Source organism: Lysobacter panacisoli, assembly GCF_009765165.1.
Lineage (GTDB): Bacteria > Pseudomonadota > Gammaproteobacteria > Xanthomonadales > Xanthomonadaceae > Lysobacter_J > Lysobacter_J panacisoli.
The window spans coordinates 2,262,684-2,318,757 of sequence record NZ_VLNU01000001.1; the positions used below are offsets into that span (position 1 = coordinate 2,262,684).

At 67.6% G+C, this 56,074-nt stretch carries 47 protein-coding genes and 1 riboswitch (2 of these 48 only partly in view); of the genes, 22 read left to right on the plus strand and 25 right to left on the minus strand.

What is annotated here, in order from left to right:
• From FOF45_RS10615 to FOF45_RS18520, 6 genes are all read left to right on the plus strand, one after another.
• Position 1, plus strand: partial view of an SPFH domain-containing protein gene (locus FOF45_RS10615; protein ID WP_158984656.1) — a 1-nt sliver only. Its footprint begins 953 nt before the window's first position; a 1-nt sliver of its 954-nt coding sequence is all that appears in the window; its start codon lies beyond the left edge, outside the window; its stop codon straddles the left edge of the window (only 1 of its three bases is visible, at position 1).
• Positions 2–4: 3 nt separating this feature from the next.
• Entirely contained in the window at positions 5–445 is a 441-nt protein-coding gene (locus tag FOF45_RS10620) for an NfeD family protein (protein ID WP_158984658.1), read from the plus strand.
• The gene (locus FOF45_RS10625) at positions 442–990 is read left to right on the plus strand and encodes a hypothetical protein (RefSeq protein ID WP_158984660.1); all 549 of its coding nucleotides are present in this window, start codon (positions 442–444) and stop codon (positions 988–990) included. The genes FOF45_RS10620 and FOF45_RS10625 overlap by 4 nt, the downstream gene beginning before the upstream one ends.
• A gap of 104 nt (positions 991–1,094) precedes the next feature.
• Positions 1,095–2,201 (plus strand): glycine cleavage system aminomethyltransferase GcvT, encoded by a 1,107-nt coding sequence (gcvT, locus tag FOF45_RS10630; RefSeq protein WP_158984662.1) that lies wholly within the window; start codon positions 1,095–1,097, stop codon positions 2,199–2,201.
• A 135-nt stretch (positions 2,202–2,336) separates the two neighbouring features.
• Positions 2,337–2,732 carry a glycine cleavage system protein GcvH gene (gcvH, locus tag FOF45_RS10635; protein WP_158984664.1) on the plus strand — a complete coding sequence of 132 codons (396 nt, stop codon included), beginning with the start codon at positions 2,337–2,339 and terminating at the stop codon, positions 2,730–2,732.
• A gap of 1,164 nt (positions 2,733–3,896) precedes the next feature.
• Positions 3,897–4,337, plus strand: a complete 441-nt coding sequence (locus FOF45_RS18520; RefSeq protein WP_158984666.1) for a hypothetical protein — start codon at positions 3,897–3,899, stop codon at positions 4,335–4,337.
• 244 nt (positions 4,338–4,581) lie between these two features.
• Here the strand turns inward: FOF45_RS18520 and FOF45_RS10645 are convergent, their stop codons facing one another.
• Both FOF45_RS10645 and FOF45_RS10650 read right to left on the minus strand, forming a co-directional pair.
• Complete coding sequence (locus FOF45_RS10645) at positions 4,582–5,949, minus strand: serine hydrolase domain-containing protein (RefSeq protein ID WP_158984668.1); 1,368 nt, start codon at positions 5,947–5,949, stop codon at positions 4,582–4,584.
• Between the two features lie 208 nt (positions 5,950–6,157).
• The gene (locus tag FOF45_RS10650; protein WP_158984670.1) at positions 6,158–7,741 is read right to left on the minus strand and encodes a GMC family oxidoreductase; all 1,584 of its coding nucleotides are present in this window, start codon (positions 7,739–7,741) and stop codon (positions 6,158–6,160) included.
• Between the two features lie 184 nt (positions 7,742–7,925).
• Between FOF45_RS10650 and FOF45_RS10655 the strand changes: the two genes are divergently transcribed.
• The 4 genes from FOF45_RS10655 (at position 7,926) to FOF45_RS10670 (ending at position 11,391) form a co-directional block, all read left to right on the plus strand.
• Positions 7,926–9,251 carry an NTP/NDP exchange transporter gene (locus FOF45_RS10655; RefSeq protein ID WP_158984672.1) on the plus strand — a complete coding sequence of 442 codons (1,326 nt, stop codon included), beginning with the start codon at positions 7,926–7,928 and terminating at the stop codon, positions 9,249–9,251.
• Between the two features lie 92 nt (positions 9,252–9,343).
• Positions 9,344–9,694 (plus strand): DUF1304 domain-containing protein, encoded by a 351-nt coding sequence (locus tag FOF45_RS10660; protein WP_158984674.1) that lies wholly within the window; start codon positions 9,344–9,346, stop codon positions 9,692–9,694.
• 97 nt (positions 9,695–9,791) lie between these two features.
• Entirely contained in the window at positions 9,792–10,151 is a 360-nt protein-coding gene (locus tag FOF45_RS10665; RefSeq protein ID WP_158984676.1) for a YciI family protein, read from the plus strand.
• 1 nt (position 10,152) lies between these two features.
• Positions 10,153–11,391, plus strand: a complete 1,239-nt coding sequence (locus FOF45_RS10670) for an RNA polymerase sigma factor (protein ID WP_233264124.1) — start codon at positions 10,153–10,155, stop codon at positions 11,389–11,391.
• A 9-nt stretch (positions 11,392–11,400) separates the two neighbouring features.
• Here FOF45_RS10670 and FOF45_RS10675 read toward each other — a convergent pair whose 3' ends face one another.
• Both FOF45_RS10675 and FOF45_RS10680 read right to left on the minus strand, forming a co-directional pair.
• Entirely contained in the window at positions 11,401–11,868 is a 468-nt protein-coding gene (locus FOF45_RS10675) for a hotdog fold domain-containing protein (RefSeq protein ID WP_158984680.1), read from the minus strand.
• A 65-nt stretch (positions 11,869–11,933) separates the two neighbouring features.
• Entirely contained in the window at positions 11,934–14,402 is a 2,469-nt protein-coding gene (locus FOF45_RS10680; protein WP_158984682.1) for an acyl-CoA dehydrogenase, read from the minus strand.
• A 238-nt stretch (positions 14,403–14,640) separates the two neighbouring features.
• On the opposite strand from FOF45_RS10680, the gene FOF45_RS10685 reads away from it, so the two are divergent.
• The 3 genes from FOF45_RS10685 to FOF45_RS10695 are packed head-to-tail and all read left to right on the plus strand — an operon-like array spanning position 14,641 to position 17,738.
• Positions 14,641–15,294: a TetR/AcrR family transcriptional regulator gene (locus FOF45_RS10685; protein WP_158984684.1), complete on the plus strand. Its 654-nt coding sequence runs from the start codon at positions 14,641–14,643 to the stop codon at positions 15,292–15,294.
• Positions 15,295–15,334: 40 nt separating this feature from the next.
• Entirely contained in the window at positions 15,335–17,140 is a 1,806-nt protein-coding gene (locus FOF45_RS10690; RefSeq protein WP_158984686.1) for a phosphoenolpyruvate carboxykinase (GTP), read from the plus strand.
• A gap of 7 nt (positions 17,141–17,147) precedes the next feature.
• Positions 17,148–17,738, plus strand: coding sequence for a 2OG-Fe(II) oxygenase (locus FOF45_RS10695; RefSeq protein WP_158984688.1), 591 nt, complete (start codon positions 17,148–17,150; stop codon positions 17,736–17,738).
• Positions 17,739–17,753: 15 nt separating this feature from the next.
• On the opposite strand, the gene FOF45_RS10700 is transcribed toward FOF45_RS10695, so the two are convergent.
• The 7 genes from FOF45_RS10700 to hslO form a co-directional block, all read right to left on the minus strand.
• Complete coding sequence (locus tag FOF45_RS10700) at positions 17,754–18,776, minus strand: hypothetical protein (protein WP_158984689.1); 1,023 nt, start codon at positions 18,774–18,776, stop codon at positions 17,754–17,756.
• The gene (locus FOF45_RS10705) at positions 18,763–19,449 is read right to left on the minus strand and encodes a putative 2OG-Fe(II) oxygenase (RefSeq protein ID WP_158984691.1); all 687 of its coding nucleotides are present in this window, start codon (positions 19,447–19,449) and stop codon (positions 18,763–18,765) included. The genes FOF45_RS10700 and FOF45_RS10705 overlap by 14 nt, the downstream gene beginning before the upstream one ends.
• Positions 19,450–19,458: 9 nt before the next feature.
• Complete coding sequence (locus tag FOF45_RS10710) at positions 19,459–21,039, minus strand: tetratricopeptide repeat-containing sulfotransferase family protein (RefSeq protein ID WP_158984693.1); 1,581 nt, start codon at positions 21,037–21,039, stop codon at positions 19,459–19,461.
• Positions 21,040–21,109: 70 nt separating this feature from the next.
• Positions 21,110–24,058, minus strand: a complete 2,949-nt coding sequence (locus tag FOF45_RS10715) for a TonB-dependent receptor plug domain-containing protein (protein ID WP_158984695.1) — start codon at positions 24,056–24,058, stop codon at positions 21,110–21,112.
• Between the two features lie 227 nt (positions 24,059–24,285).
• A complete protein-coding gene (locus FOF45_RS10720; RefSeq protein ID WP_158984697.1) occupies positions 24,286–27,408 on the minus strand; it encodes a TonB-dependent receptor domain-containing protein in 3,123 nt (1,040 codons plus the stop codon).
• A 331-nt stretch (positions 27,409–27,739) separates the two neighbouring features.
• A complete protein-coding gene (locus FOF45_RS10725; RefSeq protein WP_199244562.1) occupies positions 27,740–28,561 on the minus strand; it encodes an XOO1806 family protein in 822 nt (273 codons plus the stop codon).
• 141 nt (positions 28,562–28,702) lie between these two features.
• Positions 28,703–29,620 (minus strand): Hsp33 family molecular chaperone HslO, encoded by a 918-nt coding sequence (gene hslO / locus FOF45_RS10730; RefSeq protein WP_158984701.1) that lies wholly within the window; start codon positions 29,618–29,620, stop codon positions 28,703–28,705.
• 104 nt (positions 29,621–29,724) lie between these two features.
• Between hslO and mtgA the strand changes: the two genes are divergently transcribed.
• The 3 genes from mtgA to FOF45_RS10745 are packed head-to-tail and all read left to right on the plus strand — an operon-like array spanning position 29,725 to position 31,910.
• Positions 29,725–30,456 (plus strand): monofunctional biosynthetic peptidoglycan transglycosylase, encoded by a 732-nt coding sequence (gene mtgA / locus FOF45_RS10735; protein WP_425481956.1) that lies wholly within the window; start codon positions 29,725–29,727, stop codon positions 30,454–30,456.
• A 37-nt stretch (positions 30,457–30,493) separates the two neighbouring features.
• Positions 30,494–31,522 carry a glycosyltransferase family 2 protein gene (locus tag FOF45_RS10740; protein ID WP_158984703.1) on the plus strand — a complete coding sequence of 343 codons (1,029 nt, stop codon included), beginning with the start codon at positions 30,494–30,496 and terminating at the stop codon, positions 31,520–31,522.
• Positions 31,482–31,910 carry a CBS domain-containing protein gene (locus FOF45_RS10745; protein WP_158984705.1) on the plus strand — a complete coding sequence of 143 codons (429 nt, stop codon included), beginning with the start codon at positions 31,482–31,484 and terminating at the stop codon, positions 31,908–31,910. The genes FOF45_RS10740 and FOF45_RS10745 overlap by 41 nt, the downstream gene beginning before the upstream one ends.
• Positions 31,911–31,929: 19 nt before the next feature.
• On the opposite strand, the gene FOF45_RS10750 is transcribed toward FOF45_RS10745, so the two are convergent.
• From FOF45_RS10750 to FOF45_RS10765, 4 genes are all read right to left on the minus strand, one after another.
• Entirely contained in the window at positions 31,930–33,873 is a 1,944-nt protein-coding gene (locus FOF45_RS10750) for an AsmA family protein (protein WP_158984707.1), read from the minus strand.
• 161 nt (positions 33,874–34,034) lie between these two features.
• Complete coding sequence (gene trhA / locus FOF45_RS10755; RefSeq protein ID WP_158984709.1) at positions 34,035–34,736, minus strand: PAQR family membrane homeostasis protein TrhA; 702 nt, start codon at positions 34,734–34,736, stop codon at positions 34,035–34,037.
• Positions 34,737–34,848: 112 nt separating this feature from the next.
• Positions 34,849–35,121 carry a DUF1294 domain-containing protein gene (locus FOF45_RS10760; RefSeq protein ID WP_158984711.1) on the minus strand — a complete coding sequence of 91 codons (273 nt, stop codon included), beginning with the start codon at positions 35,119–35,121 and terminating at the stop codon, positions 34,849–34,851.
• A complete protein-coding gene (locus FOF45_RS10765) occupies positions 35,121–36,725 on the minus strand; it encodes a peptide chain release factor 3 (RefSeq protein WP_158984713.1) in 1,605 nt (534 codons plus the stop codon). The genes FOF45_RS10760 and FOF45_RS10765 overlap by 1 nt, the downstream gene beginning before the upstream one ends.
• Before the next feature lie 239 nt (positions 36,726–36,964).
• Between FOF45_RS10765 and FOF45_RS10770 the strand changes: the two genes are divergently transcribed.
• Positions 36,965–38,047: an HDOD domain-containing protein gene (locus FOF45_RS10770; protein ID WP_158984716.1), complete on the plus strand. Its 1,083-nt coding sequence runs from the start codon at positions 36,965–36,967 to the stop codon at positions 38,045–38,047.
• Positions 38,048–38,072: 25 nt separating this feature from the next.
• On the opposite strand, the gene FOF45_RS10775 is transcribed toward FOF45_RS10770, so the two are convergent.
• The 6 genes from FOF45_RS10775 to FOF45_RS10795 all read right to left on the minus strand — a co-directional run bounded on the left by FOF45_RS10775 (position 38,073) and on the right by FOF45_RS10795 (position 43,232).
• A complete protein-coding gene (locus FOF45_RS10775) occupies positions 38,073–39,098 on the minus strand; it encodes a saccharopine dehydrogenase family protein (protein ID WP_158984718.1) in 1,026 nt (341 codons plus the stop codon).
• An 8-nt stretch (positions 39,099–39,106) separates the two neighbouring features.
• Entirely contained in the window at positions 39,107–40,003 is an 897-nt protein-coding gene (locus FOF45_RS10780) for an alpha/beta fold hydrolase (RefSeq protein WP_158984720.1), read from the minus strand.
• Positions 40,003–40,140 carry a hypothetical protein gene (locus FOF45_RS18155; protein WP_199244471.1) on the minus strand — a complete coding sequence of 46 codons (138 nt, stop codon included), beginning with the start codon at positions 40,138–40,140 and terminating at the stop codon, positions 40,003–40,005. Before FOF45_RS18155 ends, FOF45_RS10780 begins: the two co-directional genes overlap by 1 nt.
• A 96-nt stretch (positions 40,141–40,236) precedes the next feature.
• Complete coding sequence (locus tag FOF45_RS10785; protein WP_158984722.1) at positions 40,237–41,073, minus strand: helix-turn-helix transcriptional regulator; 837 nt, start codon at positions 41,071–41,073, stop codon at positions 40,237–40,239.
• 126 nt (positions 41,074–41,199) lie between these two features.
• Positions 41,200–42,117, minus strand: a complete 918-nt coding sequence (locus FOF45_RS10790) for a peptidoglycan DD-metalloendopeptidase family protein (RefSeq protein WP_158984724.1) — start codon at positions 42,115–42,117, stop codon at positions 41,200–41,202.
• A gap of 2 nt (positions 42,118–42,119) precedes the next feature.
• Complete coding sequence (locus tag FOF45_RS10795) at positions 42,120–43,232, minus strand: NHL repeat-containing protein (protein ID WP_233264125.1); 1,113 nt, start codon at positions 43,230–43,232, stop codon at positions 42,120–42,122.
• Between the two features lie 120 nt (positions 43,233–43,352).
• Positions 43,353–43,484: riboswitch (SAM riboswitch) on the plus strand.
• Positions 43,485–43,553: 69 nt separating this feature from the next.
• Here FOF45_RS10795 and metX point away from each other — a divergent pair.
• From metX to FOF45_RS10810, 3 genes are read left to right on the plus strand one after another with little or no spacing between them, the layout of a single operon-like run.
• The gene (gene metX / locus FOF45_RS10800) at positions 43,554–44,633 is read left to right on the plus strand and encodes a homoserine O-succinyltransferase MetX (protein ID WP_158984726.1); all 1,080 of its coding nucleotides are present in this window, start codon (positions 43,554–43,556) and stop codon (positions 44,631–44,633) included.
• Complete coding sequence (locus tag FOF45_RS10805; RefSeq protein ID WP_158984728.1) at positions 44,630–45,820, plus strand: O-succinylhomoserine (thiol)-lyase; 1,191 nt, start codon at positions 44,630–44,632, stop codon at positions 45,818–45,820. The genes metX and FOF45_RS10805 overlap by 4 nt, the downstream gene beginning before the upstream one ends.
• Entirely contained in the window at positions 45,817–46,914 is a 1,098-nt protein-coding gene (locus tag FOF45_RS10810) for a homoserine dehydrogenase family protein (RefSeq protein ID WP_158984730.1), read from the plus strand. The genes FOF45_RS10805 and FOF45_RS10810 overlap by 4 nt, the downstream gene beginning before the upstream one ends.
• A gap of 9 nt (positions 46,915–46,923) precedes the next feature.
• Here the strand turns inward: FOF45_RS10810 and FOF45_RS10815 are convergent, their stop codons facing one another.
• Positions 46,924–47,928: an alpha/beta fold hydrolase gene (locus FOF45_RS10815; protein ID WP_233264126.1), complete on the minus strand. Its 1,005-nt coding sequence runs from the start codon at positions 47,926–47,928 to the stop codon at positions 46,924–46,926.
• A 224-nt stretch (positions 47,929–48,152) separates the two neighbouring features.
• Between FOF45_RS10815 and fabA the strand changes: the two genes are divergently transcribed.
• Positions 48,153–48,668, plus strand: a complete 516-nt coding sequence (gene fabA, locus FOF45_RS10820; RefSeq protein ID WP_158984734.1) for a 3-hydroxyacyl-[acyl-carrier-protein] dehydratase FabA — start codon at positions 48,153–48,155, stop codon at positions 48,666–48,668.
• The gene (gene fabB, locus FOF45_RS10825) at positions 48,668–49,876 is read left to right on the plus strand and encodes a beta-ketoacyl-ACP synthase I (RefSeq protein ID WP_158984736.1); all 1,209 of its coding nucleotides are present in this window, start codon (positions 48,668–48,670) and stop codon (positions 49,874–49,876) included. Before fabA ends, fabB begins: the two co-directional genes overlap by 1 nt.
• 75 nt (positions 49,877–49,951) lie before the next feature.
• Here the strand turns inward: fabB and FOF45_RS18475 are convergent, their stop codons facing one another.
• The 3 genes from FOF45_RS18475 to FOF45_RS10840 form a co-directional block, all read right to left on the minus strand.
• Positions 49,952–52,036: a glycosyl hydrolase family 18 protein gene (locus tag FOF45_RS18475; RefSeq protein WP_158984738.1), complete on the minus strand. Its 2,085-nt coding sequence runs from the start codon at positions 52,034–52,036 to the stop codon at positions 49,952–49,954.
• A 387-nt stretch (positions 52,037–52,423) separates the two neighbouring features.
• Positions 52,424–54,817, minus strand: a complete 2,394-nt coding sequence (locus FOF45_RS10835) for a bifunctional diguanylate cyclase/phosphodiesterase (protein WP_158984740.1) — start codon at positions 54,815–54,817, stop codon at positions 52,424–52,426.
• A gap of 137 nt (positions 54,818–54,954) precedes the next feature.
• Positions 54,955–56,074, minus strand: the 3' portion of a protein-coding gene (locus FOF45_RS10840) for an L-serine ammonia-lyase (protein WP_158984742.1). It continues 278 nt past the right edge of the window; only the last 1,120 of its 1,398 coding nucleotides appear in the window; its start codon lies beyond the right edge, outside the window — the gene reads right to left on this strand; it ends in the stop codon at positions 54,955–54,957.

A 56,074-nucleotide genomic window follows, 5' to 3' on the forward strand; every position in this document is an offset into this window, starting at 1 on the left:
ACGCATGCAGTGGAACTGGCAAACCGTGACCTGGGCCGTGGTGGCGCTGCTGCTGTTCGCCGCCGAGGCGATGGCGCCGGGTGCGTTCATGCTCTGGCTCGGCTTCGCCGCGGCCGCGGTGTTCGTGATCGTGCTGGCGATTCCGGGCGTTCCGGTGCTGGCGCAGGTCGCCGCTTTCGTCGTGCTCAGCTTCGTCTCGATCCAGGTCTACCGCACGTGGTTCCGCGGACGCGAACCGCGCAGCGACCAGCCCGCGCTCAACCGCCGCGCCGACGCGCTGGTGGGACGCGTGGTGCCGCTGGAGCGCGCCATCGTCAACGGCCACGGTCGTGTGCAGATCGCCGACGCGTACTGGGACGTCACCGGCCCCGAGCTGCCGGCCGGCGTCGCGGTGCGCATCGTCGCCAGCCGCGGCATGAGCCTGCTGGTCGAACCGGCGGGATGACCTTCGCAGGATCCATGCGCGCGGCTATCGCCCTCGTCTGGATCCCTGCCGGCGCGTTGTGCCTCGCGGTCGCCTTCGCCGCGTCCGCGTGGGCCGGCGAACCGGACCTCGTCGGCAAGATCGTCCCGCCGTATCCGAAGGGTTACACCTCCAACACCGGAAGTTGCGTGGGATCGGGCAGCGATCCGGAGCAACTGTGCGCGCGCAGCATCGTCACGCTGGATGCAGAGGACGACCGCACGCTGCAGTTGCTGGCGGCGCAGTTCGTCGACCGCGTCGGCGACGAGCCGCGCTGGCGCATCACCGACTCGGTGCCGTATCCCGCGCTGCGCCGCGACGAACTCGTCGCCATCGCCACCTGCCAGCGCGATGGCGTCGACGACGCCGGTCTGGTGGCGATCATCGACACCGGCGTGGAGGGCGCGTCGGGTCTGGACATGCTGCCGGCGGTGCGCTGGGCGGTGCGGCTGGACCGCAAGACCGGCCGCTTCATGCGCGTCGCGCCCGGCCGCGTGCGCTGCTACAACGAAGGCTCGAGCGAGTAGGCGCCGCGTCGCGGCTCCATGCGCCGGCGTAGGTCGCCGCGCGTTCTGCCGTGCATAGGGCGCTTCTGGGATAATCGCGGGCTCGCTCCCGCACAGGCACCGCCATGACCCAGAAGACCATCCTCAATCAAACCCACCGCGACCTCGGCGCCAAGATGGTCGACTTCGGTGGCTGGGACATGCCGATCCACTACGGCTCGCAGATCGAGGAGCACCACCTGGTGCGCCGCGACGCGGGCATGTTCGACGTGAGCCACATGACGGTGGTCGACCTGCGCGGCGCGCGCGTGCGCGAATTCCTGCGCCGCCTCGTCGCCAACTCGGTCGACAAGCTGAAGGTGCCGGGCAAGGCGCTGTACACCTGCATGCTCAACCCGCAGGGCGGCGTGATCGACGACCTCATCATCTATTTCCGCGACGACGAGTACTTCCGCCTGGTGGTCAACGCCGCCACGCGCGACAAGGACCTGGCGTGGATCGCCGAACAGGCGAAGGCCTTCGATGTCAGCGTCACCGAGCGTCCGGAGTTCGGCATGATCGCCGTGCAGGGTCCGAATGCGCGCGAGAAGGTACTCGGCATGCTCAACGATGACGATCGTGCCCCGGTCGCCAAGCTGGGCAAGTTCGCCGCCGCGCAGGCGCGCACGCGCGACGGCATCGAGGTGTTCGTGGCCCGCACCGGTTACACCGGCGAGGACGGCTTCGAAGTGATCGTGCCCGAAGCGCAGACCGTGGCGTTCTGGAACGCGCTGCTCGATGCGGGCGTGAAGCCGGCAGGCCTGGGTGCCCGCGACACGCTGCGCCTGGAAGCCGGCATGAACCTCTACGGCCAGGACATGGACGACGCGGTGTCGCCGTACGAAGCCGCGCTGGCCTGGACGGTCGCCCTCGACGAAGGCCGCGACTTCATCGGTCGCGGCGTGCTCGAACAACAGAAGGCCGGCGGCGCGCCGCGCCAGATGATCGGCCTGGTGATGGACGAGAAGGGCGTTCTACGCCACGGCCAGAAGGTGCTGACCGACAACGGCGAAGGCGAAATCCTCTCGGGCACCTTCTCGCCGACGCTGGGCAAGGCGATCGCCTTCGCGCGCGTGCCGGCCGGCGTGCCGGGCAACGTCCGCGTCGACATCCGCGGCAAGGAAGTGCCGGTGCGCGTGGTCAAGTTCCCGTTCGTGCGCGACGGCCAGCCGCAGGAAGGCGTGCTGGGCTGAGCCGCGCGTGGCGCGCGCCGGAGAGCATCCGCGCGCGCCATCCCGGCCGATGTTCTACTCTCTGTCGCACGTCCCCCGGCGCCGTTAAACTAGGCGCAGTTCCCAGCAGCCCCCGCACAGGTTTCGAGGCCCGTCATGAGTGAAATTCCCGGCGATCTGAAGTTCATGAAGTCCCACGAGTGGGCCCGCGTCGATGGCGACGGCAAGGTCACGGTCGGCATCTCCGATCATGCTCAGGGCCTGCTGGGCGATCTGGTCTACGTCGAGCTGCCCAACGTCGGCGAGCGAGTCGAGGCGGGCAACGCCTGCGCCGTCGTCGAGTCGGTGAAGGCCGCGTCCGACGTCTACTCCCCGGTCAGCGGCAAGGTCGTCGCGGTGAACTCCGCCCTGACCGACAAGCCGGAAACCATCAACGAGGACGCCTACGGCGAAGGCTGGATCTTCACCGTCGAGATCGACGACGCCGACCAGCTCAACGAGCTGCTGGCGCCGGACGACTACTCCGAGCTGCTCGAAGAAGAAGACCACTGAGTCTTCCGGCGCGGTCGTCGCGCCGACGAAATCCGGTCTCCTCGACCGCTGCACCGGCCGCCTCGTGCGGCCGGTTCTGTTTCCGGCGTCCGCAACGACGTCGATGCGCGAGCCCACGATTTCCAGGTTCGCGGCAGCCCAGCGCGGCGCAATTGCTGCCCAGGCGCGGCGATGCGCTCATCCTCACCTGCTCCCCGCGATGCGTCGTCCGCACGCCGCGCCTCGGGCTTCGTCCGGTTTCGTGATGGGCGGGTGATCGCGTGCTCGCTTCGATCGCGATACGGCATCGCGCCAGCTTGCCTTGCATGTCCGAACTGCTGGCATGGCGTGATCGGACAGGCCGCGATGCATCGTCGAACTCACCCGCTCGACGCACCACTCGACGTCTTCGACGATGTCGTTCGCATGCCTCGTGTGCGCTTCGAGGGTATGCGCGAAGGTGGTCGAGGCGGTCGGAGAGTTCGCGCACTTTCGCGCAAATGGGCGTGTTGCGACGCGAAACAGACCGGCTCGGAGGATGATCGATTCGACCCGCTCGCGGACGCGACGAGGGTGGTCGAAGGTCGGCGACGCGCTTCGTCGGAATCCGTCGGCGAGCGCATGCGACGCGCGCGTGCTTTCAGTAAACCCCTTAAAAAAAGCATTTTGTGAAACGCGTGTGGCGTGTCGCTCGATTCGAGCGTCGTCGTCGAAGCGTCGCGACGACCGTCGTGGAGCTTGTCGGCCGGCGACGACGCGGCGACACGGCCGAAAAAAAAATGAGCGAAGTTATTGACAGCCCGAAAAAGCGTGATTAGGTTTCGCCCAGCAGACGTTTCCTGCGGAAGCGAGTGAGTACAATCAAAGCGACAACTCGCGGCACAAAACGAACCTCCGACCGGGCAGTCGAAACGGTGGACGCAGGGTTCGCTTCCCCCGAGAAAAGTCGTATCGCGTCGCAGGCGCACATCATCCAACCCGGTTCGCTCTCTCCGAGCGCCGGGTTTTTGTTTGCCCGCGGGGGTGGGCAACGACGAAATCCGTTCCGGCGCGCCTGGCGCGTCGGCGGCTGCACGCGGGTCCGACTCCCGCGGCACTGGTGGGTTCACCAGACTGGTTCTACTGGGCTATAGACCTGCACGACCACTGATCAAGACTGATCAACCACTGACGAGGAGCCATCCCATGGCCATGAAGAAAGCTGCGAAGAAGAAGCCCGCCGCCAAGAAGGCTGCGAAGAAGGTCGCCAAGAAGGCCGGCGCCAAGAAGACCGTGAAGAAGGCCGCCAAGAAGGCGACCAAGCGTCCGGCGAAGAAGGTCGCGAAGAAGGCCGCGAAGAAGACCGTCCGCAAGGCCGCCAAGAAGACCGCCAAGAAGGCGACCAAGAAGGTTGCCAAGAAGGCTGGCGCGAAGAAGACCGCCAAGAAGACCGTCCGCAAGGCCGCCAAGAAGGCGACCAAGAAGACTGGCGCGAAGAAGGCTGCCAAGAAGACCGCCAAGAAGACCGCCAAGAAGGCGGCCAAGAAGACTGGCGCGAAGAAGGCTGCCAAGAAGTCCAGCCGCAAGAAGGCGACCAAGAAGTCGTCCGTGGCTTCGATGCCGGCGACCCCGGCACCGATGATCTAATAAAAGCCCCGATACACCGTAATCGAGCTCTCTCCCCGCAGCCCAGGCGGGGGGAGAGTTTTTTTTATGGGCCATCGAAATGCCGGCATGTCGCCGTCGATGTGTCCTGGCGCAGGATGTCCCTCGACTCGCAGGCGCGATCGCTGCGACCGATCAGGATCGCCGTGTCTCGGCTGCCTCGCGACCCCATGAACGACAACGCCGCCCGAAGGCGGCGTCTGGCAGGTCGGTGAAGCGCGATCGCTTAGCGCGGTGCGGCGCTCGCGGTGGATGCATGCGTGCCCGGTGCGTTGGGCGATTCCGCTTCCGATGTGTCGGCGTACAGCGTCGGGTCGATGCGGTCGTCGAGCCACTGGCCCTCAGGCAGGCCGAGCGCGCTGTCGAGGATCGTGGGCAGCAGGCCCGACGGCAACGAGCTTTCGCTGTTCCAGAGCAGGGCCACGCCGAAGTCGAGTTCCGGCACCATCGCGATCAGGCCGCGATAACCCTGCACGGCGCCGCCGTGGAAGACCACGCGATGACCGGCGTAGTCGTAGGTGCGCCAGCCCAGTGCATAGCCGGCCGAATTGAGGCGCGTACGACGCCACGACGAACCGCGGATCTCGCTCGGCGTGTCGACCAGCGGCTGGTGCAGCGTCGCCAGCAGCGGCGCCGGCAGCACGTCGGGACGATGGCCGGTATGCGCCAGCAGGTACTGCGCCATGTCGCTGGCGCTGGCGTTGACGCCCGCGGCCGGCAGCACCTGGTAGTAGGTGGTCTTGGGCATCAGCGACACCCAGCCGCCGCGACCGCGTACGTGCGGACGCGCCCAGCTCGGGCTGGCCTGGATGCCTTCCAGGCCCAGGCTCGCGTCGTTCATGCCGAGCGGCTTGAAGATGCGGCGCTGCACTTCCTGCGCGTAGAAGTCGCCGGTGGCGGCGAACACCACGTCGCCGATCAGGCTGAAGGCGACGTTCTGGTAGCTGTAGCACGTGCCCGGCGCGCACTTCATCGGCGCATACGCGAGCCGCTGGGTGAGCGTGTGGTAATCGACGTACTGCTCCAGGTCGCGGTCGAACGCGTTGTGGGTCAGGCCGACGCGATGGCTCAGCACGTCGGCGACGGTGAGCTGCTGCGAAGAGTACGAGTCGCTGAGGCGGAAGCTCGGCAGGTAGCTGGTGAGCTTGCTGTCCCAGCGCAGCGAACCGTCGTTGACCAGCAGGCCCGTCATGGTTCCGGCGAAGCTCTTGGACAGCGACGCGAGGCGGAACACGGTGTGCGAGTCCACCGGCTGCGGACGGCTGGTGTCGGTGATGCCGAAACCGCGCGAGCTGATGATCTTGCCGTCATGGACCATCGCCATCGCCAGACCCGGCACGCGATTGCCGGCGACGAGCTGCTGCGCCATCGACTCGAACTGGCGGACATCGAAGCCGGTCGGAAGCGGCGCGGCCGGAGGCATATTGACGGGACGCACGACGGCGGTCGTGCCGATCGCGGTGGTCTGTGCAGCGACGGGGCCACCGCTGTGTTGCGGCGTCTGTGCAGTGGAGCCCAGGGTGAGCGGAAGCAGCAGAGCGACTGCACCTGCTCGGGCCAGGATGCGGGAGTGCCGCTTCTTATTGCTTTTCATGGCCGACGCCCCTGCACTACATGTCGGCCGGATAATAACGCCGATCTCAGGGGGTGAGGCAACAGTGGCCACCAGGCCCCTGATTTCGCAGGCTTTAGTGCGCTCCATCGCAGTTCCCGGCCCACCCTCCGGGCCATTCACGAATGTGCATGCGCAAAACCCGCGCGGCGCGTGCGCGGACGCCCGCGCGGTCCCCGCGAAAAGAGCGTTATCCGTCGGTGTTGATCAGGTCCGCGGCGCGCTCGGCGATCATCATGGTCGGCGCGTTCGTGTTGCCGCCGACCAGCGTCGGCATCACCGATGCATCGACCACGCGCAGGCCTTCGACGCCACGCACACGCAGTTGCGGATCCACGACCGAGAGCGCGTCGTTGCCCATGCGGCAGGTGCCGATCGGGTGGTAGATCGTCTCGGCCTTGGCGCGGATGAATTCGACCAGCTCCGCATCGCTGAGGTCGTTGCGCGCGGGGAAGATCGGTGCGCCGCGATAGGCATCGAACGCGGGTTGTGCGAGCAGTTCACGCGAGAGCTTCGCGCCTTCCACCATCACCTTCAGGTCGAAGCCTTCTGCGTCGCTGAGGTAGTTCGCTTCGATGCGCGGCTTGTCGCCGGCGCGACCGCTCGCGAGCGTGATGCGGCCGCGGCTGCGCGGACGCAGGAAGCAGGCGTGCACGGTGTAACCGTCGCCCGACAGTCGACGACGGCCGTGGTCGTCGAGCATCGCCGGCACGAAGTGCATCTGGATGTCGGGACGCTCGTCCGTCGCCAGCGGCGAGCGCACGAATGCGCCGGCCTCGGCGATGTTGCTCGTGCCCACGCCGCTGTGGCCGCGCAGGTAGTAATCGAACGCCACGCGCGCGTCGCTGAGGCGGTCGTAGGTGATCGCTTGCGTGGCGTGCTGCAGCGTGCAGATGTCGAGATGGTCCTGCAGGTTCTCGCCGACCTGCGGCGCATCGGCGACCACGTCGATGCCGTGGCGGCGCAGATGCATCGCCGGGCCGATGCCGGACAGCATCAGCAGTTGGGGCGAGTTGATCGCGCCGCCGCACAGCAGCACTTCGCGCGCCGCCGCCTGGTGATAGGCGCGTCCCTGGGCGATGTAGACGACACCGCTCGCGCGGCCGCGCTCGAAGGTGATGCGGTTGGCCTGCGCGCCGGTGACGATGGTGAGGTTGCGCCGCTCGCGCACCGGGTCCAGGTAGCCCACCGCGCTCGAGCAGCGCGCGCCGTTCTTCTGCGTGACCTGGTAGAGGCCGAAGCCTTCCTGCGACGGGCCGTTGAAGTCGCGATTGATCGCGTAACCGGCCTGCTGGCCGGCTTCGATGAAGGCGGACGAGAGCGGATTGCTGTAGCGCAGGTCCGACACGTACAACGGGCCTTCGTCGCCGTGCAGCGCATCGGCGCCGCGCGAGTTGCGCTCGCTGCGGCGGAAGTAAGGCAGCACCGATTTCCAGCCCCAGCCTTCGGCGCCGAGCGCGGCCCACTCGTCGTAGTCGGCGGGCACGCCGCGCGTGTAGCACATGGCGTTGATCGAACTCGATCCGCCCAGCACCTTGCCGCGCGGCCACCACAGCGCACGGCCGTCGAGCGCGGCTTCCGGCGCGGTGTGGTAGTCCCAGTTCACGCGCCGGTTGTTGACCAGCTTGGCCAGGCCGGCGGGCATGTGGATGAAGGGATGGCTGTCGCGGGGGCCCGCTTCCAGCAGCAATACCTTGGTGTCGGGGTCCGCGGACAGGCGATTGGCCAGTACGCAGCCGGCCGATCCGGCGCCGATGATGATGTAGTCGAACACGTACGCTCTGCCGCTCCACCGTGGCCCGGTCGGTTAACCCCGCGACCGTAAGGACGACCATTAGAGCAAATGCTCCCCGGATCGGCCGTTGGCTGGCGTGACGGGGTCGCATCGGCCGCTACCGTGCGGTAGCGGGCGCCCCCGGCATCGGCTAACGTGCCGCCAGCATTCCCGGAGCCAGACGATGGCGTCCAGCCATACCAGCGATCAGCCGCAGCGTCGGGTCCACAGCGGCGAATGGCACGCGGTCGGCCTCTCGTTCACCTATTTCTTCTGCGTGCTGGCGGCGTACTACGTGATCCGCCCGGTGCGCGAGCAGCTCTCGGCCGCGGTCGGTTCGACCCAGCTGCCGTGGTTCTACGCGGCGACCTTCCTGGCCACGCTGGTCCTGACCCCGGTCTTCGCCGCGCTGATCGCGCGCTGGCCGCGGCGCGTGGTGGTGCCGCTGGTGTACCTGTTCTTCATCGCCTGCCTGCTCGGCTTCGTGCCGCTGTTCACCGCGCAGGGACTGCTCAGCCCGCGCGCGCTGGGCACGCTGTTCTTCGTCTGGGTGAGCGTGTTCAACCTGTTCGTGGTGTCGGTGTTCTGGAGCTTCATGGCCGACATCTGGAACACCGAGCAGGCGCGCCGGCTGTTCCCGATCATCGCCGTCGCCGGCACCTGCGGTGCGCTCGCCGGCCCGGCGCTGACGCGCACGCTGGTGGATGTCATCGGCGTGGCGCCGCTGCTGGTGGTCTCGGCGACCCTGCTCGGCATCGCCGTGGTGTGCATCGTGCTGCTGGGGCGCTGGGCGCGCACGCATGGCGCGCGCCGCTTCGATGCCGCGCACGAGGCGCCGGTCGGCGGCAGCATGTGGGACGGGCTGCGCCAGGTGTTCTCCGATCCCTTCATGCGCGGCATGGCGATTCTGCTGCTGCTCGCTGATGGCATCGGCACGGTGAACTACGCGTTGGTGGCGGACTACTCCGGCGCGACCTTTACCGACGCGGTGGCGCGTACGCGCTTCGCGGCCGAAGTCGACCTGTCTGCGAACGCGCTGACGGTGATTACCCAGCTCACCCTCACGCGCTGGCTGCTGCCGCGCAAGGGCGCGGGCGCGGTGATCCTGGTGTGGGCGGTGGTGAGCCTGTTCGCGCTGTCGGTGGTGGTGTTCGCGCCCGATCCACACGCGCCGCTGCTGGGCGGAATGCCGGCCGTGGCGATCGCATTGATCGTCAGCCGCGGCCTCGCCTACGGCATGGCCGAACCGGCTCGCCACAGCCTCTACACCCGCGTCCCGCGCGACGTCCGCTACAAGGGCCAGAACGCGGTCGACACCGCGGTGTGGCGATTCGGCGACACCGCGATCGCGGTGAGCATGAACGCCCTGCGCGCGCTCGGCGTCACCACCGGTGGTTTCGCCGGACTCAGCGCGCTGGCGGCGTTCACCGCCGCCACCATCGGCTGGCGACTGGCGCGCCGGGTCGATGCCGTTCCCGCGACCCCACCCGCGCAGCCAGCCACGCCATGACATCCGGCGCATGGCGCCGACGCGTCGTCCAGCGCACGCTGCGAGGCACACCAAGCTAAGCTCACCCCAGCCCAGCCGCCACGGAGATCCGCATGTCCACGCTCGCCATGCTCTTGATCGCCGTCGTCGCGTTGTTGCATCTGGGCTTCCTGGTGCTGGAGATGTTCCTGTGGACGCGGCCGTTCGGTCGCAAGGTGTTCCGCCTGTCGCCTGAGAAGGCGGAGGCGACGAAGGTACTCGCCGCCAACCAGGGCCTCTACAACGGCTTCCTCGCGGCCGGACTCATCTGGTCGTTGTGCAGCCAGCGTGCCGACGTCGCGTCGTTCTTCCTCGCCTGCGTGGTCGTGGCCGGCGCCTACGGTGCGGCCACGGTGAACCGCCGCATCTTCTTCATCCAGGCGTTGCCAGCGCTGGTGGCCCTGGTCGCCCTGCGGCTGGCCTGACCTGTCGAATCGTCTCCCGCGCAATCGACCATCTCCTGAGGAGGGCGATCCGGCGGCCGGCTCGACCCGTTCTTCATTCCACGCCAGGAGGTCCGAAATGAAGTACGTATGCCTGATCTACGACGAGGAGAAGCTGTTCGACGACATGCCAAAGGACCAGTTCGACGCGGTCATGGGCGAGTACTTCGCGCTCAGCGACGCGCTGGTGGAAAGCGGGCAGATGGTCGCGGCCGAAGCGCTGCAGCCGGTCAACACCGCCACGGTCGTGCGCGTGCGCAACGGGCGGCTGTCGACCACCGACGGCCCCTACGCGGAGACCAAGGAGCAGCTCGGCGGGTTCTACCTGATCGAGGCGAAGGACTTGGATGAAGCCATCCGCATCGCCGGGCGGATTCCGTCCGCACGGTTCGGCAGCGTCGAAGTGCGGCCGGTCATGGATTGCCAGCGCCCCGACTGACGTGGATGCGCAGGCGCAGGTGGAAGCCGTCTACCGGCACGAGTCGCGCCGCGTGCTGGCCACGCTCATCCGCCTGCTCGGCGACATCGACCTCGCCGAGGAAGCGATGCACGATGCCTTTCGCGCGGCGATGGAACAGTGGCCGCAGACAGGCGTCCCGGACCAGCCACGCGCGTGGCTGGTCTCGGCCGGGCGCTTCAAGGCGATCGACGGGCTGCGTCGGCGTGCCCGTTTCGACGCATCGCTGGCGCAGATCGCCGACACGCTGTATCAGCAGGCGGAAGAGGGCGCGGACGAGGAACTCGAGGACGACCGTCTGCGCCTGGTCTTCACCTGCTGCCATCCTGCGCTCCCTGCGGACGCGCAGGTGGCCCTCACGCTGCGTGAGGTGTGCGACCTGACGACGGAGGAAATCGCGGGCGCATTCCTGGCCACGCCCTCGGCGATCGCCCAGCGCATCGTGCGCGCGAAGGCGAAGATCCGGCAGGCACGTATTCCGTACCGCGTCCCGCCGCGCGAGGAGTTGCCCGGGCGCCTGGATGCCGTGCTGCACGTGGTCTACCTCGTCTTCAACGAGGGCTACAGCGCGAGTTCCGGCGACTCGCTCACACGCAAGGACCTGAGCGGGGAAGCGATACGCCTTGGGCGCCTGCTGGTGGAACTGCTGCCCGATCCGGAAACGCTGGGCCTGCTCGCGCTGATGCTGCTTCACGAATCGCGCCGTACCGCGCGCACCGACGCGGAAGGCAACCTTGTGCTGCTGGAAAAACAGGATCGCAGCCGCTGGGATCGGGCGCTGATCGACGAAGGAACCTCGCTGGTGCAGCACATCTGGAACGCGCGACGCTTCGGGCCATACAGCCTGCAGGCATCGATCGCGGCCGTGCATGCAGGCGCATCGTCCGCGCGGGAGACTGACTGGCAGCAGATCGTCGCGATCTACGACGTGCTGCTTCGCGCCGATCCGTCGCCGGTGGTGGAACTCAACCGCGCGGCGGCGATCGCAATGCGTGATGGGCCTGCAGAAGGGGTCGCGCTCATCGAGCCCCTGCTGCAGCACGACGCACTGCAGCGCTATGCGCCGGCGCATTCGGCACATGCCGACCTGTGCCGGCGGCTTGCACGATACGAACAGGCGCGCCGTTCGTATCGCCGCGCGCTGGAATTGACCTCGCAGGCCGCGCAGCGGCGCTTCCTCGAACAGCGTCTGCGCGAACTGGATTCGCCAGTGCGCGAATGACGCACGGGCTCATCGCCGCGGCGACACCCACATCGCGATCGTCGCGCGGAACACCGCGTCGCCGGCGGCGTCGGTGACGACCACGCTGACCGGCAGGTCGTAGGCGGACGCCGATTCGACCAGCGGAACGTCGGGCGTGGCGACGCCATGCAGCGTGCCCGTGGCCTTCTTCAGGTATTCGACGGTCATGCCCTTGGGAATCCAGCGCATCGACGCGGGCAGGCTGGCATCGGTCATCACGCCCGCGGCGAGCTCGGCCAGGTTGCACAGCGCGATCGCGTGCACCGTGCCGATGTGGTTGTGCACGCGGCGGCGGTCGCGGATGCGCACTTCGCAGCGGTTCGGTTCCAGCGCGACGAAGCGCGGCGCGATGGTCGAGAAGTACGGCGCCTTGAAACACACCGCGCGCGAGAAGAGCCAGTGGCCGGCCGGCCAGCGGGTGACCTTGCGGTAGAGCGAGAGCAGCGGAGCGGACATGGACGGGATCCGGATAAGACGACGGCGGGACATGCCCGCCGTCGTGTGGTCGATTTCGCGTCGGGTCAGGCCGCGGCGCGGTTGTCGTGCTTGTCCGTGCGATAGCCTGCCGAGCGCAGTTCCTCGGCGTCGAAATCGTCGACGCTGATGGTGTCGATGGTCAGCTCGCGCAGCTCTTCCAGCTGGCGGCGTTCCTCGGCCGTGATCCAGCCTTCGCGCACGCCTTCGTCGAGCTGGGTGGCGAAATCGTGCGCCTCGATGTCGTGCTGCTTCAGCGCCTTGAGGAACTTGCGCTCCACCGGCTCGGCGAGCACGGCCTTCTGCAGGTAGCTGGCGATGCGACCGCCCGGGTTGTTGGCGGTCGGGGTCAGGAACACACCCTTGCCCATGCGCTCGCGCGCTTCGTTGGGCGACATCAGCAGCGACGCGACCTTGTGGCCAAGGCGATCGCTCGGGTACTGCGCGCGACGGCCCAGCGGGAACACCAGCGCCCACAGCAGCCAGCCGATCGGACGGATCGGGAAGTTGCGCAGCGCGCCGGAGAACGCCTTCTCGATCTTGAAGGTCGCGTTGTGGATCGACCATGCCAGCAGCGGCTGGTCGGCGACCGGACGGCCTTCGTCCTCGTAGCGCTTGAGCAGTGCGCTGGCGATGTACAGGTTGCTGAGCACGTCGCCGAGGCGGCCCGACAGCGATTCCTTGAACTTCAGCTTGCCGCCCAGCAGCAGCATCGAGGTGTCCGCGCACAGCGCCAGCGCCGCCGAGTAGCGGTTGAGCTTGCGGTAGTAGCGGCGCGTGTAGGCGTCGCCCGGCGCGGCACCGAGCCGTGCCGAGGTCAGGCCGAACCAGAACGAACGCACGGCGTTGGAGATGGCGAAGCCGATGTGGCCGAACAGGTTGCGGTCGAACTCGCGCAGGCGCTCGTCGGCGTCGGGCAGCATCGCCGCCTTCATTTCCTTCAGCACCCACGGATGGCACAGGATCGCGCCCTGGCCGAAGATCATCAGCGAGCGCGTCATGATGTTCGCGCCTTCCACCGTGATCATGATCGGCGCGGCCTGCCAGTTACGGCCGGCGAAGTTGCGCGGGCCGAGGATGATGCCCTTGCCGCCGATGATGTCCATCACGTCGCGCGCGACTTCGCGGCCGAGCTCGGTGCAGTGGTACTTGGAGATGGTCGAGGGCACGGCCGGCAGTTCGCCGCGCGCCACCGCCGCGGCCGAGGCCTCGGCCAGCGCGCTGATGGTGTAGGCGTTGCCGCCGATACGGGCGAGCGCTTCTTCCACGCCTTCGAAACGGCCGATCGAAAGACCGAACTGCTTGCGGATGCGCGCGTACGCGCCGGTCACGACCGCGCCGAACTTGGAGCCGCCGCTGGCCGTGGAGGGCAGGGTGATGGAGCGGCCGATCGACAGGCACTCCACCAGCATCTGCCAGCCCTTGCCGGCATAGGCTTCGCCGCCGATCAGCTGGCTCAGCGGAATGAACACGTCCTTGCCGCGGATCGGGCCGTTCTGGAACGGGCTGTTGAGCGGCATCGCGCGGCGGCCGATCTCGACGCCGGCGGTGTCGCGCGGCAGCAGTGCGAGGGTGATGCCGATGTCCTGCTTGTCACCGATCAGGCCTTCCGGGTCGTACATGCGGAAGGCCAGGCCGATCAGCGTCGCCACCGGTGCCAGCGTGATGTAGCGCTTGTCGAAGGTCAGCTTCACGCCGACCACGCGCGCGCCGTTCCAATCGCCCATGCAGACGATGCCGTAGTCGGGGATCGACGTCGCATCGGAGCCGGCCCACGGACCGGTCAGGCCGAAACACGGCACTTCACGGCCGTCGGCCAGACGCGGCAGGTAATGGTCCTTCTGTTCCTGCGTGCCGTAGTGCATCAGCAGCTCGGCCGGACCGAGCGAGTTGGGCACGCCGACGGTGGAGCTGACGACCGAGGACATCGAGGCCAGCTTCTGGATCACCTTGTGGTTGCCCAGTGCGGTGAAGCCCAGGCCGCCGTATTCCTTCGGCACGATCATGCCGAAGAACTTGTTCTTCTTGATGTACTCCCACAGCTCCGGCGACAGGTCGGCATCGACGTGGGTGATCTTCCAGTCGTCGACCATCTTGCACAGCTCTTCGACCGGGCCATCGAGGAACGCCTGCTCGTCCTCGCGCAGGGTCGGCCTGGGCTGCTGGTGCAGCACGTCCCAGTCCGGCTTGCCGGAGAACAGCTGGCCTTCCCAGCCCACGGTGCCGGCTTCCAGCGCGACGCGCTCGGTTTCCGACAGCGGCGGCAGGATCTTCGTGTAGAAGCCCAGCAGCGGCTTGGTGATGAAGGGCAGGCGGATCTGCGGCAGCAGCAGCGGCACCGCGATCAGCGCGGTGATGACGGCGGCGACCACCGTGGCCGTGCCGCTGGCGCCGAGCAGCCAGCAGGCAACCAGAGCGGTGGCGGTGAGCGCCGCCCAGACCGGAAGTCGCAGGCGGTGATAGGCGGCGATGGCGCCTACCAGCAGGAAGGCAATGAAAGGAATCGCGATACTCATGACGGCGCTCCAGCGCGGTGCGGCGATGACAGCAGGCTGATGGGATCGAGGCGATGCCGTGGTCGATTCCGGCCGCAAAGCCGGGATTCAATCGCATGCATCAAACACTCAACATACGGCCGAGTATGGTAAGATTCGACGGCTGCTGTCAACCGGGCCCTCACCGTCCCTTTACGACAGGGTTCCCAGACAGCGCGCATACTGTTCCCGCCGCTGGCGTATGGTTAAAATATAGACCATGAGCTCTAATCCGCAGACCAAGCAGGAAGGAGCCGGGACGGGACGTCCTGGACAGGACAACCCGGCGTCCGAGCGCGGTGCCGCGCCCGAGCGCACCGGCCGCCTGAGTGCCGACGACTGGGCACAGGCCGCGCTGGACCTGATCGCCGAACAAGGTGTCGCGGCGGTGGCGGTCGAACCGCTGGCCCGACGACTGGGCGTGACCAAGGGCAGCTTCTACTGGCACTTCCCGTCGCGCGATGCCTTGCTCGTCGCGGCGCTGGAGCGCTGGGAGAAGGTCGAACAGGAAACCGTGTTCGGCCAGCTCGAACCCATTTCCGATCCGCGCGAACGCCTGCGTGCGCTGTTCACCCTCGTCGCGCACGAGTTCAAGTCGCACGTCATCTATTCCGAGCTGCTCAAGGCGCTCGACCACCCGGCGGTCCAGCCGGTCATCGGCCGCGTTTCCGAACGCCGCCTCGACTACCTCACCGCCTCGTTCCGCCAGGCCGGGCTCAGCCGCACCGATGCCCAGCACCGCGCGCGCCTGCTCTATGCCGCCTACGTGGGCTTCCTGCAGCTCAACCTGCAGTTGCACCAGGCGCGCATGCAGCACGACGAATTCGAGGCCTATGTCGAGCACATGATGGCCACGCTGATCCCGTCAGCCTGATTTCCCCTAGAAACCGGCCCCCGCTGGAGGATGTTCCGTAATGAATGCCATTTCCCATGACGTCTCGAAACCTGCCGTCGCGCCGGGGAGCGAAGGCAGCAGGCTCGCTTCCCTGAACGCCTGGGTCGCAGAAGTCGCCGCGCTGACAAAGCCCGACGCGATCCACTGGTGCGATGGCAGCGATGCCGAGAACGCCGCGCTGATCGCCCAGATGCAGCGCGATGGGACGCTGGTCAAGCTCAACGAACAGACCCATCCGGACAGCTGGCTGCACCGCTCGCATCCGGACGACGTCGCCCGCGTGGAGCACCTCACCTTCGTGTGCACCAGCAAGCAGGATGATGCCGGCCCGAACAACCACTGGATGTCGCCGTCCGACGGCCACAAACAGATGGACGCGCTCTTCGACGGCTGCATGAAGGGCCGTACGATGTACGTGATCCCGTACTGCATGGGCCCGATCGATTCGCCGCTGTCGCGTTGCGGCGTGGAGATCACCGACAGCCCGTACGTGGTCGCCAACATGCGCATCATGACCCGCATGGGCGCGCCGGCGCTGGCGCGCATCGAGCGCGAAGGCAAGTTCGTGCGCGGCCTGCACTCGATCGGCGAGCTCGATCCGGAACGCCGTTTCATCATGCATTTCCCGGAAGAACTGACGATCAAGTCGTTCGGCTCGGGCTACGGTGGCAACGCGCTGCTCGGCAAGAAGTGCCATGCGCTGCGCATCGCGTCCTACCAGGCGCGCAACGAAGGCTGGCTGGCCGAGCACATGCTGATCCTCGGCCTGGAGAATCCGCAGGGCGAGACGCACTACGTCGCTGCCGCGTTCCCGTCTGCCTGCGGCAAGACGAACCTGGCCATGCTGATTCCGCCGGAGGGCTATCGCGCCGACGGCTGGAAGGTGTGGACCGTGGGCGACGACATCTGCTGGATGCGCCCGGGCACCGATGGCCGCCTGTACGCGATCAATCCGGAAGCCGGTTTCTTCGGCGTCGCGCCGGGCACGTCGGAGAAGTCGAACCCGAACGCGCTGGCCTCGATCCAGAAGAACACCATCTTCACCAACGTCGGCGTCACCGCCGACAACCAACCGTGGTGGGAAGGCCTCGACAACGGCCAGCAGCCGGTCACCGACTGGCGCGGCAGCGCGTACGACGCCGCCAAGGGCCCGGCCGCGCATCCGAACTCGCGCTTCACCGTGTCGGCCAAGCAGTGCCCGAGCTATTCCGAGCAGGCCGAGAATCCGGCCGGCGTGCCGATCAGCGCGATCGTCTTCGGTGGACGCCGCGCCTCGCTGGTACCGCTGGTGTTCGAAGCGCGCGACTGGACGCACGGCGTGCTGGTCGGCGCCGCGATGGGTTCGGAAACCACCGCCGCCGCGACCGGTGCGGTTGGCGTGATGCGCCGCGACCCGATGGCGATGAAGCCGTTCTGCGGCTACAACTTCGCCGACTACTTCAGCCACTGGCTGTCGTTCGACAAGGACGGCGCGAAGCTGCCGAAGATCTTCCACGTCAACTGGTTCCGCAAGGGCGACGACGGCAAGTTCCTGTGGCCGGGCTTCGGCGAGAACCTGCGCGTGCTGGAGTGGATGATCCAGCGCGTGAAGGGCGAAGCGTCGTCGGTGGAAACGCCGATCGGCCATCTGCCGGCGGAAGGCGACCTGAACCTCGACGGCGTGAAGCTGAGCGAGGAAGGGCGTGCCAAGCTGTTCGGATTCGACCATGCCGGCTGGCAGGCCGAGTTCGCCAGCATCGGCGAGTATCTCGACGAATACGGCCCGCGCATGCCGCAGGCCCTGAAGGACGAACAGCAGCGCATCGCCAAGGCCCTGTCCAACTGAGGACTGCATGACCGCTTCGAACCCCGCCGCGCTCGCGGCCAGTCGTGAACTCGTGATCGACGGCCGCCCCCTGCGGGTGTTCGATGGCCATCTGCCCAACGTGGGCGACTATGTGCGCGGCCTCTCGCGGGCCGCGTTCACGCGCACCGAGATCGCACGCCCGGATACCGCCGACTACCGGCACTGGGCGACCGAGGTGAAGATCGAAGCGCTGTTGCAGCAACCGATCTTCGAGGTGACGCGTCGCGCCGTGCTCGGCTTCTCCAACGCCGAGCACGCGTATCGGCCGTACCGCGCGTACACCAACGTCGCCAGCTACGGCGACATGCTGTTCACCCACACCGACTGCCTGCCCGACCAGCACGACCTGACCGCGCTGTGGTACCTGTGCGAGCGTTGGGATCTGGAATGGGGCGGCGAGACGATGTTCTTCGACGCGCAGGATGAAGTGGCCTGCGCGGTCCAGCCGCGTCCCGGCCGGCTGGTGATATTCGACGGCGCGATCAAGCACGTCGGGCGTCCGCCGAACCGCATCTGCTACGCGCCGCGCTACACCTTCGCGATCAAGTTCGAACGCGTGCCCGCGCCGCGCGGCTGATCCCCGGGAGCGCCCTCAGGCGGTCGCGTCCACGCGCAGCGGCTTCCACTCAGGCATCTCGATCGCCGGGCCCACTGCGTCCGTCGCCCACGCCACGGCGCGGTCGATGGTCGCGCCGAAAGCATCGATCACGCGGGTGTTTTCGCGCTCGCGTTCGCCGGCATCGTAACTGCCCGTCGTGGCCTTGGAATGCCGCGAGAAGACATCCCCCACGCGTTCGTCGAGCCCTTCGTCGTCCAGTCGCAGCCATTGCGCGCAATCGCGCACGCTCTTCGCCGGAGCCGCCAGGACCTGCGCGAAATCCAGGCTGCGTAGGCGATCGTCGCGGTCGCCACGCAAGGCCTGAGCATAGATGTCCATCTGCGCATGCCATGCCAGCGCGCAGGATTCGACGAGGTTGAACGGCGTCTCCGGATCGATGCCCAGCCGCGGCGCCAGTGGCGAACTGCGCAACAGCGCCTGCGCCATCCAGCGGATGCGCTGTTCGGACTCCGGCAGCTTCTTGAAGCAAGAGACCATGAACTCGCGCAGCCCCGAATACAGCAGGATCGCGCGCGAATCCTGCGATGCGGCGAGGATCTGCGGCAGCCAGCCGTTGATCTGGTTCGCCGGCTTGATGAGCACACGCCCACCCGGCGCCCACGGTCGCGACAGCAACGCCAGGCCGCGCGCGAGATCGTCGTTGCGGCGCGTGCGTGTCCCGGCGGCAGCCGCGCGCATGCCCGTCGTCGCCAGCGTATGCAGCACCAGCGGTTCCTTGAGCGCCACCACGCGCGGCGGCGCATGCAATGCGCGCGCGAGCAGGGTCGATCCGCAGAACGCGGTATGGAACAGGAACGGCGGCGCCGGCAAGTCGTGGAACGCGACCGTTTCCGCATCGATGTCCGCGATTTCCCGCGACCGGATCTTCATCCGGCGATCGAGGAAGGTCGCATCGCCCACTTCTTCCAGCGTCACCCAGCGCATCCGGAAACGCCGCGATTCGGCGTCGTACTCGGCAGGGAACCAGCCTGGTTCGGCGAAATCAGGCACCGCCACCGACACCGTCCTCGCGCATCGAGAACCAGCAGTTGAAGGCGATGGTGACGCGTTCGTCGTTGCCGAAGAACGGCAGTACCTCGTGCTGCAGCCACGACGGGAATAGGATCAGCTGCCCCGGCTGGAAGCGGACGTTGTAGCTGCCGTGGTGGTAGGGCACCTGCAGTCGCACGTTGCCCGGATCGAGGAAGTAGTTGGCGTAGTGGTGCGGGTTGTGGAAGCGCAGCACGCCCGATTCCGGTCGATCTGCCGGCATCTCGCCCGGCGCCACGCAGTACACGCCCGACCACGACGCCATCGGGTGCGTGTGCAGGATGGTGAAGCCGCCGTTCCTGGTGACGTGGAACCACGTATGCGAGTAGATCTGCAGCCGCGACATCTCGTCCTGGCTGTAGTTGTTGATCTGCTGCAACGTGCGGCCCAGCACGCCCCAGCAGAACTGGCGCAGTCGCTGCACGCACGGATCGGGCCACGAGAACAGGTTGAAGTCGCTCTCGAACACGCCCGCCTGCTGCTTCAGCGACGGATTCGGATTGGCGTACTTCGCGCCTTCGGCCTCGCGCGCGAGCAGCAGTGCCTTGAGCTCGGCATTGAGGCGTTCGGCATCGGGCAGGAAATCCTGCGCCATCGGCACGGCGAACGCGGGGAACAGCTTGAAATTCGTCTGGGACATGGACGCCGGTCAGGTCGCGCCGAAATGGTCCGCCAACGGACGCAACTGGTCGGCATAACGCCGCCATGCGTCCAGGCCCTTGCGGTTGATGGGCTGGCGCACCTGCGCGCTGGACGCGGTGGCCACGGTGCGTTCGTTGTTCTCGATGCGCCACGCGTCGGGCATTTCGGGCAGGCGGCAATACGCGAGCAGTTCGGCCGCGGTGCTTTCCGGTTCGGTCACCAGGCGCGGGTAATCGACATGGTGGATGCGGCCCGGGAACAGCTCATCCCAGCGCGCCATCATGTCGCGGTAAGCGTCGTAGTAGGCCGCCATGTCCTGCTGCGAATAGCAGGCGCCGTACTGGCCGGAGAACAGCTGCTTGAGGTTGCCGAAGCAGGTGTCGACCGGGTCGCGACGCAGGTGCACGATCCGCGCGTTCGGGAAGGCCCGCACGATCCACGGCACCAGCATGAAGTTGAAGGGATACTTGTCCGACAGGAAGGGCTTGTCGCCGGCCTTGAACGCCGTCAGTTGCCTATAGCGCGCGGCGAGCCTGTCGAACGCCACCGGCTTGTCGAAGTGCTCGATGGGCACCGAGCTGAGCATCGGATTGACCGTCTCGATCTGCCATTGCTCGCGCAAGGCAGCGGAAAAACACGTCGTTTCGCCACCGGTGGCGACGTCCGGATGGTTGCCGAGGATGCGCTCGACCAGCGTGGTTCCCGAGCGCGGCAAGCCGAGGACGAAGATCGGCGTCGTGCCCGGCGCATCGTCCGCGCCGGTGGCCGGCAGCGAGGTCGACACCTTCGCGCTGATGTCCTGCAGTGCGCGGATGTCCTCGCGGTTGTAGGCCAGGCGCGCGCGCTGCAGGCGCATGCCGTGTTCGAGTTCCTGGAACGCCTCGCCGGTGCGGCCGAGTGCGTCGAGCGTGTTGAACAGGGCGTAGCAGTACATCACTTCGTCGACGGCGCTGCGCGCGCGCTGCAGCGCGGCATACAGCGTGTCGACGCGCCCGGCTTCCGGCTCCGCGCTGCGGTTGGAACTCAGCGACCAGTGCGCCTTGGCGAAGTCGGGGAAACGTTCCGTCAGGGCGACCAACGCGTCGCGCGATGCGGCGACATCGCCCGTGTACAACAAGCCCACGGCGTGGTTGTAGGCGTAGGTCGGCGTGTCGCTGCTGCGGGCCGCGGCGGATTCGAACCACGGTTGTGCTTCGTTTTCCAGGCCGCACAGCGACAGGGCGGAACCCACCGAATTGGCGATGCGTGGCTCGAGGTTCGACGGATCGATGCGGCGCAACGGCACCAGTGTTTCCAGTGCGTCGCCCCACAGCCCGTAGTTCACCTGCGTTTGCGCCAGGTGCGCGCGATACAGCGCGCGCGAAGGCTCCAGCGCCACGGCGTGGCGCGCCGATGCGATGGCCGTCAGGCCGCGTGCGAGTCCGACTTCCGTGCCGCTGCGCTGGAACCAGCCTTCGGCGTAGCGGGGAAACTGTTCGGTCAGGCGCACGAACGCCGCAAGGCCGGCGGCCGGTTGTTTGCTCAGGATCAGCTGCTGTGCCTGGGCGAGCAGGGCAGGCGCGCTGACGGAGGAAGCCTTCGTAGCCATTGGTCTTTTATGGAACAAACCGCGCAAAAAAAGAAGGCCCCTGACGGGGCCTTCTTCGGGTGGAGCAGGATCAGAACTTCTGGTCGTAACGGATGTAGTAGAACTGACCGGGCATTTCGTACTGCGGGTCGAAGCTGTTGGCGAACGCGGTGTACGAGACCGGCGGGTCTTCGTCGAACACGTTGTTCACGCCCACCGCGACGCGGGCGTTCCACGGCAGCTTGGTGCCGACCTGCACGTCCCAGTACATCGTCTCGTCCAGGGTGTTCTCCGGGGTGACGGCCGACGTGCCGGTGAAGTCCGTGGTCGGACGACGCGGCGCCGAGCACAGGTTCTCGAACTCCGGCTGCTCGGCGTAGACCGCGGCCAGGACCGGGCCTTCGCATTCCTCATCCAGCGCCGAGTAGTAACGGCCCATGAGCGAGGCATCCCAGTCGCCACGTTCCCACGACAGGTCGATGTTGGAGCGCCAGCGCCAGACCGGGAAGTTCGTGGAGATGTTGCCCACGCGCGACACCACGGCCGAACCTTCCGCGATCTGGGTTTCGTACTTGGAGATGTACGAGTTGTCCCAGTTGACGCGGAACTTGCCGACGCTCGTCTCGAAGCTGTAGTCCAGCGTGAAGTCGTAGCCTTCGACGTTGCGGAAGCCCTGGTTTTGCAGGGTGGCATCGACGTCGGCGACGTCGCCGGTGGTCGCATCGCGGGTGAACACCGCGCAGGAGTTGGCGTCACGCGCACCCGGCAGCGCCAGGTAGCACGCGTCGATCGCTTCCTGGATGTCGACCACCTGGATCGGATCGTCGATGTCGATCTTCCACCAGTCCAGGCTCACGCTGAAGCCTTCGAGGAAGCTCGGGCTCCACACGGCACCGAAGGTCGTGGATTCCGAGGTTTCCGGCTGCAGGTTCGGGTTGCCGCCGATGGTCGTGCGGATCTGCGGGTTCGGCTGGCCGTAATCGGCAGGCACGCCGTCGGCAAGGCAGTTCGCCGTCACCGCGGCGACGCCGGCGTCGCTGAGCTGGCCGGTGGCCGTGGCTGCGTACAGGTTGTTCGCATCGCACGGGTCGTACAGGGTCGGGAAGTTGTCCGCCTCGCCGGCGAACAGCTCGTTGATCGACGGCGCACGGAAGCCCTTGCTCCAGTTACCGCGGATCAGCAGGTCCTCCATCGGCTTCCACTTGAATCCGAACTTCGGATTGAAGGTGTCGCCAAAGGTGGAGTAGTCGGAGTAGCGGCCGGCCAGCTGGAACTCCAGCAGGTCCGCCCCCGGCAGATCCTTGAGGACCGGCAGGCTCAGTTCGAGGTACACCTCGTCGACCTTGTAGCCGCCCGCAGTCGCGGTGGCCTGGCTGCCCGTGGTCAGGCCCGAGGAGGCCAACGCGTCGGGGCTGAAGGCACCGTTGACGTCGCGACGCTCATAGCCGGCCGCGAAGGCCGCCATGCCGCCCGGCAGTTCGAACATGTCGCCCGAGATGTTGGCGATGTACGACTTCTGCTCGTCCTTGATGGTGCCGTGGTCGACGTAGTTGATGTACTCGAGCATCTGCGGCGTAGCGTCTTCGGCGTTGCCCATGACGTTCCACGGTACGCAGCCGGCGATGACCGAGGTCGCATCGCCCGGGGTGCTCACGCAGATCGGCACGCCGTTGACGATCATCGAGGGGCCGACGGCGTCGCGGATGCGGGCCAGGTTCTGCAGGCCGGTGGTGGTGTCGTCTTCGTGGTTGTCGGTGTACGACATGCCCACGTCCCACGCGAAGTAGCGATCGCCCAGCTCGAAGGTACCGTCGAAACCACCGGCGAACCGGTAGGTGTCCACGTCCTGCGAGAACCGGCGCGGCGAGAAGCTCGGGCCGCGGGTCTGCACGCGCGTGATGTCGGTGCCGAACGGGTTGTAGATGCTGTCTTCGCTGAGATTGAAGGTGTACGCCAGCGAGGTCGGCGAGTTGAAGCCGGCCGGCAGGGTTTCACCCCAGCTGATCGGCTGCGGCGCCAGGTACTGCTCCGAACGACGCTCGTTGTACAGCGCCTCGGCCTTGAACGACACGCGGTCGTTGATGTCGAAGCGCGCCTGGCCGAAGAGACCGATGCGCTCCTGCGGCGTCGACAGGTAGTTTTCCGGCGCGAAGTTGAAGCCGTCGGTGTTGAGCGAGAACGCGCGGAACTGGCTGACGACGGACGGGTCGCAGACCTGGTTGTTGACGCAGCCCTCGGCGCCCGGACGCAGCGTGAGCGTGCCGGCACCCTGCGCCGGATAGTCGAAGCGACCGAAGCGGCTGGTCGACGACGCGCCTGCGTTGACGTTGTTGCCCGGCAGGCCGAACGACGGAACCGCCGAGATCTCGCGATCGCCGGCGAAGATCGGCTCCTGCTTCACGTAGTTCGCGCCCAACATCACGTTGGAGCGGTCGGTCGTGCTGCCGATGATGAAGTCGTAGGCCTGCTGCGTGCCGTCGCCTTCGCTGGTGGTGCCGTAGAAGGCCGAAGCCGAGGCACCGTCGAAGTTCTGGCGGGTGATGATGTTCACGACGCCCGCGATGGCGTCGGAACCATAGATCGCGGAGGCGCCGTCCTTCAGCACTTCCACGCGTTCCACCGCGGCGATCGGAATGGTGTTGAGGTCCACCGCGCCGGCAAGGCCGGTGACCCAGCGACGGCCGTTGACCAGCACCAGGGTGCGGTTGGAGCCGAGGTTGCGCAGGTCGACCTGGGTCTGACCGTTACCGCCGTTGTTGAAGCTGGTGTTGAGTGCCGAACCGTTGGCCGAGATCTGCTGGATCACATCGCCGATCGAGGTCACACCGGTGTTTTCGATGGCCTGGCGGTCAAGGGTGAGGATGGGCTGCGAAGTTTCAGTATCGACGCGCTTGATTCGCGAACCGGTCACCTCCACGCGTCCGAGCGTGGTGGCCTCCTGTTCGGCTTCCTGCGCGAATGCGTTTGCGGTTACTGCCGTGGCGCCCACGGCAAGCGCAACCGTGATCGCATCGCGGAGCTGGCTGGTCTTGAAAGTCATCTCTCTCTCCAAGTCTTAGGTCGTTACCCTGGACCCGCCCAAGCGAGCAAATGCACGCGCCAAAGTCGGCAAGGTCGAGCCGATACTAGCCGGGTGCTTGGAGTAATTAAAGTGTCGTTAATGTCCCGTATCAGACTCTCGTGAGATCGGCGGGTTTGCTGCGGCGCAAAAAACTACGGCCCCTTGCGGGGCCGTAGTGGTGTTGCAACAGCGGTCCGATCCGAGGATCAGAAGCGCTGCGTGTACTTCATGTACCAGAAGCGACCGATGTCGTACTCGCCGTCGAAGCTGAAGTTCGAGTTCGGCTGCGAATACATGACCGGCGGCTGCTTGTCGAACACGTTGTTCGCACCCAGCGAGACGGTGGCGTTCCACGGGGTCTCGTAACGGACCTGGACGTCGTGGAAGGTGACCGAACCGACTTCGCGACGACGCGCCAGCGAGCTCGCCGGGTTGAACGTGCCCGGGATGAACGCGCCGGTCGGGGCCTGCACGATCTCGTTGCACTCCAGGTGGTCCACGGTCACGTCCGGCGGACGCGGGCCGTTCGGCGGCGGGTTCGGGCCACCGGTCGGGGTGAAGTACGTGCAAGCTTCCTTCATGCCCGAGTAGTAGCGCGCCATCCAGCTCGCACCGAACTGACCCATTTCCCAGGTCAGGTTCATGTTCGAACGGATGCGGTGCGGGTTGCCGGCGCCGGCGAAACCGACCGACGACAGCGCGTAACGTGCGTCGTTGGTGCTGACCAGGATGTCGCTCGAGGTGTACGTGCTGGTCGACGACAGGGTGAAGTTACCCCACGACTCGGTCGGCAGACGGTAGGTCAGGTCGAAGTCGAAGCCCTCGACCTTGCGGAAACCGGCGTTGCGGTTGCCGAAGAACACCGTCGGGATGCCGTTCGCCGGATCGCGCGTGAAGCCCGGGCTCGTACCGACCGGAGCGACGCAGCGCGACGCGATGCCGACGACGTAGCAGTCGTTGAGCATGGTGGTCGGGGAGTCGGCGACGATCGTGTCGGAGATGCGGATCTTCCACCAGTCCAGCGCCACGTTGAAGCCTTCGATGAAGCTCGGGCTCCACACGAAACCGACGGTCTGCGAGGTCGAGATTTCCGGCGTCAGATCCGGGTTCGAGCCGGAGGTGAAGGCGACCGGCGTCTGTGCCGGCGTGGTGCCGACCGGAGCGAAGCCCTGGCCCAGCTGGCGGTAGGTGTTGCCCAGCGCGCCGAGTGCACCGTTGCCGCCGACGCCGTTGATGCAGTTGTTGCGCACCGTGGCGTTGGTGGCTGCTTCACCGCGGACGGTGTCGCAGGGGTCGGTGTACTGCGAGAACGTCTGCGAGCTGCCGCCGTAGAGGTCGGAGATCGTCGGAGCGCGGAAACCGTCAGCGAAGGTGGCGCGGACCAGCAGCGAGTCGATCGGCTTCCACTTCAGGCCGAACTTGTTGTTGGTCGTGTCGCCGAAGGTGTCGTAATCCGAGTAACGGGTTGCGACGCTCAGGGTCAGTTCGCGAGCGAACGGCAGGTCGGCCAGGATCGGCACCTGGAACTCGGCGTAGATTTCGTCGACCGTGTACTGGCCGTCGGTCGGACCGCCGGCGAGGTTGGTCGAGCCGCCGGTGACCGACAGCGCGTCCGGCGTGAACTCGCCCTGTTCCTTGCGGTGTTCGACACCGGCCGCGAAGCCGAGGTCGCCCGCCGGCAGCGCGAGGATGGTGCCGGCCAGGTTCGCCGACATCACCGTCGTCTCGGTTTCACCCGTCGAATGCTCTTCCTGGAACAGGTAGTCCTGCAGCGCCTTGTTGTTCGTCAGCGAGCCCGGACCGGTCGCACCGAAGGTCAGGAAGGGATTCCAGACCTGGCAGCCGGCGATCGGGGCGCCCGGCACGCCGCAGCGCACCTGACCCTGGTTCGCACCCGGGGCGGTCTCGAGGTACGACGGACCGACAGCAGCGCGGACGTTGGCGAGGTTCAGGTTGCCGTACGACGACTGGACGTTGCGGTTGGTGTTGTTGAGGTACGAGACGTCCCAGTCGAAGGTGCGGTCGGCGAAGTCGAAGCTGCCTTCGAACGCACCGGCGAAGCGGTACGTGGTCAGGTCGCTTTCGGTCACGCGCGGCACTTCCCACGTACGACGCCACCAGCTGCCGATCGCGGTGCCCGGAACCGGGTTGAAGTAGCTGTTGGCCGCCATCGGCGTGCCGAACGAAGCCGCCTGCATCGGGTAGCCCGCGATGGAGCGGGTGCTGATGCGGTGGCTGTACAGCAGGTTGGTGCGGAAGCGGACGTTATCCGTGATGTCGTAGATGCCGTCGATGTTCAGCGCCTGGCGCTCGATCGGCTGACGCAGGGTCATCTGCTCGTTCGAGTTGGCCTTGTGCAGCGTCGAGCCTGCGACGCAACCCTGCGGGCCGGTGCTGGTCAGGGTGTTCGGTGCGCATGCACCGACGTTCTGGTCCTGGGCGACCCAGTCGGCCGGATTGCGCGAGTCGCCGCCCGGACGCAGCACGACGCGGGTCGAGCGGCTCGGGTTGGTGGCGGTCGCCGGAACGTAGACGACGTTCGGGAAAGCCTGAGCAGCGACGCTGTTGAAGCCACCGTCGAAACCAACCGGGGTCCAGTTGTCGGTCGGGTGGTTCTCCGAACGCGGGAACGCGCTGTACGGACGATCCGACGCCCACACCTCGTCTTCCTTCGACCACTCGCCGGCGGCGGTCAGCGAACCGCGGTCACCCGAGAAGCCCATGATGAAGGAGCCGTTGGTGATGCCACCGTCGCCTTCGTCGTACTGACCGTAGTAGACGCTGGCGGCTGCGCCTTCGAAGTTGCTGCGCGTGATGATGTTGATCACGCCGGCGATCGCGTCGGAGCCGTAGATCGAGGAGGCGCCGTCCTTCAGGACTTCGATGCGCTCCACGGCGGCAGCCGGGATCGTCGAGATGTCGGACAGGCCGCCCGTGGTCACGCCCAGGCGCTTGCCGTTCATCAGCACCAGCGTACGGGCAGCGCCCAGGTTACGCATGCTGATGAAGGTACCGCCCGAAGCTTCACCGGCCGACAGCGGCGCGGCGCGGCTGACCGGCGGCGAACCGGTTGCAGTGATGTTCTGCAGGATGTCACCGACCGACTGGAAGCCCTGCTTTTCGATGTCCTGGCGGGTGATCTGCAGAACCGGCTGAGCGGTTTCCAGATCGACCTGGCGAATGCGCGTACCAGTGACTTCGATGCGGTCGAGGGTGGTCGCTTCCTGGGCTTCCTGGGCTTCCTGAGCGACGGCGACGCCGGCGGTGGTGCTGCCCATGGCGAGCGCGAACGTGATCGCGCTGCGGAGCGGGTGGGTCTTCAACGGCATTTCTCTCTCTCCAAAGTTTCCACGGAACCGAGCCGACGGCGTCAAAACAAACGCCAAGTTCAGCAAGGGTGTCCCGATCCTACTTCGGGTCGGAGGAAAGTGAAAGTATCGTTATGACAGTGCGAAGGCCGCGCGAAGACGGGATGCGTGAGCGTATGGAGGTTTTTTCCGTGGCCGTTGTCACAAAAAAGCCCGGACGACGGAAATGATCACCCCTTCTGGGGGGCCTCAAGCGCAACTCGGCAGATTCGGCAAAGCGAAGTCCAGCCGACGAACGGACGCACGAATGGAGCGCCCGGTTGTCCGGGTGCTTGCATGCGGGGAGAGGGGCTTAGAGGTCCTGCTCGTAACGGACGTAAGGCACGGTGCCTTCGTCCTTATCGCCGTTGTCCGGTGCGAACGGATTCTTGCCGCGCGTGACGACGTTTTCCGCGCCGACGGTGAGCTGGCCGCTCCACGGCGTGCGCCAGGTCAGGCCGACGCCAAGGCCTTCCCACTGGCCCGGTTCGCCCGGCGTGTCGACCACGCGGCCGACGATGTTGGCGCTGAAATTGCCCAGGCCCGCACCGAGCGTGACGCTCTTGGTGCTCCAGCGGTCGGCGAGGTCGGGCACTTCGCCGGCGGGAATCAGGCGGGCCTTCGCCCACGTGCCGCCGATCGAAACGGTCGCCTCGCGGCCGATGTTCTTCTGGCCGTAGACGGTGAGCGTGTTCTGGTCGAGCTTGCCGGCCTTGCTGGTCGGACTGAGCCAGGCGGGCAGGGTGTCCCGTCCACTGCCGAACGCCAGACCGACCTTGCCGCCCGGTCGCGTCAGCGCGGCACCGACGGTGCCCTGGCGCGCCGCGTTGCCGGCATCGTCGTCGAGCGAGGCGAGCATGCAGTGATTGGCGAGGTTGCCGATCGCGCCGGCCAGCCCGGTCTTGCGATCGCAGACCAGGCCGAGCGTGTCGCCAGCCTCGAGGCCGAAGGCGGCATCGAGCGTGTTGCTGCCCACGCGCCAGCGCGCACCGGCGACCGGCGCGCCGGTGGGTTCGAGCTGGAGGAGGTATTCGAGCTTGCCGTTGGACTGGTTCCAGACCGGCAGGTAGGTCGTCTCGGGAGCCACGCGCTTGGCCTGCGCATGGACGCCCGACGCCGCGCCAAGCGCGAGCATCAGGGTCAACGGCAGTCGAAGCAGGCGCGTGTTCATGGTCTTGATACGACCGGCCGCAGCCGGTGGAGTTCCCGTCTCCTTAGGAGCGCGACTATAGACCGTTTATGTTTATTTAACAATTCCCCGGGTGACGTGGAGCGGCTACTGCAGCCGCTCCGGGGCAGCCAGCTCCGTCGTCGCCACGGTAAACAAGCTAGCGATTTCCTCCGAATCGAAACGGTAACTCTGTCCGCAAAACTCGCAACGGATCAGGGCGTGGCCACCGGCCGCCTCGACGGCCGCCTCGGCCTCCTCGGCCCCCAGCGAGACCAGCATGGACTCGACCCGCTCGCGGGAGCAGGAACAGGCGAATCGCAGCGGCTTGCCGCCCAGCACCTGCACGCCGTCCTCGTGGAACAGGCGGGTCAGCAGGTCGTCGGCGCTCCAGTCCAGCAATTCCCTTGGACTGAGGGTGTCGAACAGCGCGCCCGCCCGGGCCCAGCCGTCCTCGTCGCCATGATCCCCCGGAAGCTTCTGCAGCATCAGTCCCGCGGCCTGCCGTTCGTCGGCAGCGAGGAGCAGGCGGGTCGGCAGCTGCTCGGACTGGCGGAAGTAGTCCTCGAACGCACCGGCCAGCGAGTCCGATTCCAGCGCGACCAGGCCCTGATAGCGGGCCGGATCGCGACCGTCGACGGAGGGATTCTCGATGGTGATGGCCAGCACCGCGCCCGGGCCGAGCGCATGCAGGTCGCGCGACACCTCGCCTTGCTCGTCGATCTGGGCGATACCGCGCAGCGTGCCGGCGGCGGTGCACTCGGCGAACAGCGTGCGCAGCGCACCGCTGCCGCGCAGCTGCACCGACAGTCGGCCATCGACCTTCGCGTGGCCGGTGAACAACGCCGCCGCGGCGGCGGCCTCGCCCAGCAGTTCGGCCGCGGCGGGCGGGTACTCGGCACGCTCGCGGATCTGCGTCCAAGTGTCCTGCAGGTGCACGCGCACGCCGCGCACACCGGCGCCTTCGATAAGGAAACGGGTCAGCTGATCGCGATCGCGGGCAGCAGTGGGGGAAATCTCGGTCATGCAGGGGAGCTCGCGGCAGCGGCGCGGCATTGGCGGATAATGCGCGCGCTCGTGTGAAGGGGCGTGGACACCACAATGGGGATGGAGCAGGCGACGTGCAAGGCGTGAACGAGAACCTGGAACAGGCAAGGCCGAAGCGCCGTCGTCGATGGCTGCGCTGGCTGCTGGCGATGCCGCTGCTGTTCGTCGTGGCGAGCGTCGTGCAGGTGGCGACGTTGCGTTTCGTCGACCCGGCCTTCAGTGCGTTCATGGTATCGCGGCAGCTCGAGGCCTTCGGCGAAGGCGACTGGGGTTTCCGCATCGCGTACGACTGGCGCGACCTCGACGAGATGTCCTCCAACGTGCCGCTGGCGATGATCGCGTCGGAAGACCAGAACTTCGCCGAGCATTTCGGTTTCGACCTGAAGGCGATCGAGAAGGCGCGCAAGAACAACGCACGCGGCCGCAAGGTGCGCGGCGGCAGCACCATCAGCCAGCAGACGGCGAAGAACCTGTTCCTGTGGAGCGGCCGCAGCTACGTGCGCAAGGGCATCGAGGCCTGGTACACGCTGCTGATCGAAGCGCTGTGGCCCAAGCACCGCATCATCGAGGTCTACGCCAACATCGCCGAGTTCGGCGACGGCGTGTACGGCGCACAGGCCGCGGCGCGTACGTTCTACCGCAAGGACGCCGACCGGCTGACCGCGTCCGAGGCCGCGCGCATGGCCGCGGTGCTGCCCAGCCCACGCCGTTACAGCATCTCCCGCCCCGGACCGTACGTGCAGCGCCGTTCGCAGGCGATCCAGCGGCAGATGCGTTCCATCGGCGGCGCCGGATACCTCGAGCGGATCGAGTGACATGGGCAGTGCCGGGACAAGCGACTACCATCGCCCCATGACCCGCGACCGCCTTGCCATCGTCATCGCCGCCTACAACGAGGCCCACGCGCTGCCGCTGCTGCAGCCGCGGCTGGCGCGGGTGATGGACGCATTGGCCGACGAGCACGACGTCGATACCACCGTGGTCTATATCGACGACGGCAGCGACGACGCGACCTGGTCCGTGCTGCAACGCATGGCCGATGAGGACCGGCGAATCTCGCTGCTGCGCCTGTCGCGCAACTTCGGCAAGGAAACGGCGATGACCGCGGGCCTGGACCGGGTGGAGGACGGGGCCGCGGCGCTGATCCTCGACGCCGACGGGCAGGATCCGCCGGAACTGATCCCGCAGTTCGTCGCCAAGTGGCGCGAAGGCTACGACGACGTGCACGGCACGCGACTGGAACGCGAGGGCGAGGGCTGGTTGAAGCGCACCACTGCGCACGCGTTCTATCGCGTGATCGGCCGTCTTTCGCAGACACCGATTCCCGCCGACACGGGTGATTTCCGCCTGCTGTCGCCGCGTGCCGTCGCGGCACTGCGCCAGCTGCGCGAACGCCACCGCTTCATGAAGGGTCTGTTCGGTTGGGTCGGCTACAACCGCGTGGCGATTCCCTACCACCGCGAACCGCGTGCGGCGGGACGCAGCGCGTTCAACTTCTGGCGACTGTGGAACCTCGCACTGGAAGGCATCACCAGTTTCTCGACGGTACCGCTGCGCCTGGCGACCTACCTGGGCCTGCTGACCGCGATGGTGGCGTTCGTCTACGGCGTGGTGATCATCGTCAAGGCGCTGTTCTGGGGCGACCGGGTGGCCGGCTGGCCGACGATGATGTCCGTGATCCTGTTCCTTGGTGGCGTGCAGCTGATCGCACTGGGCCTGATCGGCGAATACCTGGGGCGGCTGTACGAGGAATCCAAGCAGCGCCCGCTGTATCTCGTCGACACCTGGCTGCCGGGCGCAGGAGTATGCTCGGGGCAAGCCCCAGCGGAAGGAGACGGCCATGCGCACCGTGCGGCAACTGCTCGAAGCCAAAGCGCCTGAGGTTTTCGCGATCGGCCCGGACGTGCCGGTCATCGACGCGATCAGGCTCATGGCGGAGAAGCGCATCGGCGCCGTGCTCGTGATCGAGGGCGGACGCCTGGTCGGCATCCTTTCCGAGCGCGACTACGCGCGCAAGATCGTGCTGCAGGGACGTTCCTCGGCCGACACGCCGGTTCGCACCATCATGACCTCCCAGGTGGTCACCGTCGGCCTGGACGAAACCACCGACCACTGCATGCAGATCGTCACCGACAAGCGCATCCGCCACTTGCCGGTCGTGCACAACGAACAGGTGCTCGGGGTGGTGTCGATCGGCGACCTGGTGAAGGCGGTGATCGAGGACCAGCAGCTCGAACTCGACCAGCTGCAGCGCTACATCGCCAGTTGATCGCTCCTGCGCGACGCGCTCACTTCGCGTAGCGTCCGCCGCAGCCCGAATCCTCGCCCGGCCCGGTTTCCAGCGTCGCCAGCAGCGCCGCCGGCGGCGTGATCGTCGCCAGCGTGAGCGCTATCGCGCCGCGCAGGCCGACCCCGGCCAGGTCCGGATGCACCTTCGGCTGACGGAACGTGCCATCCACCCGCAGCGGTGTGCGGAACACCAGCAGGCTGCGGTCCTTCGGACGGGGACGGATGGTGAGGTCCAGCGTCTCCTCGCGCAGGTTCACGGTTCCGGAGCCGACCAGGATCGTGTCGCTGGTGTCGAAGGCGAGCGAGCGCGCCGTCATCACGCCATCGTCCACCGCGAAATCCGCGAACGCGCAGCGCACCGGTATCTGCCGGTCGCCGCCGAGCTTGAACTTGATGATCTCCGCCAGGTCGATGCCGGCCATCTCCATCAGCAGGTTGCTGATGCGGCCGCGACCCATGCCCAGCACCACGCTGCCATCGCTGCTGCCGAGCATGCCGGCGATCGAGTTGCCGGTACCGTCGAGCGCGACGCGCCCGCCGACCTTGCCGATCGCGTTCTGCGCCAGCTCCACCTTCGGCAGCAGCTTGCCGAGAGTGAGTCCGGCGATATCGGCTTCGGCGCGCGTGCGGATGGTGCTGGTGCGCGCGTCCATGCGGATGCGCGAACGGATGTCGCCGTCGGCGACGCCGAAGTTGAGCGGTTCCAGCCTTAGCAGGCCGTTGTCGAGGAACAGGTGCGCATCCATGTCGTCCAGCGGAAGGCTCGGCGCGTTGATGCGCGTCGCGCGCAGGCGCACGTCGGCGTCCATCGCACGCAGCTTCTCCAGCTCGTAGGGTTTCGTGGGCAACAGTCGGCCGCTGGCTTCCTGCTTCGCCGCCTTGGTCGACTGCTCCGCGTTTGCGGTCTCGCCGCGACCGGTTTGCGGCGCGCCGCCGACGAAACCGGACAGGTCGTCGAGGTCGAGCCGTTTGGAGGTCAGGTCCGCACGCAGGAACAGGCGCTCGCCCGCGGTGTCGACGCTGGCGTCGCCGTGCATGTCGCTGTCGCCGATGCGTCCGTCGAAATCGCGGTAGTGCCAGACTTCGCCTTCGCGACTGAAACGTCCGTCGAGCGCGTAGGGCGGCGTCGATGGAATCGCCAGGCCCAGCAGCGGATACAGGTCGGCCATGTCGCGACCCGACAGGCGCATCTGCAGATCGAAGCCGCGCAATCGCAGCGGATCTAGCAGCGTGCCGCGCGCGTGCGCGCTGGTCGCGCCCGCATTGGCGCGCACGTCGATGCGGTAGGGCGCCTCGCGATCGCGCAACAGCAGCGGCGAGGCCGCGCTGCCCTGCAACTTGAACGCATTGCCCTTCCACAATCCGCCACCGACGACCGCCACCGGCGCAGAGGCATCGCGCTGTTGCGCGCGCTGGCTACTCACGCCGATGCGGATGTCGGTACGTTGGGGGGCGTCGAAGAAACGCACGAAGCCGCGGTCGATGTCGACGCGGCGGAACTGCATGCGGCCTTCGCCCTGTTCGCCGAACACCCAGTTGCCATCGCCACCCTTCGGGTTGGTTTCCAGCAGCAGGCGCGGGCGATCGAGACGGATCAATGGCAGCAACACCTGGCCGCGAAACAGCGGACGCAGCGCGATGCCGAGCTCGGCGCGATCCGCGGAGGCCATCACCGGATCGCGCGACCACGATGCGTTGCCGAAACGCACGCGTTCGGCCGACACCACCGGCGTCCACCCCAGATCGACATCGAGATCGCCGCCGATGTCGAAACTGCGGCCGGTGCGCGCTTCGACCTGGCGTTCGACGATGCCCTTGAACCAGTTCCAGTCCCAGATCGCGATCAGCAGTGCGACCAGCAACGCGACGATGCCGATGGCCGTGAGCGCCGGGTGACGATGGAACCACCGGCTGCGATGCGGAGGGGCCGTACGCGTGGACATGCGCTCACTCCCGGCCGCGGGGCCGGAGGCGCTGCACTACAGGCTGTGTGTTTCCGGAGTTCGAACCGGGCACCGCGCGCGTCCGTCATGGATTCGATTCCACCATCGACGCACGGCGGTCAAGCGAAAGTGAATGCGTTGTATGCAGTTCAGCTGTGCATTCAGCCCGGGATGATGCTGCCCGGCGTGAGCACCTGCGCGAACACCGCGACGTAATGGCATACGCTGCCTGCGACCACGAACAGATGCCAGATCGCATGCGAATACGGCAGCGCCGGCCGGTGGTAGAAGACCGTGCCCAGCGTGTAGAACAGGCCGCCCGCGAACAGCCAGCCCATCGTCCAGCCGTCGAGCGCGCCGAGCATCGGCTCGATCGCCACCACCACCAGCCAGCCCATCGCGATGTAGATCGACGTGGACAGCAGCTTGAAGCGGCCGGTGTAGAACAGCTTGAACACCACGCCGGCGACGGCGAGCGTCCAGATCGCCGCGAACAGTCCCCAGCCCCACGGGCCGCGCAGGCCGATCAGCGTGAACGGGGTGTACGTGCCGGCGATCAGCAGGTAGATCGCGCAATGGTCGAATACCTTCAGGCGCGCCTTGGCGATCGGATGCTGGATCGCGTGGTACAGCGTGGACGCGAGGTAGAGCAGCAGCAGGCAGATGCCGAACACGATCGCGCCGGCGAGTTGCCAGCCGTCGCCGTACAGCGCGGCGAGCGTGATCAGCACGGCACCGCCGGCGAGTGCCGCGGTCGCACCGAGTCCGTGGGTCAGCGCGTTGAAGAACTCCTCGCGCAGCGAATGCTGTCCGTGCGGAATGCCGGACAGGGAACCGTCTTCGACGGAATGTGCGGGGGACATGGCCCGAGCATGGTAGCGCAGGCTGGAGCAATTACTCTGATCTGCGTCATGTCCCGCCTGCCGGATCGCGGCGTTGTGATCCCGGCCGCAGAACGGCGCGGGCCGCCGGCGTTCACGCGGCCATGACACGCCACAGCGCGACGAGTGCGATCAGCTGTGCCGCGACGATCAACGCGATCGCGCGGCGGAACGACGGCTTGGCGGTCTTGTGGCGGAACACCCGCATCGCCAGCAGTGCGCCCGGCGATCCGCCGAGCAGGGCGAACGCGAGCAGCGTGCGTTCCGGAATACGCCGGCGAGGACCGCCGGAGATGGCCTTGTCGTAGCCGTACAGCAGCGCGGTGGCGACGTTCAACGCCAGCCACCACGCGAGCCAGGCCGGCATCAGTCGAACGACGTTGCGTGCGAGTGTTCGCGCGTGGCGAGGAACTGCACGTCCGGCGCGCGTTCCTGGGCCAGCTGGAGGTTCACGCGCGTCGGCGCCAGGTAGACCAGCTCGCCGGCCGCGTCGAGCGAGAGGTTCATCGCGTTCTTGTCGCGGAACTCCTCCAGCTTCTTCTCGTTGTCGCAGCGGATCCAGCGCGCCGTGGCGACGCTGACCTGCTCGAAGCTGGCGTCCACGCCGTACTCGTCCTTCAGGCGGTAGGCGACCACGTCGAACTGCAGCACGCCGACCGCGCCAAGGATCAGGTCGTTGCTCATCAGCGGGCGGAAGAACTGCGTCGCGCCTTCCTCCGACAGCTGGGCCAGGCCCTTCTGCAGCTGCTTGAGCTTGAGCGGATCGCGCAGGCGCGCGCGGCGGAACAGTTCCGGGGCGAAGTTCGGGATGCCGGTGAAGCCCAGCGACTCGCCCTCGGTGAAGCTGTCGCCGATGGAGATGGTGCCGTGGTTGTGGATGCCGATGACGTCGCCCGGCCACGCGCTCTCGGCGATCTCGCGATCGCTGGCCATGAAGGTCAGCGCGTTGGCCAGCTTCACTTCCTTGCCGGTGCGCACGTGGAAGGCCTTCATGCCCGCGCTGAACTGGCCCGAACACACGCGCATGAATGCCACGCGGTCGCGGTGCTGCGGATCCATGTTGGCCTGGATCTTGAACACGAAGCCGGTCAGCTTGGGCTCGTACGCGGCGACTTCGCGCGAGGTCGTCGCGCGCGGCCGGGGCGAGGGCGCGTTCTCGACGAAGAAGTCGAGCAGCAGCTGCACGCCGAAGTTGTTCACGGCCGAACCGAAGAACACCGGCGTCTGTTCGCCGGCGAGGTACTTGGCGAGATCGAACGGATGCGAGGCGCCTTCCACCAGTTCCAGCTCGTCGCGCAGTTCCTGCAGCATCTGCGTGCCGATGCGCGCCTCCAGCGCCGGATCGTCGATCGAGGCGAAGATGGTCGAGTCCTGGCGGGTGAAGTTGCGGCCCTGTTCGTACAGGTGCACCTCGCCAGTGACCAGGTGGACCACGCCCTTCAGGCGCTGGCCCATGCCGATCGGCCAGGTGATCGGCGCGCACTGGATCTTCAGCACGCTCTCCACTTCGTCCAGCAGGTCGATCGGGTTCTTGCCCTCGCGGTCGAGCTTGTTGATGAAGGTCATGATCGGCGTGTCGCGCAGGCGGCACACCTCCATCAGCTTGATCGTGCGTTCCTCGACGCCCTTGGCCACGTCGATGACCATCAGCGCCGAATCGACCGCGGTCAGCACGCGGTAGGTGTCCTCGCCGAAGTCGGCGTGGCCGGGGGTGTCGAGCAGGTTGACGATGCGGCCCTCGTAGGGGAACTGCATCACCGAGCTGGTCACCGAGATGCCGCGCTCCTTTTCCAGCGCCATCCAGTCGGACGTCGCGTGGCGCGCGGCCTTGCGACCCTTGACCGAGCCGGCCATCTGGATCGCACCGCCGAACAGCAGCAGCTTTTCGGTGAGCGTGGTCTTGCCCGCGTCGGGGTGCGAGATGATCGCGAACGTGCGGCGGCGGGCGGCTTCGAGGGAAACGTCGGACATGGACGGCGGGCGCGAACGGGCCGGGGGCCGGTGCGCGGAATGGATGGCGGGAATGGCCCGGGATTATACGCGGCCCGGGAAACCCGGCCGGCCCGGCCCTCGGAGGCGGCCCCGGTCGCGGTGCCCGGACCGGAAATGTGCGCGAGTTGGCAGTTCGGGGTTCGCCTGCCGATTGCCCCTAAAGGGTCGGCGTTCGCGGCCGCTACCTGCCCTGAATGTCCGGTCTTGCAGGGGGCGGTGTGCGCATTGTCATTGTGGGTGAGGATGCCGGCCGCGCCGGTGAGTTCGAAGAGTCGCTGTCCTATTTCGACCTGGACTGGGACGTGCGCTGGCTGTCCGAGCCCGATTCCGCCCTGTCGCCCGGCGAGCCGGTCGACGTCTTCCTGTGCGGCCTGCGCCTGGGCGTAGTGCCCGGCCCGGTGCTGCTGTCGCAGGTCGCGGCGCTGCATCCGCAGGCCGTACGCATCCTGCTGCTCGACCAGGACCAGGACAGCGGCATGCTGCAGGGCCTGGACTGCGCGCACCGCCTGCTCTCGCGACCGCTCGACGCAGGTGAGCTGATCGAAGCCATCGACAGCGTGGCCGAGCTGCGCCAGGTGCTGGGCAACGATGAGCTCAAGCAGACCGTCGGCCGCGTCGGCTCGCTGCCGCCGCCGCCGCGCCTGTACCTCGAACTGAGCCGCCTGCTGCGCGATCCGGACGCGAGCAACGCGGCGATCGCGCAGATGCTCTCGCAGGACCCGGCGATCGTCGCCAAGGTGCTGCGCCTGTGCAATTCGGCGTACTTCTCCGGCGGTCGCGAGATCACCGACATCCGCGCCGCGGTCACCCGCCTTGGCCACCAGACGCTGCTGCGGCTCGTGCTGGCCAGCGAGGCCTTCGGTCCGACCCAGCTCGCCGGCAAGGAGCGCGAGGCGATCCAGGACCGCGCGCTGCGCACCTCGCGCCTGGCGCGTCGCCTGCTCGCCGGCCCGAGCGCCGAACTCGCCGCCACGGCCGGTCTGCTCGCCGAAGTCGGTCGCCTGCTGCCGGGCGTGTCGGACGGTTCGGAAGGTTCGATCGGCCCGCACTACGCCGAAGCCGGCGCATACCTGCTCGGTCTGTGGGGCCTGCCGATGCCGATCGTCGAAGGCGTCGCCTTCCAGCATCGCCCGGGCCGCCGACGCTCCGGCGGTTTCTGGGTCGCCGGTGCCGTGCACGTCGCGTCGTCGCTGGTCGCCGGTACGCCGGTGGACGAGGCCTACCTGCGCAACGTCGGCGTGCACGAACGCCTGGCGCAGTGGCGCGACATGGTCGAACCGGCCGCGCAGGAAGCGGCCTGATCGATCGCCCGCATCGCCGGACGCCTCACGCTTCGACCTGGAGCGAGAACGCGTCCGGCGCCAGCGACGACAGGAACTGCCGCGCGTCGAACGCTTCGCCGGCCGAACGCGCGCCCGGCGCACCCTCGCCGCCTGCCACCACGCGCTCCATCGCTTCCACGATCAACGGCGCGCTGACCGCGTAGATATCGCGTCCCTGCACGCGCGCGCCGCGCTGTTGGCCGTTGCGCTGCACCTGCACGTCGAGCACGAAGGTCTGCGCGGAGCGGCCGTGTTCGTCCGACGCGACCGGCGCCGGCGTGCCCGGATCGCGCAGGTCGCGCAGCGGCGTCTGGTTCATGTACGAACGCACGTTCTCGGCACGCAGGTGCCGGGCGATCGAAACGATCTCCGACAGCGTCAGCAGCACGACTTCCTGTTCGCCCAGCGGCGAGGGGAACCGCCATTGCCGCGTCGGCGCCGGATCGGGCAGTTCGCTCAGCGCGCCGTCCGCGACGATCCAGCGACGCCAGTGGTTGCGCGCGCCGGTGACGCGCGTACCGCCCGTGGGATGCCAGCTGTCCAGCCCGACGGCGATATCGATGGACTCCGCGTCCGGCCAGTCGCCGAGCGCCGCAGTGGCGAGCAGGTCGGCCAACGCGCCGTAGAACGCGACCGATGGCATCGCCACGATGCCTGCTTCGCGCACGCGTTCGCCGTAGTGTTCGAACACGTCGAACGCCGCGCGCTGTTCGGCGCTGGTGTCGAAGTAGTGGATGCCTGCACGCATCGCCGCTTCCAGCACTGGACCCGTGGTGTCCATGAACGGCCCCGCCGCGTTGATCACCGCGACCGTACCGTCGAGCGCGCGATCGAGCTCGCGCGGCTGCGCCACGTCGGCGATGCGTCCCTCGATGCCGGGAAATCGTGCGAGCAGCTCGGCGAGCTTGCCCGCATCGCGCCCGCAGGCGATGGGTTGCCATCCGCGCCGCAGCAGTTCGGCGACGATGAAACGCCCGGTGTGGCCATAGGCTCCGTATACCGCGACGGCGCCCTTGTTCGATGCGTCCATGTGATCTCCTACACGCTGGCCTGCAGCGCGACGTCGGCACTGCGTTCGCTGGCGAGATGCCAGTGCGCGCGCAGTTCGCGGTTGAACTCCACCGGCCGCTCTTCCGGGAAGAAGATGCGCGCGCCGTCGAACTCGATGCGACGCGTGGTACCAGGGATCGTCTGTTCGAGCCAGCGCGACCACTCGGTCGGGAAGTACACGTCGTCGGTGCCCCACGCGACGAGCGTGGGAACGCGCAGGCGTCGCAGCCCGTCCTCGATGGCGAGCGTGTGCCGGCAATCGAACGCGTTGACGAAGCGTTCGAGGTCGCGCAACTGGCGTGGCGATTCGACAAACGGGCGCAGGTAGGTCTCGATGGTCCCGTCGCTCACCGCCGCAGGCCGTTCGTAGGCCGGTGCCAATGCCTCGCGGTACACGTCGTGGTTCGACCACATCGCGTCCAGCGTGCCCTTGAGTCCACCGGCGGCGACCATCGACACGAAACCCTGGAACGCTTCCGGCGGCCAGTTGTCGTGTGCGTCGCAGTTGGTGAGCGTCAGGCTGCGCAGGCGCTGCGGATACAGTGCGGCGAAGATCTGGCAGATGCCGCCACCGCTGTCGTTGCCGACCAGGTCCACGCGGTCGATGCCGAGCGCGTCGAGGAACTGCGCGAGCATGTGCGCATTGGCCGTCACCGATACGTCCTGGCCTTCCGCGGCCTCGGTATGGCCGTGCGCGAGCAGGTCCACGGCGATGCAGCGGCGCGCGTCGGACAGCGCCTCGATCTGGTGGCGCCACAGGTAGCCATTGAGCAGCACGCCGTGGACGAACAGCGCGACCGGCCCGCGGCCGCGCTCGACATAGCCGACCAGGCCCGAAGGCGTGGCCACGGTCCGACGACCGTCGAAGAAGGTGCGTGCGTCCATCACGCCCCCGCCTCGGCTTCGCGCAGCTTCTGTGCGCATTCCTCGCAGCACACCTCGACGGTGCGTCCGCCGATGGTTACTTCCACCGCATTCTCGTCCAGCGGGTAATCGCAGGCCGCGCAGGTCTTCTCGCTCATGACACGCTCCGGTTCACGCCCGACGTCCGGGCACGGACAGGAGACCATCGCGCCGAACGCGCGGCTGTCGAAATCTTTAGCGACCCGCGTGCGGGTTCAGGCGCTCTTGGCCAGCGCCGAGGCGCGGAACTCCGAGGGCGTACGTCCGTAGGTCTGCTTGAACGACGCGGCGAAATGGCTGTGGCTCGAGAAACCCAGGTCCTGCGCCAGCGCCGAAACGTCCTCGCATCGCGCGAGCTGGTCGAGCGCACGCGCCAGCCGTAGCCGCAGGTGGTAGCGGTGCAGCGGAACGCCTTCGACCTGCTGGAACGCCTGCGTGAGGTACACCGGCGAGCCGCCGATCTCCGCCGCGATATCGGCCAGTTTCCATTGCCGTCCCAGGTCCGCCGCGAGCAGCAGCTTCACCCGGTCGACCAGCCGTCGGCGACCCTGCGTCGCGCCGGTCGCGTGCGTGGTGCGCGGGCCGAGGCTGCGGCACACCAGTGTCAGCGCGAGGCCTTCCGCTTCCAGCGGTTCGATGCCGCCGTGGGCGAGGCTGTGGCGCAGCAGCGCGACGAGAGCCTGCGCGCGCGGATCGATGCGCAGCGACTGCATGCGGAACGACGGTTCCTCGTCCCGCTGCAGCAGTTCGGCCGGGGCGAGTTCGCGCAGCAGCTCCGGCGAGACCGCGAGCACGAGGCTGGAATCGCCGCCGTCGACCGGATGGCTGACCCGGTACCCCTGCGCCGTGTTGAAGAACAGCACATGGTTGGCGTCGGCGACCGACTGGTCGTCATCGACATGGCGCAGGTACACACCGCGATACGGGAACACCAGGTGCGTGGCGCGCGCGCACTCCTCGGCGCTGCGATGCCGGCAGGTGCCGCGGCAACGCACGTCCTTCACCGTGACGGTGCCGGATTCCAGCAATGGATGGACCGAGAATTCCGACATTTCGGAGCGTGCCGATGCGGAGGTCAGCGCTCAGGGTAGCGCAGCTGGCGTCGCGATCCGTTGCCTCTGGGTCATTGCAGCGTTCCGCGTGCTTTCGACAGGAAGCGTCGGCGCTGTGGGAGTCGCTCAGCCGCCCGAGATCCGCAGCGGCCCGGCCGGGCCGATCATGCGGAAGGGGATCGATTCCAGGCGCATGCCGCGATTCACCTGCACGGCGAAGTGCAGGTGCGGGCCGGTGGTGAAGCCGGTATTGCCGGACAGGCCGATCTGCTGGCCGGCGCGCACGCGCTGGCCCACGCGCACCAGTGCGCCTTCGGACTTGAGGTGCGCGTACAGCGTCATCGTGCCGTCGTCGTGCAGGATGCGCACGAAGTTGGCGCGGCCGCCGTAGCGTTCGAGGTTGAGCCCGGCCTTGTCGAAGTCCGATTCGACCTGCATCACCACGCCGTCGCGCGCGGCCAGCACCGGCGTGCCGATGTCGGCGGCGAAATCCACCGCGTAGCGGTTCTGTTCGTCGCGATGGCTGAACTGGCCGCCGTAACCCTGGTCGATGCGGAACTGCGCCTGTTGCAGCGGTAGCAGGTAGTCGACGTTGCGCGGGCGTGCGGTCGGATCGCCCGGCAGGCTTTCCATCTGCAGTTCGAAATCGAAGCCGCGGTCCGGATCGGCCGAGGACAGCACGGCGACCAGTGCGGTGCCGCGCGCGCCGACGGTGGCGCGTGCCGGCAGCACGGGCTGGCCGATCACGTTGTCGCTGCGGCTGAAGTCCAGCTGCACTTCGATCGGCCCTGACAACCGGTTGTCGGCGAAGGCGAGGAAACGGTCGCCGTCGTTCTCGATGCGCAGCTGCGCGATCGCGCTGGGTTCGCCCTCGACCGGGATCATCTGCACCTGCGCGGTCGGCGCATTGGGCGCGTGGTCGCCGTAGTGGGTGATGCCGTTGCGGTCGGTCCAGCGGTAGATCTTCGCCGCGCCCGCGCCGAACGCCGTCGCCAGCGCGGCGGCGCCGATGAGCAGTGCGGCATGGCGACGCAGGTTCGACATCGTTACTTCGTGCAGGCCGGCGAGAGGTCGAGCACGCGCGCCACTTCGGCCAGGTCGAACGCGGTCACCGCCTTGTCGTCGTGGACGGCGAACAGTGCGCCGCTCGGGAACGCCGCGGTGGTCGCGGCGTGCAGGGCGACGCCGTCGGTGTGCGCGGTCGTCTCGCCCTGGAAGCTGCCGCGCGATTCCAGCGTGGTGCGGTCGAACAAATGGAAGATGGTCAACGGCGCGAGCTGGTCCACTGCGATCCAGTAGCCGGCTTCGTCGCCGCAGGTCCACAGCGCGACGCCTTCGGCCTCGGCGGCGAAGCTGTCCTGCGGCAGGCTGCGGCCGGTGTACTTGCCGCTGAAGCTGTACTCGCGCAGCGTCGATTCGTGGCGACGGTCTTCGTCGGCGACCAGCAGGCGATCGTTCTGCGGATCGCCGCCGATCGACTCGACCATGCGCAGCGCCGCGTCCTGGGTGGTGTCGCCGAACGAACCGGCATAGCTGCTGCGCAGGCGGCCGGCCTGGTCGAAATGCACGCGATAACGGCGCACGCGCTGGTCGAGTTCGGCCAGCGGCGGCACTTCGTCGAACTTCTTGCCATACATGAAGCTGTCGGTGACGTAGACCTCCAGCTCGCCCGGCTCTGTCTCGGTCAGCCAGATGCCGTATGGGCTGCGCAGTTCCTTGTCGCCGGAGCTGCCCAGCGGCTTGAAGTCGGGCAGCGACAGCACCTGCACGCGGTGGTTGTCGCGCTCGACCACGAACACCGCGTCGCCGTACACGTAGATGCCGTTGGGCCGATAGAACTGGCCCAGTGCCTTGCCCTCGCTACCGACGTCGCGCAGGCGCGCGCCGGTGTCGGCGTCGTACACGACCAGGCGGTGCGTGGACTTGGCGGTGGCGATCAGCCAGGTGTGGCCGTCCTCGGTCGGCCAGGTCGCGAGCGAGTCCAGCTCGTCCTGCGCGCTTTCGGCGGACACATAACGCTCCAGCACGGTGCGCATGGCCGGAACACGCGATTCCGCGGCCGGCGGTGCGGTCGGGGCGGGGGCGACGGTGGAGCAGGCGGAGATCAGGACCGCCAGCATCGATGCGATGGCGGCGGAGGCAGGAAGGCGTGGGGTCATGGCCGGGAAGTGTATTCGGCCCGCCTTTGCATTGTGAGCCGGAGACGTGACCGAGATAATAAATCGCTATATGCGGATGAAGCGATTGACATCGCCGGCAGGCCGCTGGCAGACTGGCCGCATCCATCGAGACCGGCTGAGGGACAGGCCCTTAGAAGCCGGGGCAACCCAGCTCTTCCGCAAGGAGGAGTGAAGGTGCCAATTCCTGCGACAGGTGCGCCCGTAGAGGCGCAGCCGGTCGGAAGATGGTTGCGACGCGTACCGTCACGGCACGCGTGCGACTCGCAGGCTCGGTGGCCCCGCAACGAACGGACGCCCGCCATGAGCCTTGCCCCCACCGCCACCCAGTTCGACCACGCCAGCCACGCCGAGCGCGTCGAGCTGCTCGATGCGATCGCGCACGCCGCGTCGTCGTCGATCCCCGCCGTTCCCGCGCTGCGCGGCGAACTCGATCTCGAACTCCCGCTGCGCCACGCCGGTTCGCGCCGGGTGAGCCTGCGCTACGAGATCCTCGGCGATCGCACGCTGCCGGCGGTGTTCGTCGCCGGTGGCATTTCCGCGCACCGCCATCTCGCGCCGGGCGCGACCTTCACCGAGAAGGGCTGGTGGCCGCAGCAGGTCGGTGCGGACCGTCCGCTGGATCCGCGGGAACACTGCCTGATCGCGTTCGACTGGGTCGGTGCCGACGGCACGCTCGACGCGCCGCTGGATCCGTCCGACCAGGCCGACGCCATCGCCGCGCTGCTCGATGCCCTCGGCGTCGTCCGCCTGCGCGCGTTCGTCGGCTGTTCGTACGGCGCGATGGTCGGTCTGCAGTTCGCCGCGCGCCACGGCGCGCGCTTGGACCAGCTCATCGCCATCAGCGGCGTGCATCGCGCGCATCCGTATGCCAGCGCCTGGCGCGCGTTGCAGCGTCGCGCGGTCGCGCTCGGCGCGTTGCAGTGCGACGAGACGCACGGCCTGGCGCTGGCGCGTCAGCTGGCGATCCTCAGCTACCGCACGCCGGAGGAATTCGCCGCGCGCTTCGAGGCCGCGCAGGTCAGTGGCGACCACGTGCGCGTCGGCGCCGAGGACTATCTGGACCACTGCGGCGCGACGTACGTCGAGCGCACTTCGCCGACCGCCTACCTGCGCCTGTCCGAATCCATCGACCTGCAGTCGGTCGATCCGAACGTGATCCGCCTGCCGGTCACGGTCGTGGCGGTGCATGAAGACCGCCTCGTACCGGTGTCCGATGCCTACGACCTGGTCGAATCCCTGCGCGGCGAGACGCGCCTGCGCGTGGTGCGTTCGATCTACGGCCACGACGCATTCCTCAAGGAGGAGGACGCCATCGCCGCGATCCTGCGCGAGGCGCTCGAAGACTGTGTCCACGCCGAACGCGCGGAGGTGGCGGCATGAGCACTCGCAACCGCTGTACCGCCGCGGTCCGCGCCGGCATCGACCGCGACGTCGCTTTCGGCGCGGTAACGCCGCCGATCGTGCTGTCGTCGAACTTCTCCTTCGCCGGTTTCAACGAAAAGCGCACCTACGACTACACGCGCAGCGGCAACCCGACGCGCGACCTGCTCGGCGAAGCACTGGCCGAACTCGAAGGCGGCGCCGGCGGCGTGGTCACTGCCACCGGCATGGGCGCGATCACGTTGCTGCTGCACGCGCTGCTCAAGCCGGGCGATCGCCTGGTCGTGCCGCACGACGGCTACGGCGGCAGCTGGCGCCTGTTCAACGCGCTGGCGAAGAAGGGCGCGTTCGAGCTGATCACCGCCGACCTCACCGATCCGCGCGCGCTGACCGAGGCGCTGGCTAACGGTCCGACCGTGGTGTGGATTGAAACGCCATCGAATCCGCTGCTGCGCATCACCGACCTGCGCTTCGTGATCGAAGCCGCGCAGGCCAAGGGCGCGCTGACCGTGGTCGACAACACCTTCCTGTCGCCGGCGCTGCAGCAGCCGCTCGCGTTCGGCGCGGATTTCGTCGTGCATTCCACGACCAAGTACATCAACGGCCACAGTGACGTGGTCGGCGGCGCGGTCGTCGCGCGCGATGCCGAGCAGCACCAGCAGCTGGTTTGGTGGGCGAACGCGCTGGGCCTGACCGGCTCGCCGTTCGACAGCTTCCTGACCCTGCGCGGCCTGCGCACGCTGGACGCGCGCCTGCGCGTGCACCAGGAGAACACGCAGGCGCTGGTCGCACTGCTCGACGCACACCCGGCCGTGCTGACCGTGCATTACCCGGGCCTGGAGTCGCATCCGGGCCACGCGCTCGCGGCGCGCCAGCAGGACGGCTTCGGCGCGATGCTCAGCGTCGAACTCGATGGCGGCGTCGATGCGGTGCGCGCGTTCCTCGATGGCCTGGAGTGCTTCACGCTGGCCGAATCGCTGGGCGGCGTGGAGAGCCTGATCGCGCATCCGGCGACGATGACGCATGCGGCGATGTCGGCCGAAGCGCGCGAAGCCGCCGGCATCGGTGATGGCCTGCTGCGCCTGTCGGTGGGCATCGAGCACGTCGACGATCTGGTCAGCGACATCGCCGCGGCGCTCGAACGCGCCGAGCAGGCGGTCGCCATCGCCGAGCGCGCGAAACGATGAACCTCGCCGCGGTCGAGGTCGTCCGCGAGCCTGCCATCGGCGCACGTCACGCGCCGGCGCGCGTCGCGCTGCTGGGCACGGGCACGGTCGGCAGCGCGGTGCTGTCTCGGCTGGCTTCGTGGGAAGCCACGCCGTTCGAGCGGCGGGTGCGGCTGGTGCACGTCGCCAACTCGCGCCACGCGGTCAGCGAACGCAGCGGCCTTGCGCCGGCGGAAGCCTCGCAGCGGCTCGCGCTCGCGCCACAGCACGGCACGCTGGAGGCGGTCGACGCGGCGCTGCACGGCGACGGCGTGCGCGTGGTGATCGACGCCACGGCGAGCGAAATCGTCGCGGAGCGCCATGCGCACTGGCTGGCGCAGGGCATCCACGTCGCGACGGCGTGCAAGATCGGGCAGGGCACGTCGCTGTCGCGCTGGCGAGCGATCCGCACCGCGTCCGCGCTTGGTGGCGCCGGCTATGGCGACAGCGCGACGGTCGGCGCGGGCCTGCCACTGCTGCGTTCGCTGCGCGAACTGCGCGAGGGCGGCGACCGCATCCACGCGATCGCCGGCGTGCTGTCGGGTTCGCTGGCGTGGCTGTTCAACCATTACGACGGCATGCGGCCTTTCTCGGCGCTGGTGCGGCAGGCGCGCGACGCCGGCTACACCGAGCCCGATCCGCGCGACGATCTCTCCGGCGAGGACGTGCGCCGCAAGCTGCTGATCCTCGCGCGCACCGCGGGCGTGGAGCTGGAGGCGGACGACGTCGCCGTGTCATCGCTGGTACCCCAGGCGCTGGCGATCCTGTCGAAGGAGGCGCTCGACGGCGCGCTGCCCGCGCTCGACGCGCCGCTGCGCGAACGTTTCGCGACGGCGTACAAGCACGGCGAGAAGCTGCGCTTCATCGCGCGTTTGCAGGACGGTCGCGCGCGTGTCGGCCTGGAATCGCTGCCGTCGGACCATCCGCTGGCCGGCGGTGCGGGCACCGACAACCGCGTCGCGATCTGGTCCGACCGCTATCCCGACCAGCCGCTGGTGATCCAGGGACCTGGCGCGGGCGCGCAGGTCACCGCCGCGGGACTGCTCGACGACGTACTGCGACTGTCCGCGCGCTGAGCGCGGCGGTCACTTCGCGCCGAGCGCGTCCAGCAGGGCGCGATTGAAGCGCTCCGGCGCTTCGACCTGCGGCGAATGGCCGAGATCGTCGAACGCCACCAGCGCGGCTCCCGGGATCGCCGCTGCCGCACGTTTGCCGAGCGTCGGATAGTCGCCAAGCGTCGCGCGCAGCTCCGGCGTCGCGCGATCGCGGCCGATCGCGGTGCGGTCGCGTTGCCCGATCAGCAGCGTCGTTGGCATGCGCAGGTTCGGCAACTCGTGCACCACCGGCTGGGTGAACACCATGTCCGTCGTCAGTGCCTGGTTCCATGCGACGCGCTGCTTGCCGGGGCCGGCGTAGAGGCCGGCAAGCATACCGACCCAGCGGTCGTACGCCGGCTTCCATTGCCCGCTGTAGTACACCTGCTGCTGGTAGCGCTTGATCGAGTCGAAGTCCGTCTTCAGTTCGCCCGCGAAATTCGCGTCCACGCTGGCCCACGGCACGCCCAGCGCCTTCCAGTCTTCCAGTCCGATCGGATTGACCAGCGCGAGGCGCTCGACGGCCTGCGGATATATCAGCGCATAGCGCGCGGCGAGCATTCCGCCCATCGAATGACCGACGATGCTGGCGCGTTCGACACCCAAGGCCTGCAGCAGCGCATGCGTGTTCGCCGCCAGTTGCTGGAAGCTGTACTGGTAATGCGCAGGCTTGGTCGATTTGCAGAAGCCGACCTGGTCCGGCGCAATCACGCGATAACCGGCCTTCACCAGCGCGGCGATCGCCGATTCCCACGTCGCCGCGCAGAAATTCTTGCCGTGCAGCAGAACGGCCACGCGCCCGTTAGGATTCGAGGGCGAGACATCCATGTACGCCATGTGCACTGTCTCGCCCTGAGACTGGAACGCGTGGCGCTTCACCGGATACGGATAGTCGAAGCCTTCCAGCTCCTCGCCGTACGACGGCGACGCGGTCTCGGCCGCGAACGTGCCGCTGGAAAGCATCGCGAGTGCGATTGCGAGGATCGACATGCGCATGGTGGGATCTCCGTGGTGTGCCGGCACGATAGCGTCGCCGCGCGTGGAGGCGTGTGCAGATCGGGGCGCGATGGCGCCCTTCGCCTCGTGAATGTGAACGCGGCGGCCATACGCGTTAGAACAGTTCGCCGTACGCGTGCGCATGGCTCGCGGCCGTTGATTTGAATCAATGCGATACGTCGCGGCGTTAGACAGGCTGCGTCCTTCTCGGACATCATCCACCCATGAATCTGCCCACTTCGTTCGATCTCTCCCAACTGCAGGCCTGCGCGCGCGGCGAAATGTTCGGTCCCGGCAACGCGCGATTGCCCGCCGCGCCGATGCTGATGTTCGACCGCATCACGAATATCTCCACCGAAGGTGGCCAATACGGCAAGGGCGTGATCCGCGCCGAACTCGACATCCGACCGGATCTCTGGTTCTTCGCTTGCCACTTCGAGGGCGACCCGGTGATGCCGGGCTGCCTGGGCCTCGACGCCATGTGGCAGCTCGCCGGCTTCTACCTGCCCTGGCTCGGCGAGCAGGGACGCGGACGCGCGCTCGGCGTGGGCGAGGTGAAGTTCACCGGACAGGTGCTTCCCCAAGCGAAGCTCGTCAGCTACGACATCGACATCCGCCGCGTGATCCGTGGGCGGTTGAACATGGTGATCGCCGACGGCCGCACCAGCGTGGACGGCCGCGAGATCTACACCGCGAAGGACCTGCGCGTGGGCCTGTTCGCGTCGACGGAGGGTTTCTGATGCGTCGTGTCGTCGTCACGGGAATGGGCATCGTGTCGTGCCTGGGCAACGACGTCGATACGGTGTCGGCGTCCCTGCGTGCCGGCCGTTCCGGCATCACCCATCGTCCGGATTACGCGGAAGCCGGATTGCGCAGCCAGGTCGCGGGCGTGCCCGAGATCGATCTCGATGCATTGATCGACCGCAAGCCGCGCCGTTTCATGGGCGACGCTGCCGCGTATGCGCACGTCTCCATGCAACAGGCGATCGCCGATGCGGCGCTGACGGAGGCGCATCTGCGCGACGAGCGCACCGGCGTGATCGCCGGCTCCGGCGGCGGCTCGCCGCAATGGCAGATCGAAGCGGCCGACCTGTTGCGCGCGCGCGGCGTGCGCAAGGTCGGTCCGTACATGGTGCCCCGCACGATGTGCTCGACCGTGTCGGCGTCGCTGGCGACCGCATTCGGCATTCGTGGCGTGAGCTACTCGCTTTCCGCGGCATGCGCGACCTCGGCGCATTGCATCGGCGCGGCCGCGGACCTGATCCGCAGCGGCCGCCAGGATATCGTGTTCGCCGGCGGCGGCGAGGAAGCGCACTGGGGCATGGCGTTCCTGTTCGATGCGATGGGCGCACTCTCGACCGCGCACAACGACACGCCATCGTCCGCGTCGCGTCCGTACGACGCCAACCGCGACGGCTTCGTCATCGCCGGTGGCGGCGGCATGCTGGTGCTCGAGGAGCGCGAGCACGCGCTCGCACGCGGTGCGCACATCCATGCCGAACTGGTCGGCTACGGCGCCACTTCCGACGGCGCGGACATGGTCGCCCCGTCCGGCGAGGGCGCGGTGCGCTGCATGCGCCAGGCGATGGCGGGAATCGACGCACGCGTGGACTACCTCAACGCGCACGCGACCGCGACGTCGCTCGGCGACGTGGTGGAACTGCAGGCGATCGGCGAGGTGTTCGGTGCCGATGTGCCGCCGGTGTCTGCGACCAAGGCCCTGTCCGGCCATTCGCTGGGCGCGGCGAGCGTGCACGAGGCGATCTACAGTCTGCTGATGATGCGCGACGGCTTCATCGCCGGTTCCGCGCACATCGAGACGCTGGACCCGCGCGCCGAGGCCTATCCCATCGCCCGCACCAGCCGCGACGCGCGCCTGGACCTGGTGATGTCCAACAGCTTCGGCTTCGGCGGCAACAACGCAACGCTCGTGTTCGCGCGCGCCTGATCGCGCATAAAAAAAGCGCCGATCGTGCGATCGGCGCTGAGGGAAAGCCCGTCGTCGGGGCTGGAGAGTGCGTGCTTACTTCAGTCCGTTGCTGATGGTGGTGGCGAGCGTGCCGCTGGCGTCGTCGCCGCTGAATTCCCAGAAGAACGCGCCGCCAAGGTTCTGCGCCTTCACGTAGCCCATCTTCTCGGTGACCATCGCCGGGGTGTCGTAGCTCCAGAAGGTGTTGCCGTCGTACTTCCACGTGGCGCGCGCGTTGGCGTCGGTGTACACCGTGCCGGGGCGGTCCTTCAGGACCTTGTAGTCCTCGTTGCCCGCTTCGTACGTACCCGGTGCGGCGCTGCCGGTCTGGTACAGGCCGTTGTTGACGTTGGCCACGCCGGTCCAGCCGCGGCCGTAGAAGCCGATGCCCAGGTTGAGCTTGGACGCCGGCACGCCGCGCGAGAGGAACGCTTCCATCGCGTCGTTGCTGTTGTAGAACTTCTGGTCGCCCGTGCGCGGATCGTTGGGCGAGTCGAACAGCGGCGAGTGATGGTTGGTGCGCGAGTCCCACGTCCCGTGGAAGTCGTACGTCATCACGTTGATGTAATCCAGGTACTGGCTGTACGTGGCCGGATCGGTGACGCGCACCTTGTCCACGCCCGCGCCGGCGGCGATGGTGAGCAACAGGCCCGGACGCACCGCATTGAGCTGGCGGCGGAACTCGGCGAGCAGCGCGGTGAAGTTGGCGCTTTCCTCCGGCGTGCCGCAGGTCAGGCCACAGGCGGACGGGTACTCCCAGTCGAGGTCGATGCCGTCGAACACGCCGGCCGCCGCGCCCACGCCGCCCGCGCCATCGGTGACGGGCAGGTTGCCGCGGATGTACGCGTCGATGCACGAGGACACGAACGCCACGCGGTTCTCCGGGCGCGCCGCGCTGGCGAATCCGCGCGACCAGGTCCAGCCGCCCAGCGAGATCAGCACCTTGATGTTCGGGTACTTGGCCTTGAGCTGCTTGAGCTGGTTCCAGTTGCCGCGCAGCGGCTGGTCCCAGGTGTCGGCCGCGCCGCTCACGCTTTCGCCCGCGCCGAAGGCCTTGGTGTAGTCGGCGAACGCATCGCCGCCCACGCCGGTGGCTTCATTCGTGGGCACCGTGACGCCAACTTCGCAGCGGTTGTTGCGCACGTTGCCGAAGGCGTAGTTGATGTGCGTGACCTTCGACGCCGAGCCGCTGGTGTCGATGTTCTTCACCCGGTAGTTGCGCGCATAGATGCCCCATTGCGCGAAGTAGCCGATCACGCGCTTGTTGCCGCCACCGCCGCCGTTGAGCGTGGTCGCGCTGGCCGGTGCGCTCTGCGCGGACGCGTTCGCCGGGCTGGCGTTGTCGCGTGCACGCACCGTGTACGAGTACGTGGTGTTCGCGGCGAGTCCGTTGTTGGTGTAGCTGGTGGTCGTCGGCGAGGCGATCAGGCTGCCGTTGCGATAGACGTCGTAGCCGGCCACGCCGGTGCCGCCGGCGTTGTCGGTGGACGCGTTCCAGCTCAACGCGATGCTGCTCGACGACAGCGCGGTCGCACCCAGTCCGGTCGGGATGCTCGGCGGCGTGGTATCGGTCGGCGGCGTACCGGTGACGGTGATCGTTGCCGTCGTCGAGGTGGTGCTCAGGCCGAGGTTGTCGGTCGCCACTGCCTTGAACGCGTGGCTGCCAGCGGTCGCGTTGCTCCACGTCACCGCGTAGGGCGAGGCGGTGTCGACGCCCAGGGAAATGGTGCCGCGGAAGAACTCCACGCGTGCGACGCTGCCGTCGGAATCGCTCGCATTGGCGCTGACGGCGATGTTGCTACCGGCGTTGTAGCTGGCGCCGTTGCTGGGCGAAGTCAGCGTCACCGACGGCGGCTGGTTGGTGCCGCCCGTGCCGCAGGCGCCGAGATCGGTGTACCAGCCGCAGGTCGGACAGTGCGTCGGTGGAGCGTTCCAGATCTGGATGTTCGCCTGGTACAGGCGGTTCTGGTACACCAGCTTGTCGCCGGGGTTGTAGATGGTGGATGCGGTCCATGCCGGTATTGCCGCGCATGAAGCGGTCTGTGCGTTCGCGATCTGCAGCGTCGATGCGGCCAGTGTGCAGGCCAGCAGCAAGGTTGCCTTGCCCAGGATCGCCTTCCTTCCGATCAGCCTTTGCATCTCTTCCTCCCGTTGCGGTTCACATCACCTGCCACGCCGTGGTCACGGCGCGGCTCCCTTCCCTTGATCGATGCGATGCCGGCGCGGCCGGAGGCGGCGGACGTTTCCCGGGTTGAACACGCCACCACCTCCTGCGGCGAAGCCTATGGGCGCCCCATGCCGGCGCGGCCATTACGTGTCTTGTTCTGACAACGTTGTCAGCGCGTCCGGCGTGAATTCGCGTTGAGCGTCACAGTTCGGCAAGGCAGGTGTGCCGGCCGTCGGCTATGGCGCCAGCGTCACGGATGCGTGAGGGCGGCGGTCACGGGCGGTGCGTGACCGGTTGTCCTGTAGGACAAATCGGGACAGCGGAGGTCAGCAGTCCCCCGGCCAGGCCGGGGACGGGCATCAGGCCAACGCGGGTCGCAGCAGGCGGCGTTCGAATTCCGCCGCCGACATCGGCGCACCGAACAGGAAGCCCTGCACTTCGGCGCATTCGCTCGTGCGCAGCGGTCCGACCTGCGATTCGCGTTCCACGCCCTCGGCGACGACGCGCATGCCGAGGTTGCGGGCCAGTTCGACCACCGCGCGCACGATCGCCAGGCCGGCCGGGTCGCGATCGATCTGGTCGGTGAAGCTGCGGTCGATCTTGAGCTTGCGCAGCGGGAAATCGCGCAGGTGGCCGAGGCTGGAATAGCCGGTGCCGAAATCGTCCAGCGACATCGCCACGCCCAGCTCGGACAGCGCCTTCATCGAGGCGACGCCCGATTCGGGGTCGCGCATGATCTGGCGCTCGGTGATCTCCAGTTCCAGTCCGTCGGCGGGATAGCCGTGGCGTCGCAGCACGCGGTCGACCATGTTGCGCAGGTGCATCGCATCGCGGAACTGCGCGCTCGACACATTGACCGCGAGCCGCAGCGGCGTCAGCCCGCGCGTACGCCAGCTTGAGCACTGGCGCACGGCTTCTTCCAGCACCCATTCGCCGAGCGATTCGATCAGGCCGTGTTCCTCGGCCACCGGGATGAAGGTCGAGGGCGTGATCCGTCCGTGTTGCGGATGGTCCCAGCAGACCAGCGCTTCGGCGCCGATGACGCGCCGCGTGCGCAGCTCGATCATCGGCTGGTAGAGCAGGATGAGCTGGCCCTGTTCCTGCGCGCCGCGCAGGTCGTTGAGCAGGGTGAAGCGGCGCGTCACCGACTCTTCCATGTCGGCGCGGAAGCGCAAATGCACGTTCTTGCCGATGGCCTTGGCCTGGTAGAGCGCGATGTCGGCGCGCTTGACCAGCCCGTCGTGCTCGTTGCCGTGTTCCGGATGACGCACGCTGCCCAGGCTGAGTGTCACGCCCAGCTGCTTGCTCTCCATCCAGATCGGCACCGCGATGCGGCGGATCAGCTCTTCGGCGATGCCCGCGTCGCGCGTCGACGAGCCACCGGGCAGCAGGATGATGAATTCGTCGCCACCGAACCGGAACACTTCGCCGCGCTCGCCCACGCCTTCGCGCAGGCGATGCGCGATCTGCGCGAGCACGCGGTCGCCGGCGCTGTGGCCGAGCGAATCGTTGATCTCCTTGAACCCATCGAGGTCGGCGAAGATCAGGCCGAATCCGTCCTCGCCGGCGTGCTTGAGCTGTTCCTCCAGTCGCAACTGGAAGTGGCTGCGATTGGGCAGCCCGGTCAGCGTGTCGTAGTAGGCGAGGCGACGAATGCGCTGCTCGGCGTTCTTGCGCTCGGTCAGGTCCATGATCGAGGCGACGACCACGCGCCGGCCCTGCACGGTCAGCGGATTGAGGCCGAGTTCGATCGGGATCTGGGTGCCGTCGCGATGGCGGCAGTGCACTTCGCGCGCGCCGCCGATGTGGATCCTGTGTGGCGTGCGCAGGAACTCGTGGCGATCGCTCGCGTAGCGCTGGCGCGAGGGCTCCGGCACGAGCAGGTCCACCGGCTGGCCGACCAGCTCGCCACGACGGTAGCCGAGCAGGCGTTCGGCTTCGAGGTTGGACAGGTTGATGCGTCCGTCCTCATCGACGATGAGCATCGCACCCGGTGCGCCATCCACCAGTGCGCGGAAGCGTTGCTCGCTGGCGTGCAGGTCGCGTTGCGAACCGATGGTGATAGCCGCGAGGTAGAGCAGCGCGATGCTGACGATCACCAGGCTCAGCTGTTCGCCCGGTACCGCGCCTGCGCGCGTGAGGCAGTACGTGTCGGGCCCCACCTGCAGTGCCGCCATGCCGGTGTAGTGCATGCCGCAGATGCCCAGCGCCATCAGCGCAGACGCACCGACCTGCAGGCCGAAACGCGGCTCGCTCTCGAGCCAGGAGAACCGCACCAGCAGGTGCAGCGCGACCAGCGAGACCGCGACGGCGACGACGACCGAGGCCACCACCCAGAATGTGGCGTAGCTCGCGCCGGGACTGAAGGTGATCGCCGCCATGCCGACGTAGTGCATCGCGCAGATGCCCAGCCCCATGAACAGCGCCGACAGCAACAGCTGCGGGAAGCCACGCCTGAGCGTGCCCGCCACGTACAGCGCGAGCACGGACGACAACACCGCCGGTATCACCGACAGCGCGGTCATGCGCACGTCGTAGAGCATCGGCACGGGCAGCCGGAACGCCAGCATGCCCATGAAGTGCATCGACCAGATACCCAGGCCGAAGGCGATGCCGCCGGCCCAGATCCAGGTCGTCGCCTGACGAGTGGAAGCGCCGCGTACGCGGCCGACGAGCTGGATCGCGACGAACGCCGCGAACCAAGCGATGAGAAACGACAGGACGATGGCCCTGTAGTCGTAGGAACCCTGCATGCCGCCCCCCTCCCCAGAGAAGCAGACCTATGGCCTAGGGGCTATCGGCAGCAGCGCGAACGAACTTTAGGGCGATTTGTTGATGAAACCGGCTGGAACGACCGGACGGCGCATTCAGGTTTGTGAGTGGTCGCGCCTCAGCACTCGATGACGTTGACCGCGAGGCCGCCGCGCGAGGTTTCCTTGTACTTGTCCTGCATGTCGCGGCCGGTGTCGCGCATGGTCTTGATGACCTTGTCGAGGCTGACCTTGTGCTTGCCGTCGCCGCGCATCGCCATGCGGCTGGCGTTGATCGCCTTCACCGCGCCCATCGCGTTGCGCTCGATGCACGGGATCTGCACCAGACCGCCGATCGGGTCGCAGGTGAGGCCGAGGTTGTGCTCCATGCCGATCTCGGCGGCGTTCTCGATCTGGCTCGAACTGCCACCGATGGCGGCGGTCAGGCCGGCGGCGGCCATCGAACAGGCGACGCCGACCTCGCCCTGGCAGCCGACTTCGGCGCCGGAGATCGAGGCGTTCTCCTTGTAGAGGATGCCCACCGCCGCCGCGGTCAGCAGGAACGTGCGCACACCCTGGATGTTGGCGCCGGGGCAGAAGCGGTCGTAGTAGTGCAGCACCGACGGGATGATGCCGGCCGCGCCGTTGGTCGGCGCGGTGACCACGCGGCCGCCGGCGGCGTTCTCTTCGTTCACCGCGAGTGCGTAGAGGTTGACCCAGTCGAGCGTGGTCAGCGGATCGCGCATCGCCGCTTCCGGGCGCGAAGACAGTTCGTTGTGCAGCGCCGGTGCGCGGCGCGACACGTGCAGACCGCCGGGCAGCGTGCCCTTCTCGCGGATGCCGCGTGCCACGCACGCCTGCATCGCGTTCCAGATTTCATCCAGTCCCGCGTCGATCTGTTCCGGCGTGCGCCACACCTGTTCGTTGGCGTACATCAGCTGGGCGATGCTCAACCCGCTTTCGCGGCTGCGCGCGAGCAGTTCGTCGCCGGAGTGGAACGGGTAGGGCAGTTCGGTCGTGTCGGCGACGATGCGGTCTTCGGCCGCTTCGTCCTGGTTGACCACGAAGCCGCCGCCGACCGAGTAGTAATCGCGCGTGGCGATCGTGTTGCCGTCCGCATCGAACGCGGTGAAGCGCATGCCGTTGGTGTGGAACGGCAGCTTCTGGCGCTTGTTCATGATGAGGTCGTGCTTCTCGTCGAAGCCGATCTCGTGGCGGTCGAACAGGCGGATGCGCTTGCTCGAACGAATGCGTTCCAGC

What these genes read in the sequence shown, in the direction of transcription:
- FOF45_RS10620 (WP_158984658.1), top strand. Translation starts at nt 5, where the DNA reads ATGCAGTGGAACTGGCAAACCGTGACCTGGGCCGTGGTGGCGCTGCTG.
- FOF45_RS10625 (WP_158984660.1), top strand. Translation starts at nt 442, where the DNA reads ATGACCTTCGCAGGATCCATGCGCGCGGCTATCGCCCTCGTCTGGATC.
- gcvT (WP_158984662.1), top strand. Translation starts at nt 1,095, where the DNA reads ATGACCCAGAAGACCATCCTCAATCAAACCCACCGCGACCTCGGCGCC.
- gcvH (WP_158984664.1), top strand. Translation starts at nt 2,337, where the DNA reads ATGAGTGAAATTCCCGGCGATCTGAAGTTCATGAAGTCCCACGAGTGG.
- FOF45_RS18520 (WP_158984666.1), top strand. Translation starts at nt 3,897, where the DNA reads ATGGCCATGAAGAAAGCTGCGAAGAAGAAGCCCGCCGCCAAGAAGGCT.
- FOF45_RS10645 (WP_158984668.1), bottom strand. Translation starts at nt 5,949, where the DNA reads ATGAAAAGCAATAAGAAGCGGCACTCCCGCATCCTGGCCCGAGCAGGT.
- FOF45_RS10655 (WP_158984672.1), top strand. Translation starts at nt 7,926, where the DNA reads ATGGCGTCCAGCCATACCAGCGATCAGCCGCAGCGTCGGGTCCACAGC.
- FOF45_RS10660 (WP_158984674.1), top strand. Translation starts at nt 9,344, where the DNA reads ATGTCCACGCTCGCCATGCTCTTGATCGCCGTCGTCGCGTTGTTGCAT.
- FOF45_RS10665 (WP_158984676.1), top strand. Translation starts at nt 9,792, where the DNA reads ATGAAGTACGTATGCCTGATCTACGACGAGGAGAAGCTGTTCGACGAC.
- FOF45_RS10675 (WP_158984680.1), bottom strand. Translation starts at nt 11,868, where the DNA reads ATGTCCGCTCCGCTGCTCTCGCTCTACCGCAAGGTCACCCGCTGGCCG.
- FOF45_RS10680 (WP_158984682.1), bottom strand. Translation starts at nt 14,402, where the DNA reads ATGAGTATCGCGATTCCTTTCATTGCCTTCCTGCTGGTAGGCGCCATC.
- FOF45_RS10685 (WP_158984684.1), top strand. Translation starts at nt 14,641, where the DNA reads ATGAGCTCTAATCCGCAGACCAAGCAGGAAGGAGCCGGGACGGGACGT.
- FOF45_RS10690 (WP_158984686.1), top strand. Translation starts at nt 15,335, where the DNA reads ATGAATGCCATTTCCCATGACGTCTCGAAACCTGCCGTCGCGCCGGGG.
- FOF45_RS10695 (WP_158984688.1), top strand. Translation starts at nt 17,148, where the DNA reads ATGACCGCTTCGAACCCCGCCGCGCTCGCGGCCAGTCGTGAACTCGTG.
- FOF45_RS10705 (WP_158984691.1), bottom strand. Translation starts at nt 19,449, where the DNA reads ATGTCCCAGACGAATTTCAAGCTGTTCCCCGCGTTCGCCGTGCCGATG.
- FOF45_RS10710 (WP_158984693.1), bottom strand. Translation starts at nt 21,039, where the DNA reads ATGGCTACGAAGGCTTCCTCCGTCAGCGCGCCTGCCCTGCTCGCCCAG.
- FOF45_RS10715 (WP_158984695.1), bottom strand. Translation starts at nt 24,058, where the DNA reads ATGACTTTCAAGACCAGCCAGCTCCGCGATGCGATCACGGTTGCGCTT.
- FOF45_RS10720 (WP_158984697.1), bottom strand. Translation starts at nt 27,408, where the DNA reads ATGCCGTTGAAGACCCACCCGCTCCGCAGCGCGATCACGTTCGCGCTC.
- FOF45_RS10725 (WP_199244562.1), bottom strand. Translation starts at nt 28,561, where the DNA reads ATGCTCGCGCTTGGCGCGGCGTCGGGCGTCCATGCGCAGGCCAAGCGC.
- hslO (WP_158984701.1), bottom strand. Translation starts at nt 29,620, where the DNA reads ATGACCGAGATTTCCCCCACTGCTGCCCGCGATCGCGATCAGCTGACC.
- FOF45_RS10740 (WP_158984703.1), top strand. Translation starts at nt 30,494, where the DNA reads ATGACCCGCGACCGCCTTGCCATCGTCATCGCCGCCTACAACGAGGCC.
- FOF45_RS10745 (WP_158984705.1), top strand. Translation starts at nt 31,482, where the DNA reads ATGCGCACCGTGCGGCAACTGCTCGAAGCCAAAGCGCCTGAGGTTTTC.
- FOF45_RS10750 (WP_158984707.1), bottom strand. Translation starts at nt 33,873, where the DNA reads ATGTCCACGCGTACGGCCCCTCCGCATCGCAGCCGGTGGTTCCATCGT.
- trhA (WP_158984709.1), bottom strand. Translation starts at nt 34,736, where the DNA reads ATGTCCCCCGCACATTCCGTCGAAGACGGTTCCCTGTCCGGCATTCCG.
- FOF45_RS10760 (WP_158984711.1), bottom strand. Translation starts at nt 35,121, where the DNA reads ATGCCGGCCTGGCTCGCGTGGTGGCTGGCGTTGAACGTCGCCACCGCG.
- FOF45_RS10765 (WP_158984713.1), bottom strand. Translation starts at nt 36,725, where the DNA reads ATGTCCGACGTTTCCCTCGAAGCCGCCCGCCGCCGCACGTTCGCGATC.
- FOF45_RS10775 (WP_158984718.1), bottom strand. Translation starts at nt 39,098, where the DNA reads ATGGACGCATCGAACAAGGGCGCCGTCGCGGTATACGGAGCCTATGGC.
- FOF45_RS10780 (WP_158984720.1), bottom strand. Translation starts at nt 40,003, where the DNA reads ATGGACGCACGCACCTTCTTCGACGGTCGTCGGACCGTGGCCACGCCT.
- FOF45_RS18155 (WP_199244471.1), bottom strand. Translation starts at nt 40,140, where the DNA reads ATGAGCGAGAAGACCTGCGCGGCCTGCGATTACCCGCTGGACGAGAAT.
- FOF45_RS10785 (WP_158984722.1), bottom strand. Translation starts at nt 41,073, where the DNA reads ATGTCGGAATTCTCGGTCCATCCATTGCTGGAATCCGGCACCGTCACG.
- FOF45_RS10790 (WP_158984724.1), bottom strand. Translation starts at nt 42,117, where the DNA reads ATGTCGAACCTGCGTCGCCATGCCGCACTGCTCATCGGCGCCGCCGCG.
- FOF45_RS10795 (WP_233264125.1), bottom strand. Translation starts at nt 43,232, where the DNA reads ATGACCCCACGCCTTCCTGCCTCCGCCGCCATCGCATCGATGCTGGCG.
- metX (WP_158984726.1), top strand. Translation starts at nt 43,554, where the DNA reads ATGAGCCTTGCCCCCACCGCCACCCAGTTCGACCACGCCAGCCACGCC.
- FOF45_RS10805 (WP_158984728.1), top strand. Translation starts at nt 44,630, where the DNA reads ATGAGCACTCGCAACCGCTGTACCGCCGCGGTCCGCGCCGGCATCGAC.
- FOF45_RS10810 (WP_158984730.1), top strand. Translation starts at nt 45,817, where the DNA reads ATGAACCTCGCCGCGGTCGAGGTCGTCCGCGAGCCTGCCATCGGCGCA.
- FOF45_RS10815 (WP_233264126.1), bottom strand. Translation starts at nt 47,928, where the DNA reads ATGCGCATGTCGATCCTCGCAATCGCACTCGCGATGCTTTCCAGCGGC.
- fabA (WP_158984734.1), top strand. Translation starts at nt 48,153, where the DNA reads ATGAATCTGCCCACTTCGTTCGATCTCTCCCAACTGCAGGCCTGCGCG.
- fabB (WP_158984736.1), top strand. Translation starts at nt 48,668, where the DNA reads ATGCGTCGTGTCGTCGTCACGGGAATGGGCATCGTGTCGTGCCTGGGC.
- FOF45_RS18475 (WP_158984738.1), bottom strand. Translation starts at nt 52,036, where the DNA reads ATGCAAAGGCTGATCGGAAGGAAGGCGATCCTGGGCAAGGCAACCTTG.
- FOF45_RS10835 (WP_158984740.1), bottom strand. Translation starts at nt 54,817, where the DNA reads ATGCAGGGTTCCTACGACTACAGGGCCATCGTCCTGTCGTTTCTCATC.